Annotated in this window: 51 protein-coding genes and 2 pseudogenes (1 of these 53 running past the window's edge); 26 read left to right on the forward strand and 27 right to left on the reverse strand. The window is 61.8% G+C overall.

From position 1 onward, the window contains the following. Positions 1-174 (reverse strand): annotated as a pseudogene (locus tag KY084_RS14355) (IS701 family transposase); the annotation flags it as partial. Between the two features lie 170 nt (positions 175-344). Between KY084_RS14355 and KY084_RS14360 the strand changes: the two are divergent. Both KY084_RS14360 and KY084_RS14365 read left to right on the forward strand, forming a co-directional pair. Then, a pseudogene (locus KY084_RS14360) lies at positions 345-644 on the forward strand (transposase domain-containing protein); the annotation flags it as partial. Further along, positions 605-904: a hypothetical protein gene (locus KY084_RS14365; protein ID WP_219239175.1), complete on the forward strand. Its 300-nt coding sequence runs from the start codon at positions 605-607 to the stop codon at positions 902-904. The pseudogene KY084_RS14360 and the gene KY084_RS14365, both read left to right, overlap by 40 nt. Here KY084_RS14365 and KY084_RS14370 read toward each other — a convergent pair. The 3 genes from KY084_RS14370 to recR form a co-directional block, all read right to left on the reverse strand. Next, positions 866-2,245 carry a DNA recombination protein RmuC gene (locus tag KY084_RS14370; RefSeq protein WP_343228034.1) on the reverse strand — a complete coding sequence of 460 codons (1,380 nt, stop codon included), beginning with the start codon at positions 2,243-2,245 and terminating at the stop codon, positions 866-868. The genes KY084_RS14365 and KY084_RS14370 overlap by 39 nt on opposite strands. A gap of 142 nt (positions 2,246-2,387) precedes the next feature. After that, positions 2,388-2,915, reverse strand: coding sequence for a peptide deformylase (gene def, locus KY084_RS14375; protein ID WP_219239176.1), 528 nt, complete (start codon positions 2,913-2,915; stop codon positions 2,388-2,390). Positions 2,916-2,976: 61 nt separating this feature from the next. Further along, positions 2,977-3,573, reverse strand: a complete 597-nt coding sequence (gene recR, locus KY084_RS14380) for a recombination mediator RecR (protein WP_219239177.1) — start codon at positions 3,571-3,573, stop codon at positions 2,977-2,979. A gap of 59 nt (positions 3,574-3,632) precedes the next feature. On the opposite strand from recR, the gene fmt reads away from it, so the two are divergent. Both fmt and truA read left to right on the forward strand, forming a co-directional pair. Next, positions 3,633-4,535 (forward strand): methionyl-tRNA formyltransferase, encoded by a 903-nt coding sequence (fmt, locus tag KY084_RS14385; protein WP_219239178.1) that lies wholly within the window; start codon positions 3,633-3,635, stop codon positions 4,533-4,535. Then, positions 4,532-5,275 carry a tRNA pseudouridine(38-40) synthase TruA gene (gene truA / locus KY084_RS14390; protein WP_219239179.1) on the forward strand — a complete coding sequence of 248 codons (744 nt, stop codon included), beginning with the start codon at positions 4,532-4,534 and terminating at the stop codon, positions 5,273-5,275. Before fmt ends, truA begins: the two co-directional genes overlap by 4 nt. Here the strand turns inward: truA and KY084_RS14395 are convergent. From KY084_RS14395 to KY084_RS14435, 9 genes are read right to left on the reverse strand one after another with little or no spacing between them, the layout of a single operon-like run. Next, positions 5,263-6,477: a class I SAM-dependent RNA methyltransferase gene (locus KY084_RS14395; protein ID WP_246587197.1), complete on the reverse strand. Its 1,215-nt coding sequence runs from the start codon at positions 6,475-6,477 to the stop codon at positions 5,263-5,265. The genes truA and KY084_RS14395 overlap by 13 nt on opposite strands. Continuing rightward, the gene (locus KY084_RS14400) at positions 6,468-7,871 is read right to left on the reverse strand and encodes an NAD(P)H-hydrate dehydratase (protein ID WP_219239180.1); all 1,404 of its coding nucleotides are present in this window, start codon (positions 7,869-7,871) and stop codon (positions 6,468-6,470) included. Before KY084_RS14400 ends, KY084_RS14395 begins: the two co-directional genes overlap by 10 nt. Then, positions 7,868-8,266, reverse strand: coding sequence for a hypothetical protein (locus KY084_RS14405; RefSeq protein ID WP_219239181.1), 399 nt, complete (start codon positions 8,264-8,266; stop codon positions 7,868-7,870). Before KY084_RS14405 ends, KY084_RS14400 begins: the two co-directional genes overlap by 4 nt. Further along, positions 8,247-9,968: a dihydroxy-acid dehydratase gene (gene ilvD / locus KY084_RS14410; RefSeq protein ID WP_219239182.1), complete on the reverse strand. Its 1,722-nt coding sequence runs from the start codon at positions 9,966-9,968 to the stop codon at positions 8,247-8,249. Before ilvD ends, KY084_RS14405 begins: the two co-directional genes overlap by 20 nt. Before the next feature lie 10 nt (positions 9,969-9,978). Then, a complete protein-coding gene (locus tag KY084_RS14415) occupies positions 9,979-10,713 on the reverse strand; it encodes an N-formylglutamate amidohydrolase (RefSeq protein WP_246587198.1) in 735 nt (244 codons plus the stop codon). Then, positions 10,710-11,447 carry an enoyl-CoA hydratase/isomerase family protein gene (locus tag KY084_RS14420; RefSeq protein WP_219239183.1) on the reverse strand — a complete coding sequence of 246 codons (738 nt, stop codon included), beginning with the start codon at positions 11,445-11,447 and terminating at the stop codon, positions 10,710-10,712. The genes KY084_RS14415 and KY084_RS14420 overlap by 4 nt, the downstream gene beginning before the upstream one ends. After that, entirely contained in the window at positions 11,444-12,274 is an 831-nt protein-coding gene (locus KY084_RS14425) for a 4-(cytidine 5'-diphospho)-2-C-methyl-D-erythritol kinase (RefSeq protein WP_219239184.1), read from the reverse strand. Before KY084_RS14425 ends, KY084_RS14420 begins: the two co-directional genes overlap by 4 nt. Before the next feature lie 14 nt (positions 12,275-12,288). Next, a complete protein-coding gene (locus KY084_RS16720) occupies positions 12,289-13,881 on the reverse strand; it encodes a tetratricopeptide repeat protein (RefSeq protein ID WP_219239185.1) in 1,593 nt (530 codons plus the stop codon). Positions 13,882-13,888: 7 nt separating this feature from the next. Next, positions 13,889-15,550, reverse strand: coding sequence for an electron transfer flavoprotein-ubiquinone oxidoreductase (locus tag KY084_RS14435; protein ID WP_219239186.1), 1,662 nt, complete (start codon positions 15,548-15,550; stop codon positions 13,889-13,891). A 164-nt stretch (positions 15,551-15,714) separates the two neighbouring features. On the opposite strand from KY084_RS14435, the gene KY084_RS16440 reads away from it, so the two are divergent. From KY084_RS16440 to moaB, 3 genes are read left to right on the forward strand one after another with little or no spacing between them, the layout of a single operon-like run. Further along, positions 15,715-16,395, forward strand: a complete 681-nt coding sequence (locus KY084_RS16440; RefSeq protein WP_219239187.1) for a uracil-DNA glycosylase family protein — start codon at positions 15,715-15,717, stop codon at positions 16,393-16,395. 3 nt (positions 16,396-16,398) lie between these two features. Further along, positions 16,399-18,174 carry a lytic transglycosylase domain-containing protein gene (locus KY084_RS14445; RefSeq protein ID WP_343228035.1) on the forward strand — a complete coding sequence of 592 codons (1,776 nt, stop codon included), beginning with the start codon at positions 16,399-16,401 and terminating at the stop codon, positions 18,172-18,174. Beyond that, complete coding sequence (moaB, locus tag KY084_RS14450) at positions 18,164-18,691, forward strand: molybdenum cofactor biosynthesis protein B (protein ID WP_219239188.1); 528 nt, start codon at positions 18,164-18,166, stop codon at positions 18,689-18,691. Before KY084_RS14445 ends, moaB begins: the two co-directional genes overlap by 11 nt. Before the next feature lie 25 nt (positions 18,692-18,716). On the opposite strand, the gene KY084_RS14455 is transcribed toward moaB, so the two are convergent. Beyond that, positions 18,717-19,058, reverse strand: a complete 342-nt coding sequence (locus tag KY084_RS14455) for a VOC family protein (protein ID WP_219239189.1) — start codon at positions 19,056-19,058, stop codon at positions 18,717-18,719. Between the two features lie 52 nt (positions 19,059-19,110). Here KY084_RS14455 and KY084_RS14460 point away from each other — a divergent pair, with 52 nt between their 5' ends. Beyond that, positions 19,111-20,184 carry a PA0069 family radical SAM protein gene (locus KY084_RS14460; protein WP_219239190.1) on the forward strand — a complete coding sequence of 358 codons (1,074 nt, stop codon included), beginning with the start codon at positions 19,111-19,113 and terminating at the stop codon, positions 20,182-20,184. Positions 20,185-20,380: 196 nt separating this feature from the next. Here KY084_RS14460 and KY084_RS14465 read toward each other — a convergent pair whose 3' ends face one another. After that, positions 20,381-22,678: a glycoside hydrolase family 3 N-terminal domain-containing protein gene (locus KY084_RS14465; protein WP_219239191.1), complete on the reverse strand. Its 2,298-nt coding sequence runs from the start codon at positions 22,676-22,678 to the stop codon at positions 20,381-20,383. Positions 22,679-22,870: 192 nt separating this feature from the next. Here KY084_RS14465 and KY084_RS14470 point away from each other — a divergent pair, with 192 nt between their 5' ends. From KY084_RS14470 to KY084_RS14485, 4 genes are all read left to right on the forward strand, one after another. After that, entirely contained in the window at positions 22,871-23,863 is a 993-nt protein-coding gene (locus KY084_RS14470; RefSeq protein ID WP_219239192.1) for a LacI family DNA-binding transcriptional regulator, read from the forward strand. Between the two features lie 35 nt (positions 23,864-23,898). Next, positions 23,899-27,012, forward strand: a complete 3,114-nt coding sequence (locus tag KY084_RS14475; RefSeq protein WP_246587200.1) for a TonB-dependent receptor domain-containing protein — start codon at positions 23,899-23,901, stop codon at positions 27,010-27,012. Positions 27,013-27,083: 71 nt separating this feature from the next. After that, the gene (locus KY084_RS14480; RefSeq protein WP_219239193.1) at positions 27,084-28,517 is read left to right on the forward strand and encodes a glucoamylase family protein; all 1,434 of its coding nucleotides are present in this window, start codon (positions 27,084-27,086) and stop codon (positions 28,515-28,517) included. 59 nt (positions 28,518-28,576) lie between these two features. Continuing rightward, positions 28,577-31,243, forward strand: a complete 2,667-nt coding sequence (locus tag KY084_RS14485) for a M1 family metallopeptidase (RefSeq protein ID WP_246587202.1) — start codon at positions 28,577-28,579, stop codon at positions 31,241-31,243. Between the two features lie 69 nt (positions 31,244-31,312). On the opposite strand, the gene KY084_RS14490 is transcribed toward KY084_RS14485, so the two are convergent. Both KY084_RS14490 and dnaE read right to left on the reverse strand, forming a co-directional pair. Then, complete coding sequence (locus KY084_RS14490) at positions 31,313-32,911, reverse strand: long-chain fatty acid--CoA ligase (protein WP_219239194.1); 1,599 nt, start codon at positions 32,909-32,911, stop codon at positions 31,313-31,315. A 19-nt stretch (positions 32,912-32,930) separates the two neighbouring features. Continuing rightward, positions 32,931-36,413, reverse strand: a complete 3,483-nt coding sequence (dnaE, locus tag KY084_RS14495) for a DNA polymerase III subunit alpha (protein WP_219239195.1) — start codon at positions 36,411-36,413, stop codon at positions 32,931-32,933. A 67-nt stretch (positions 36,414-36,480) separates the two neighbouring features. Between dnaE and KY084_RS14500 the strand changes: the two genes are divergently transcribed. Then, a complete protein-coding gene (locus KY084_RS14500) occupies positions 36,481-37,080 on the forward strand; it encodes an HdeD family acid-resistance protein (RefSeq protein ID WP_246587204.1) in 600 nt (199 codons plus the stop codon). Between the two features lie 22 nt (positions 37,081-37,102). Here KY084_RS14500 and KY084_RS14505 read toward each other — a convergent pair whose 3' ends face one another. Both KY084_RS14505 and KY084_RS14510 read right to left on the reverse strand, forming a co-directional pair. Beyond that, a complete protein-coding gene (locus KY084_RS14505) occupies positions 37,103-37,777 on the reverse strand; it encodes an ABC transporter ATP-binding protein (protein WP_219239196.1) in 675 nt (224 codons plus the stop codon). Further along, positions 37,770-39,020 (reverse strand): lipoprotein-releasing ABC transporter permease subunit, encoded by a 1,251-nt coding sequence (locus tag KY084_RS14510; protein WP_219239197.1) that lies wholly within the window; start codon positions 39,018-39,020, stop codon positions 37,770-37,772. Before KY084_RS14510 ends, KY084_RS14505 begins: the two co-directional genes overlap by 8 nt. Positions 39,021-39,583: 563 nt before the next feature. On the opposite strand from KY084_RS14510, the gene KY084_RS14515 reads away from it, so the two are divergent. Continuing rightward, entirely contained in the window at positions 39,584-40,051 is a 468-nt protein-coding gene (locus KY084_RS14515; RefSeq protein WP_219239198.1) for an Hsp20 family protein, read from the forward strand. 100 nt (positions 40,052-40,151) lie between these two features. Here KY084_RS14515 and pyrG read toward each other — a convergent pair whose 3' ends face one another. Next, the gene (gene pyrG / locus KY084_RS14520; RefSeq protein WP_219239199.1) at positions 40,152-41,786 is read right to left on the reverse strand and encodes a CTP synthase; all 1,635 of its coding nucleotides are present in this window, start codon (positions 41,784-41,786) and stop codon (positions 40,152-40,154) included. 90 nt (positions 41,787-41,876) lie between these two features. After that, positions 41,877-42,251: a preprotein translocase subunit SecG gene (gene secG, locus KY084_RS14525; protein WP_219239229.1), complete on the reverse strand. Its 375-nt coding sequence runs from the start codon at positions 42,249-42,251 to the stop codon at positions 41,877-41,879. A gap of 224 nt (positions 42,252-42,475) precedes the next feature. On the opposite strand from secG, the gene KY084_RS14530 reads away from it, so the two are divergent. From KY084_RS14530 to eda, 8 genes are all read left to right on the forward strand, one after another. Further along, positions 42,476-42,802 (forward strand): MarR family transcriptional regulator, encoded by a 327-nt coding sequence (locus KY084_RS14530; protein ID WP_219239230.1) that lies wholly within the window; start codon positions 42,476-42,478, stop codon positions 42,800-42,802. After that, positions 42,732-43,652: a C40 family peptidase gene (locus KY084_RS14535; RefSeq protein WP_219239200.1), complete on the forward strand. Its 921-nt coding sequence runs from the start codon at positions 42,732-42,734 to the stop codon at positions 43,650-43,652. The genes KY084_RS14530 and KY084_RS14535 overlap by 71 nt, the downstream gene beginning before the upstream one ends. Next, positions 43,649-44,590, forward strand: coding sequence for an N-acetyl-gamma-glutamyl-phosphate reductase (argC, locus tag KY084_RS14540; protein ID WP_219239201.1), 942 nt, complete (start codon positions 43,649-43,651; stop codon positions 44,588-44,590). Before KY084_RS14535 ends, argC begins: the two co-directional genes overlap by 4 nt. 59 nt (positions 44,591-44,649) lie before the next feature. Next, a complete protein-coding gene (gene zwf / locus KY084_RS14545) occupies positions 44,650-46,107 on the forward strand; it encodes a glucose-6-phosphate dehydrogenase (protein WP_219239202.1) in 1,458 nt (485 codons plus the stop codon). Between the two features lie 69 nt (positions 46,108-46,176). Continuing rightward, the gene (gene pgl, locus KY084_RS14550) at positions 46,177-46,881 is read left to right on the forward strand and encodes a 6-phosphogluconolactonase (protein ID WP_219239203.1); all 705 of its coding nucleotides are present in this window, start codon (positions 46,177-46,179) and stop codon (positions 46,879-46,881) included. Positions 46,882-46,885: 4 nt separating this feature from the next. Beyond that, positions 46,886-48,706 carry a phosphogluconate dehydratase gene (gene edd, locus KY084_RS14555; RefSeq protein WP_219239204.1) on the forward strand — a complete coding sequence of 607 codons (1,821 nt, stop codon included), beginning with the start codon at positions 46,886-46,888 and terminating at the stop codon, positions 48,704-48,706. Positions 48,707-48,710: 4 nt separating this feature from the next. Then, positions 48,711-49,682 carry a glucokinase gene (glk, locus tag KY084_RS14560; RefSeq protein ID WP_219239205.1) on the forward strand — a complete coding sequence of 324 codons (972 nt, stop codon included), beginning with the start codon at positions 48,711-48,713 and terminating at the stop codon, positions 49,680-49,682. A gap of 14 nt (positions 49,683-49,696) precedes the next feature. Beyond that, entirely contained in the window at positions 49,697-50,281 is a 585-nt protein-coding gene (gene eda, locus KY084_RS14565; protein WP_219239231.1) for a bifunctional 4-hydroxy-2-oxoglutarate aldolase/2-dehydro-3-deoxy-phosphogluconate aldolase, read from the forward strand. An 84-nt stretch (positions 50,282-50,365) separates the two neighbouring features. Here eda and mltG read toward each other — a convergent pair whose 3' ends face one another. From mltG to fabD, 5 genes are all read right to left on the reverse strand, one after another. Further along, positions 50,366-51,334 (reverse strand): endolytic transglycosylase MltG, encoded by a 969-nt coding sequence (mltG, locus tag KY084_RS14570; protein ID WP_219239206.1) that lies wholly within the window; start codon positions 51,332-51,334, stop codon positions 50,366-50,368. A gap of 39 nt (positions 51,335-51,373) precedes the next feature. Next, the gene (fabF, locus tag KY084_RS14575) at positions 51,374-52,633 is read right to left on the reverse strand and encodes a beta-ketoacyl-ACP synthase II (protein ID WP_219239207.1); all 1,260 of its coding nucleotides are present in this window, start codon (positions 52,631-52,633) and stop codon (positions 51,374-51,376) included. Between the two features lie 117 nt (positions 52,634-52,750). Next, entirely contained in the window at positions 52,751-52,987 is a 237-nt protein-coding gene (locus tag KY084_RS14580; RefSeq protein ID WP_219239208.1) for an acyl carrier protein, read from the reverse strand. A 253-nt stretch (positions 52,988-53,240) separates the two neighbouring features. Beyond that, positions 53,241-53,978: a 3-oxoacyl-[acyl-carrier-protein] reductase gene (gene fabG / locus KY084_RS14585; RefSeq protein ID WP_219239209.1), complete on the reverse strand. Its 738-nt coding sequence runs from the start codon at positions 53,976-53,978 to the stop codon at positions 53,241-53,243. A gap of 14 nt (positions 53,979-53,992) precedes the next feature. Further along, positions 53,993-54,928, reverse strand: coding sequence for an ACP S-malonyltransferase (gene fabD / locus KY084_RS14590; RefSeq protein ID WP_219239210.1), 936 nt, complete (start codon positions 54,926-54,928; stop codon positions 53,993-53,995). A gap of 180 nt (positions 54,929-55,108) precedes the next feature. Here fabD and KY084_RS14595 point away from each other — a divergent pair, with 180 nt between their 5' ends. The 4 genes from KY084_RS14595 to rplI all read left to right on the forward strand — a co-directional run bounded on the left by KY084_RS14595 (position 55,109) and on the right by rplI (position 57,401). Beyond that, complete coding sequence (locus tag KY084_RS14595; RefSeq protein WP_219239211.1) at positions 55,109-55,474, forward strand: RcnB family protein; 366 nt, start codon at positions 55,109-55,111, stop codon at positions 55,472-55,474. 690 nt (positions 55,475-56,164) lie between these two features. Continuing rightward, a complete protein-coding gene (gene rpsF, locus KY084_RS14600) occupies positions 56,165-56,530 on the forward strand; it encodes a 30S ribosomal protein S6 (protein WP_219239212.1) in 366 nt (121 codons plus the stop codon). An 18-nt stretch (positions 56,531-56,548) separates the two neighbouring features. Next, on the forward strand, positions 56,549-56,773 hold the full coding sequence (gene rpsR, locus KY084_RS14605; protein ID WP_219239213.1) for a 30S ribosomal protein S18: 225 nt from the start codon (positions 56,549-56,551) through the stop codon (positions 56,771-56,773). Between the two features lie 13 nt (positions 56,774-56,786). Further along, entirely contained in the window at positions 56,787-57,401 is a 615-nt protein-coding gene (gene rplI / locus KY084_RS14610) for a 50S ribosomal protein L9 (protein ID WP_219239214.1), read from the forward strand. Between the two features lie 223 nt (positions 57,402-57,624). Here the strand turns inward: rplI and KY084_RS14615 are convergent, their stop codons facing one another. Then, positions 57,625-57,671, reverse strand: partial view of a DUF4336 domain-containing protein gene (locus tag KY084_RS14615; protein ID WP_246587206.1) — the 3' end only. The gene runs 703 nt beyond the window's last position; 47 of the gene's 750 nt are visible here — the last part of the coding sequence; its start codon lies beyond the right edge, outside the window; the stop codon is at positions 57,625-57,627.

Here is a 57,671-nt window from a genome sequence, read left to right on the forward strand (position 1 = left end):
CGTCTTGCGCCGCTCATCACCCAACAGGCCATCAAGGAACAGATTGGCCGATGCCGCTACCCGAGCCTGTGTGAACAGGCTGCCCATCCGCGCCTTCACATCGCGCAAAGACGTTGCCCATAGCTCCAGTGTCGTCTCGATTGATGCGCCCGTCATCCACGGCCCCCTCACCATGGAAACCTATTGATTCAGAGTTCCAATCAATATGCAACTGTAATGATAGATCGAGATGTTCTACAATCCGGTGCGCAAGCAGGTCAGGAACGGGATCCTGTCACCCAACCAGTTCGAACAGCAGCAGATTTTGAAAGCAGAAGGCGTCCAGAAACTAGGGGCCACTCAGGGATGCGTTCACCCGTTTCCTCGACGATGGACGAGCCTGCATTACCAACAACGCCCCCGAACGGGCGCTGCGCTGCGTGCCGCTCGGTCGCAAGGCGTGGCTGTCCTGCGGCTCGGACCGCGACGACGGCCAGAGCGCCGCCATCCTCTGCACGCTGATCCAGACCGCGCGGTTGAACGACGTCGACCCGCAAGCCTGGCTCACCGATGTCCTGGCACACATTGCAGATCATCCAGCGCACTGGATCGACGATCTCCTGCCATGGAACTGGTCGTCCCACCAGATCGCCGCTGCCGCCTGATAGCTGAGCTGGACAAGGTCCATCACGTCTCCACGATCGCTCTCGTCGCGCGCCGGTTCGGCCTAGACGAGGACCGGATCGCCGCTCTCGCGGACGACATGGAACCCGAGAACGGCCTGATATGGGTCCTCACCCTGCACGACGAGGACAGCATCATGGCCTTCACGCCAGAGGGCATCGAATATCTCGAAGCCCTCATCGCCGACGAGGCACAATGGCGCCTACTCTGCGGCCTTCTCCGGAGGGATACGCTTGGTTAGCGGTCGTGAAGATTGCTCCACCATGGGAAGCGAATCGAGCGACTTTCCGGCGGTGTCGATATTCAGCGCCTCGAAACGCTTGGCGGATGTCATCACCTGTGATTCCAGGCTGCCGACAAAGCTGTTATACGCGCCCATCGCGGTGTCGAGATTTTTGCCCAGCCGGGCGACATGGCCGCTCATCGTCCATAACCGCGCGTGCAATTCCTTACCCAGTTCGGCAATTTCGCGTGCTTGCCCCGCCACCTTTTCCTGTCGCCAGACGGCGGCGACCGTTCGCGCGATGGCGATCAGGTTGGTCGGTGTCGCGATTAAAACACGCCGGTCGAAGGCATAGTCCCAAAGGTCGGGCGCATGTTCGAGCGCGGCCGAGAGGAAATGCTCGCCCGGCACGAACATAATGACATAATCGGGCGTGTCGTCGAACTGCGACTGATAGGATTTCGCCCCCAGCGCGTTGATGTGATTTTTCATCGACGCGACGTGCTGATCTAGGAACGCCGCGCGCTCCGCATCCTCGCTGGCGCCGTGCGCGTCCTGATAGGCGTTCAGCGAAACCTTGGCGTCGATTACCAGGCTTCGCCCGCCGGGCACCTTCACGATCGCATCGGGGCGCAGCCGCCCGCTTTCGGTATCGACGCTGACCTCGGTCTGAAAATCGGTGTGTTCGGTCAGCCCGCAGGTTTCGAGGACGTTGCGAAGCTGTTGTTCGCCCCAGCGACCCCGCGCCTTTGGGGCCGCACGAAGCGCGTTTACCAATTTGGCCGCTTCGCTGCGCACCGATTCCTGACCCACGCGCATTTCGGAGATCACGCCTTTCAGGTCGCCATAGGCTTCCTGACGCTCTTTCTCGACCTTTGAGATCGAATCCTCATAACGTTTCAGCGTATCCTGTACCGGCGCGAGCAGCGCCTTCAACCTGGCCTCGTTGCTTTTGCCCTCCTCGCTGAACCGGTCGTTGGCGCGGGCGAGAAAGGTCTTTTGCGCTTCGCCGAGCAGATTGTTGGCGACCTCGCGAAACTGGCCGGTCATGGTTTCGCGTGCCTCCACGAATTCTTGCACCCGCTCATCGTGCGAGGCCAGCCGGGTTTTCAGTTCTGCGCCTTCCAGCTTCACGGCATCGCGTTCGGCGCGGATCGTCTCTACCTGCTCACGCAGGCGGGGCAGTTCCGCCGCCTGTTCCTGCGCGCGGGCAAGATCCGTAATCGCCGCCTTGAATTCTTCGGTCCGCCGGTCGCGTTCTTCGCGCATCGCGGCAACGCCGCGCCCGCGGAGGAACCAGCCGAGCGCCAGCCCGACCAACAGGGTTGCGACGGCAATCAGAACGGCTTCGATACCCACGAAATACTCCCGGCAGACGCGTCAGAGCGTCATTTGCGCAAAACCGGAACATAGCCGGAACGATCACGCGACAACAGGGCGAATTCAGAAAAAATGCATTTGTCAGAATTACAGCACCTGAAGCAGACCCCCGCTGCCAGCGTCACGCCGCGGCTTTGCGCGCCTTTTGCAGCTTTTTCAGAATCATCTGACGCTTCAGCCGCGAAAGGTGATCGAGAAAGACAATGCCTTCAAGATGGTCCATCTCATGCTGCAGACAGGTTGCCAGCAGGCCATCGAGGCGCGCTTCATGGCTGTTGCCCTCTTCATCCATCCAGCGGGCGAAGCATGTCGCGGGCCGTTCGACATCGGCGAACTGCTCGGGCACCGAAAGGCAACCTTCGGTATAGATGTTCAGCGCCTCATCAGTTTCGACGATTTCAGGATTGATGAACACGCGCGGATCACGAACCGGGTTTCCGTCGTCATCTTCCTCTTCCTGAAGGTCGATGACCAGAATCCGCTTGGGCACGCCGACCTGAATCGCGGCCAGACCGATGCCCGGCGCATCGTACATGGTTTCGAACATGTCGGCGATAAGCTGACGCGTATCGTCAGTTACCGTTTCCACAGGCGTCGAAACGGTCTTCAGCCGCGGATCGGGCACTTCGATGATGGGTAGAATGGCCATGTCGACGAATTTAAGATGGAACGTGGCTCAAATCAACTTTGGGGCCGTCGGACATGCACCGTCAGTCCAGCGGACGACGCGCCCGAAGCGCCTGGGCAAGCGTTCCTTCGTCGAGATAGTCGAGTTCCCCCCCCACCGGCAGGCCATGAGCAAGCTGGGTCAGCCGAACGGGGAACCCCTCCAGCCGCTCGGCGACATAATGCGAGGTCGTCTGCCCCTCCAGCGTGGCATTGAGCGCGAGCACGATCTCGTCAATGCCGCCCTGTTCGATCCGCCGGATCAGCCGGTCGATCGTCAGGTCTTCGGGCCGCACCCCGTCCAGCGCCGACAGGCGACCGCCCAGAACATGATATTTGCCGGGAAACAGGCGCGAACGATCGAGCGCCCAAAGATCGGCCACCTCCTCCACTACGCAGATCGATGTCGCGTCGCGCCGCGGGTCCGCGCAGACGTCGCACGGATCGGTCGTGTCGACATTGCCGCAGATCGAGCATGTCGAAAGCCTGTCATTCACCGCGCCCAGCGCGGCGAGCAGCGGCTCCAGCGCCGTTTCGCGTTTCTTCATCAGGTGAAGCACCGCGCGCCGTGCGGAACGCGGGCCGAGCCCGGGAAGCCGGGACAGCGCCTGTGTCAGGGTGTCGATTTCAGGTGAAGCCATGGTTGCTGTTGCAGATAGGGGGTTGCATGCCCCCCTGCCAAGCGGCTTGAGAGATCGTCATGCGGATCATCATGATGGGAACCCCCGATTTCGCCGTGCCGACGCTGAACGCGCTGGCCGAATCCGGCCATGACATCGTCGCGGCATACAGCCAGCCGCCGCGCCGTGCGGGACGCGGGAAGGCGCTGCGCCCCTCCCCGGTGCATCAGCGCGCGGAGGAACTGGGGATTGAAGTGCTGACACCGACATCGTTGAGAGACGAAGCGGCGCAGCGCGTATTTGCCGGATATCGCGCGGATGTGGCGGTGGTCGCCGCCTATGGTCTGATACTGCCGCAAGCGATCCTCGATGCGCCCCGGCTGGGATGCCTCAACGTCCATGGCTCACTGTTGCCGCGCTGGCGCGGTGCAGCACCGGTGCAGCGGGCGATCCTTGCCGGCGATGAAAAAACCGGCGTCGGCATCATGCAGATGGAGGCCGGACTCGACACTGGCCCGGTGCGGCTCGAAGCCGAAACCGCGATCGACGGCAAGACGGCGGGTGTACTAACCAGCGAACTTGCCGCGCTTGGCGCAGGATTGATGGTCACGGTGCTGGCCAATCCCGCCGCTCACCCTCCCCGTCCGCAGCAGGGAGAACCGACCTATGCCGCGAAAATCGAAAAGTCGGAGGCACGACTTGATTTCACCGCCGATGCCGCCTCGGTCGAACGACAGGTACGCGCGTTCAATCCGGTGCCCGGCGCTTTCTTCGAACATGACGGCGACCGGGTGCGAATTCATGCGGCACAGGTGGTCGATGCCGCGGGGACGCCCGGCGCGATCCTCGACGACCGACTGACCATTGCGTGCGGAAGCGGCGCGATCCGCCCGCTTGCCGTACAACGCGCCGGGCGCGGCGTCATGACGCCGGAGGAGTTGTTGCGCGGCTTTGCCCTGCCCGAAGGAACGCTCCTCGCGTGACCCGCTTTGCCCTCACCATCGAATATGACGGGCGCCCGTTCATGGGATGGCAGCGACAACGCCATGGCCCCAGTGTTCAGCAGGCGATCGAGGAGGCAATTTACAGCATTACGGGCGAGGAGGTGCTCGTATATGCCAGCGGCCGTACCGATAGCGGCGTCCATGCGCTCGCCATGCGTGCCCATGTCGATATCGAAAAGCCGATCGAGCCCTTTCACCTGATGGGCGCGATCAATGCGCGGGTGCGACCCAATCCAGTCGCAATCCTTGATTGTCGCGAAGTCGCCGATGACTGGCACGCCCGGTTTTCATGCGTGGCCCGCGCCTATGAATATCGTATCGTCAACCGCCGCGCGCCGCTAACCTGGGAAGCGGGGCTGGCGTGGCAACTCGCGCTGCCGCTGGACGTTCAGGCGATGCAGGCGGCGGCGGAGCATCTGATCGGCCGTCACGATTTCACGACCTTCCGATCGGTCCATTGCCAAGCGGAAAGCCCGGTTCGAACGCTCGACCGGCTCACCATCGAACGCACGGGCGATCGGATCACGGTGCGCACCGGCGCTCGATCCTTTCTCCACCATCAGGTGCGATCGATGGTCGGGTGCCTGTCGCTGGTCGGGCACGGCAAATGGACGCCGGACGATATGCGGGCGGCGCTGCACGCGCATGACCGCGCCGCGCTTGGCCTGAACGCACCGGCCGACGGGCTGTATTTCGTCAGCGCCGCCTATCCCGATTGACGCGAGAAACAGGCGGCAAGCTCTACATGGGTCGACCAGCGAAACTGCCCCACCGGCTGCACCCAGTCGAGATTGTAGCCGCCTTCGCATAATAATTGAGCATCGCGCGCGAAGGTGCTGGGATTACAGGAAACATAAGCGACCTTCGGCGCGCTGGCGCTGGCAATCTGCCGTGCCTGCTCCTTCGCTCCGGCGCGCGGCGGATCGAGGACTATCGCATCGAACCGGCCGAGATCTTCGGCGCTTACCGGCCGGCGGTACAGGTCGCGATGATCGGCAAACACCTGCCGCCTCGCCATGTTCGCTGCCGTTTTTAACGCCATGACCGCGTCGCGCGCGGCTTCCGCGGCGTAGATTTTTGCATCGGGAAAGGCGAAGGCGAACGTACCGAGGCCCGCGAACAGGTCCGCTACCGCATCAGGCGATCCCGCCACTTCACGCACCGCCCCGACCAGCGCCGCCTCGCCATCCTCGGTCGCCTGAAGAAACGCGCCTTCGGGAAAAGCGACCGGGACGCCGCCAAGCGTTATCGTCGCCGGTTCGGGTTCCCAGCGCGGCTCCGGCCCCATCCCCTCATCCAGCGCAAGCCGGGCGAGGCCGTGTCGCTGCGCGAAAGCGGTCAGCGCTTCGATTGCGGAAAGATTGTCCGCACTAACCCGGCCGATCGTCACATCGACGCCCTGATCGGTGCTGACCAGATGCACGTCGGACCGCCCCGTTTTGGGCAATAGCGAGGCGAGCAGGCCACGCAGTGGCTGCAACAGCGCGAATAGCTCAGGGAGCATCACCTGACATTCCATCAGGTCGACCAGCGCGTGGCTGCCCCCTTGCGTAAAGCCTAGATGAACCTGCCGGCCGCGCCGTTCGGCATGAAGCGTTGCGCGTCGTCGCGTCTTTGGCGGCGACAGATGCGGTGCGCGGATTTCGCTCGCCAGTCCATGCTGGGCAAGCGCGGAGGCTATACGGTCGGTCAGAAAGCGCGCCCAGCTTTCATCATCGAGATGCTGAAGCTGGCAGCCGCCGCATTCGGGAAAATGGCGGCATGGTGGCTCGCGATGATGCGGGCCGCGGCGCAGCGCGCCATCGGGACGAAGCCGGTCGCCCGGCGCTGCCAACGGCACGTGCCGGCCATCGGCGGTCACGCCGTCACCGCGCGCAGCCACGCCGATGATTTCCGGCATATTTTCTTCGTCTACAGACATTCTTCGATCGCCTGCGGGATATGGCGGATAAGCCTATCGGCGGCAAAGGCTGCCCCGGCGAGCTCCGCCGCGCGGCCGTGTAGCCATACCGCGTGGCAGACGCCGCAGCGCCCCTCGACCGCAAGCCGCGCACCCACCAGTCCGGCAAGAATATCGCCGGTTCCGGCGGTGGAAAGCCACGCTGTCCCGGCATTGGCAACGGTGAGCTGCGTAAGCCCTCCGATCACCGTGTCCGGCCCCTTGTGCACGATCACGGCGCCACAATCGGCCGCCGCATCGCGCGTACGTTCGATCTTCCCGCGCCCGTTTTTACCAAACATGCGTGCAAACTCGCCAGCATGCGGAGTGAGGATCGACACCGCGTCGCGCTTCGCAAAACACTGCGTCGCCCCCTCGCCCAGCAGCGTCAGGGCATCACCATCGAATACCGTCGGGTGCGGCGCGGCGAGCACGGCCTCCAGCTTCGCGCGCGCAGCTTCACTGCGGCCAAGACCCGGCCCGATCACCACCGCGCCGACCCGCGCATCATCAAGCAGGTCGTGAAGCGCTTTCGCGTCATCGACGCGGGCATGAACCAGCGCATCCGGCCCTGCATCGGCACTTCCGGTCCCTGCGAGCAGGACATAGCCCGCCCCGCCGTGCAAAGCCGCGCGAGCGGCAAGGCGGGACGCGCCGGGCATCTCGCCCTCCACGACCACCACCATGCCGCGGCTGTATTTGTGCGCGTCCGGCGCGGGCGGTGTCAGACGCGGGCGCGCGAGCTTCACGACCTCAGGCGATATGGGGATACCGATATCGGCAAGCAGCACATGTCCGCACCGTTCAAGCCCGTATCCCAGCAGATGCGCTGGTTTCAGGCTGCCCAGCGCGACCGTGACGTCAACGCGGGCAGCGCCCATATCGCCGCCGCTGTCGGTGTCGAGGCCGGAGGGAAGATCGATCGCCAGGCTGAATTGCGCAGCCGCGACCAGGCGATGGAGCGCGGCTTTCACCGCGCCCTCAATCGGTCGTGACATGCCGGTGCCGAAAAGCCCGTCGATCAGGACCGCACGCGGTTCGGCTTGTTCGAGCGGGACAGTATTCCCCGTCCAGCGCTGCCGCATCTCCTCCGCCGCGCCATCGCGCTTACCCCCCAGTGCCGCAACCGTGACGTCATGCCCTCGCTCCGCCAGCAAGCGCGCGGCGACATAGGCATCTCCGCCATTATTGCCCGGCCCTGCAAGCACCAGAATCGATCGGTCCATAGCGAAGCGCAGCGCCGCTTGCGCCACCGCCGCTCCGGCGCGTTCCATCAACTCGCCTTGGGCCACACCCTTGTCAAAACACGCCTGCTCGGCATCGCGCATGGCTTGCGCGGTCAGCACCGGCGTGCCCGGCGGTATACGAAGCGTCATGAGGCCACCGGTCCCACGGTCGCTGGCAGGCGATAGCGCGCGCCGCCGATCGCAACTTCGATCTGATGTTTGCCGATCACCGTCACCTTCGCTTGTTCGGCTCCATCGGCGGCAACCACGCCGCGTCCGTCCGTGGTGATCCGCAGGGTATGAAAACCGCCATCGGGCTGATGAACGGTCAGGATCGTCCCTCGATCTGTCGCAGTTCGATCAAGCGTGCAGACGCGTGCGAAATCGTCCGACCCAGAAAGCGCGCAAAGGATGCGGCCATCATTCGACGCCGTCTCGCTTTGCTGTCGCTCGGCATTGGCGATGGCCTGCTTATTCGGCGTACCACCGCCACAGCCGGCAAGCGTCAGGACAAAAAGGATCGCGCTATAGATCCGCATAGACATGGGTTTCGGCCTTTGCTCCGGGATGCGTCACCGCCCCCTTAACCGCCGGACCGACATTTTGCGAATAGCGCCACAGCGCGCCAGCCTGATAATCGTTCATGCGCGGCCGCCATTGCTCGCGGCGGCTCATAAGGATTTCTTCCGCGACGTCCAGATCGATCGTACCGGCTTCGGCGTCGATCCGGATGATATCGCCATCTTCGATCAGCGCGATCGGCCCGCCATCGGCCGCTTCGGGACCAACATGCCCGATGCAGAAACCGCGCGTTCCGCCCGAAAACCGGCCATCGGTTATCAGCGCCACCTTTTCGCCCATGCCCTGCCCGTACAACGCGGCGGTGGTCGCCAGCATTTCGCGCATTCCAGGACCGCCCTTCGGCCCTTCATAGCGGATGACGATCACCGATCCTTCAGCGATGTCGCGGTTTTCGACCGCTTCGAAAGCATCTTCCTCGCAATCGAACACGCGGGCGGGCCCTTCGAAGGACAGCCGCTTCATCCCGGCGACTTTGACGATCGCCCCTTGCGGCGCGAGGCTGCCTTTCAGGCCGACGACGCCGCCTGTCGGCGTGATCGGGTTGCGGATTTCGCGAATGACCTTCTGTTCCGGGTTCCAGGTGACCCGATCGATATTCTCGCCCAGCGTGCGACCGGTGACGGTCATGCAATCGCCGTCGAGAAAACCGCCCGTCAGCATGGTCTTCATCAGCATGTAAACACCGCCGGCTTCGTACATGTCCTTTGCGACATATCTGCCACCAGGTTTCAGGTCTGCGATATAAGGCGTTGATTTGAATATCTCAGCCACGTCGAACAGATCGAAATCGATTCCCGCTTCATTGGCCATCGCGGGCAAATGGAGCGCGGCATTGGTCGATCCGCCAGTCGCCGCCACCACGCGCGCGGCGTTGATGAACGCCTCCCGCGTGCAGATGTCGCGGGGGCGGATATTGCGCGCGATCAGATCCATGACCTGCGCCCCGGCCGCGATCGCAACCTCTTCACGGCTTTGATAGGGTGCCGGGATCATATTCGAATTGGGCAGGCTAAGGCCGATTGCCTCTCCGACGCATGCCATGGTGTTGGCGGTGAATTGCCCGCCGCACGCGCCATGGCCGGGACAGGCGACCTTTTCCAGTTCGATCAGTTCCTGAAGCGGGCAATTGCCGGCGGCGTGCTGCCCCACCGCCTCGAACACATCGACGACAGTGACATCTCTGTCGTGGAACCGGCCCGGCAGGATTGATCCGCCGTAAACAAAGATCGACGGTACGTTGAGGCGAAGCATCGACATCATCATACCGGGCAGCGACTTGTCGCACCCGGCAAAGCCGACCAGCGCATCATAGCTGTGCCCGCGAACGCTCAGTTCGACCGAATCGGCGATCACTTCGCGGCTTGCAAGCGAGGACTTCATTCCTTGCGTCCCCATCGCGATCCCGTCGGTGACGGTAATAGTGTTGAACCTGCGCGGCGTCCCCCCGCCCGCGATAACGCCTTCGCGCGCGGCATCGGCCTGTGCGTTCAGCGTGGTGTTGCATGGCGCACTGTCATTGCCGGCGCTCGCCAGCGCGACGAAGGGTTTGGCGATGTTGTCCTCGCCAAGGCCCATCGCGTAATAATAGCTGCGCTGGGGAGCACGTTCTGGCCCGACCGATACGTGACGGCTGGGCAGGCGGGTTTTGTCGAATTTCTGGGTCATGGGCGACAGCCTATGTCGCGGAAGGGCCTTGCGAAGCAAGACTGTTGCCCGTTTCGGTCAAAATTTCTTCGATGACGCCGCTCCAGTGCGCAACACCAGCATCGTCGCTGATCAGATCGTTGCGTATTTCGATCGACATGCAGGCGATTCCCGCCGCTTCGGCATGCCGGTTCAGCGTGGCGTTGAGCAGCTTGCCCGAATAGGGCTGATTGTCACCGGCGACAATTTCGCGCCTCTCCAGCGCGCCGAGCGCTATCCTCGCCGCACGATCATCCTGATTGTACAGGATGCCGACCTGCCATGGCCGCTCGTCGCCGCCGCTTTCCAGCTTGGGAGTGAAGCTGTGGATTGCGGCGATGAAGGCAGGACGTCTTTGCGCGATCTGGGCCGCGACGGCGGCGTGATAGGGATCGTGAAAGCGCGCGATCCGGCCGTCGCGATCCGCTTCCCGGTTGCCCGGAACCGGGTGGCCGTCGCTGACGATCGGAATCAGTCCTGCGTGATCCGCCTCGCGATGAAGATCGATGACCAGTCGAGAAACCGTGGCGAGCACGGCACGCGCATCAAGTGCCGCCGCGAGACGACGGGTCACCGCCGCTGCCCCGATATCGATCGCAACGTGCTTGTTCAGGATCGCTTCGGAAACGCCGAGATCGACCCCCGGCGGCACCCGGTTCGACGCATGATCGCACAGCAGCAACATATCGCCCCCGCCCGCGATGATTTCCGGGATTTCTACGGTCATTTCGCTTTCCGGTTAAGGAATGCCGTCATCCGCTCATCAAATGCTTCACTGGCGAAGCGTTCGTCGAAACGTTCGGCATGGCCGGGTGCGGCGGGATCGCGCAGCACGCATTTCAAAGCCGCCACCGCATCGGATGCATTTGCGGCGATGCTGCCCGCCAGTGTGTGCCCCTCCGCCTTGGCCGAAGCGGCGCGAACATCCGCAAGGCCGATCGCATGCGCCCGATCGGATGCAATGGCTTCGCCGGAAAACAGCATCAGCGCCGACATGCCTCGCCCGACCCGCTGCTCCAGCCGTGCAATATCTTTTGCCGGATAGCTTAGCCCCAGCCTGGCGGGCGTCGTCGCGAAACTGGCGCCGTCGCCTGCAATACAGATGTCGCAGGCGAGCACCAGCGCCACAGCAGCGCCGAAACAACCCCCATCGACGGCAGCGATCACTGGCATCGGCAGGTCGGCGACCGCTTCGATACCCGCCGCCATTGCCTCGCGAAAGGCAACGCGCTTCGCTGGATCGGATCGCAAGGCAGGAAATTCGGTAATGTCCGCCCCGGCAGAGAAAATCCCGTTGACGGGGGAATACAGCAATACCACCCGCGCATCGCTTTGACGTATCGCATCGCAGAGTGCTGCCAGCGATTGCCAGCCGGCAACCGGAATCGCATTGCGCGCATGGGGGCGTTCGATGCGAATAATCGCAAGCGGCGCTTCGATGGCAAGGGTGAAAACCGTCACAGAAGCTCGCTTTCCAGCAGCCACCAGTCGGGATGCGCGGCGGACACCACGCTTGCCGCATCGGCGCATGCTTGCGCGGAATCGAAAAGCGCAAAGCAGGTCGCGCCGGAGCCGGACATACGCACCAATCGGGCCCCCGGCTGCCGCTCCAGCAGCGAAAGCACATCGGCGATCACCGGCGCGAGGGCGATGGCGGGTTTTTCCAGATCGTTGCGTGCCTGCACTGCGCGGGAAATCAGATCGCCCTTACCGATCGGGCCGCGATCGATTCCGTCCCAGCCGTCGAAGACCTGTCCGGTGGAAAGCGCAACGCCCGGATTGACAAGCAGCACCGGCGTCCCCGGCATGCCGGCGAGGGCGCTCAATGTTTCGCCCCGCCCCTGCCCCAGCGCTGTCATGCTGCGCAGGCAGGCAGGCACATCCGAACCCAGCCGCTCGGCGCAATCGATCAGGCGGGGGTCGCCCATATCGACCATATGCATCGCAGCGAGCCCGCGCAGCGTCGCTGCGGCGTCGGCCGATCCGCCACCGATCCCCGACGCCACCGGAAGCTGCTTGTCCAGCGTGATCGCGACCGCACCGCGCAAGCCGAAGCGTTCGCGAAACAGATCGCGAGCACGAGTGACCAGATTGTCGTCCTCCCCGGTCAGCGAATCTGCAAAAGGTCCGACAATCGTGAAACTGTCGGCTTCCGCCGGGGTGAGCGCTATCTGGTCGCCATGCCGGGCAAATACGAACAGGGTTTCAAGCGCGTGATAGCCATCGTCCCTTCGGGCGCGCACGTGCAGCGCCAGATTGAGCTTCGCCCAGGCAGTTTCCTCGATCATCGCCGCGCCGCCGCTCACTTTGCGGGCGAAAGTCCGTTGGCGATCTTTTGCTGCAGCCGCTGTGCATCGGCAGCTTCGGCATAGATCGCAGCGGCGCGCCAGGCATAGCGCGCCTCATATTTGCGCCCCGCGCGCCAATAGGCATCGCCGAGATGTTCGTTGATCGTAACATCGGCCGGTTCCGCCTGCGCCGCTTTTTCCAGCAGCGGCACCGCCTGCGCCACGCGACCCTGCTTGTAATAGGCCCAGGCGACTGAATCGGTGATCGACGGATCATCCGGTTTCAGTTTCAGCGCGCGTTCCAGCATCGCCTGCGCCTTGGCGACATCTTCGCCGCGCTCCACCCGTGCATAACCGAGATAGTTCAGCGCCACCGGTTCGTCGGGCGCCATTTCGACCGCCTTTTCGAGCAATGGCAGTGCAGCCTGCCAATCGCCCGCCTGTTCCAGCGCGCCGCCGCGTTGCAGGTACAAAGCCCAGCCGGCACTGCCATCGGTCATCGCGATTGCCCGACCATAGGCGTCGGCCGCCTGCGAATAGCGTTCGGCGTCGGCGAGCAGGTCGCCATAGGCGCGCACGTCTTCAACCGTCGCGCTGTCATCGCTCGCCAGCGCTTTCGCCAGCTCGAGCGCTTGGTCGGCCTGCCCAGCCCGGCTCAACACCGCACGGCGCTCAACCTTTGCCATGCGCGAAATACCGCTGTCGGGGCCGATCGTCGCCAGCGCGTGCTCAGCTGCGCTGTCAGCGCCCTCACGCGACAGCGCATCCGCCAGCGTCAGCCGGGCGCGATCATATTGCGGGTCCATCAGCAGCGATCCGCGCGCGAGCAGCGTGGCCAGCGGCGTCAGCCGATCGCTGCCCAGGCTGGATGCGAGTTCGGCATAAAGCCGCGAAAGGCCGAAACGTGCGCTCGGCTTCACGCCGTTGCCCAGCGTTTGACGTAGCGCCACCAAAGTCGGGCTGTCCCCGCCAAGGAACATCTGCGCCAGGTCGTCATGCCCCTTGGCCGCCAGAAGCTGCGCCGCGTTCAGGCGCAGGTCGAGGTTGGAGCGTTCGGATATCAGCAGCGGCTTCAGCGCATTGACGCCCTTTTCCGGTTCGTCCGCCGCGATCAGCAGCAATGCGTGGTGTTCGGTGACGTACCGCCGCGCGAGCGCATTATCCTGACCCTCGGACAATTGTTTTGCGGCTTTCGCAGGCCCGTCATCAACCGACAGCCAGGCGGTGACAATGGGGCGCAGGAAATCGAGCGGCCCGGAAGAAAGTTCTCCGGCATAGCCCCGCGCCGCCTTTTCGTCATCGCGCGCGACGGCGTCGGCAAGAAGCAGCAGGCTGCTGTCGGGCGGCGCGGCATCCGCATCGCGAAGCACGCGCACCGATCGAAGCGCGAGCTTCATATCCCCCGCCGTCAGCGCTTCACGATAGGCGCGAAGCGCGACCAGCATATTGTTCGGAGCCGCATCCAGCGCCTCGCCATATCCCTTTGCCGCCTGCACGCTTGCGCCATCGGCCTCCGCCGCGCGGGCGCGAATATAGGCGGTAAGGTCATCGCTGCGCTCGCTCGCCGCGGCCGGAACCGCGGCGGCAAGCGCCACGGCGCCGATCACAATACGATTACATATTTGGATAATTGGGGCCTCCGCCGCCTTCCGGAACGACCCAGTTGATATTCTGGGTCGGGTCTTTGATGTCACAGGTCTTGCAATGCACGCAATTCTGCGCGTTGATCACGAATTTCGGCTCGCTTCCTTCTTCCTGCACCACCTCGTAAACGCCCGCCGGGCAATAACGCTGCGCCGGTTCGTCGTATAACGGCAGATTATGCTCGATCGGAATGTCGGCATCCTTCAGCGTCAGGTGAACCGGCTGATCCTCGGCATGGTTTGTGTTTGACAGAAACACCGACGAAAGCCGGTCGAAGGTCAGTTCGCCATCGGGTTTGGGATAATCGATCGGCTGCACCAGATCCTTGCGCCACAGGCTTTCGTGATCGGGCTTGTGACCATAGGTCTTGCCCATCTTCCTGCCGATATGTTCCATCCACATATGGAAATTGGCGAAGGCAGAGCCGACGATATCGCCATATTTCTTTACCAGCGGCACTGCGTTGCGCACGATCCGCAGTTCTTCATAGACCCAGCTCGCTTCATAGGCGCTGCTATACGCGGACAGTTCGTCGCCTTCGCGGCCCGCGCCGATAGCCTCGAACGCGGCCTCAGCGCCCATCATCCCGGTTTTCATCGCGGTATGCGTGCCCTTGATCCGGGGCACGTTTACGAAACCAGCCGAACAACCGATCAGCGCGCCGCCCGGAAATACCAGCTTGGGCACCGACTGCCAGCCGCCGTCGTTGATCGCGCGCGCGCCGTAGGAGACACGCTTGCCGCCCTTCAAAAGGTCCGCGATCGCCGGATGCGTTTTCCACCGCTGCATTTCCTGAAACGGCGAAAGATAGGGGTTGGAATAGTTCAGCCATGTCACGAACCCGATCGCGACCTGTCCGCCCGCCTGATGATAGACAAAGCCGCCGCCGTTCGACCCTTGGGTTTCGCTGAGCGGCCATCCCTGGGTATGAATCACCTTCCCCGGAACATGCTTGTCGGGGTCGATGTCCCACAATTCCTTGATGCCAAGGCCATAGACCTGCGGCTGGCTGTTCGCGCGCAGGTCGAACATACGGATCAGTTCTTTCGACAGGCTGCCGCGAACGCCTTCGGCGAAAAGCGTGTATTTGGCGTGCAGCTCGATGCCCGGCTGATAATCGGCCTTGTGCTCGCCATCGCGCGCCACGCCCATATCGCCGGTGGCGACGCCCTTTACCGAGCCGTCTTCGCTGAACAGCACCTCCGCCGCGGCGAAGCCGGGGAATATTTCGACGCCCAGCCCTTCGGCCTGCTCGGCCAGCCAGCGGCACAGGCTGCCCAGGCTTCCGGTATAGGTGCCCTTGTTGTGCATGAAGGGCGGCGTCATGAAATGCGGGACCGCCGTCTTGCCCGATTTCGTCAAAATCCAGTGATGGTTCCCGGTAACCGGCGTCTCGGCGAGCGGGCAGCCGGATTCGCGCCAGTCGGGCAGCAGTTCGTCAAGCGCGCGCGGATCGATCACCGCACCCGACAGGATATGCGCGCCGACTTCCGATCCCTTTTCCAGAACGCAGACCGAAAGCTCCGCTCCACCGTCGCTCGCCAGCTGTTTCAGGCGGATCGCCGCCGAAAGCCCTGCCGGGCCTGCACCGACGATCACCACGTCATAGGGCATGGATTCGCGTTCGCTCATATCCGTCTCCGTTCGAGGACCTTTGCTGTCCTGTCTGTCGTCGCACCTGGACAACGTGTCGTCCAAATGTCGATGCAAGCAGATTGACCTGTCCGTCAACCCGGCTCTCTAATGCGGCTATGGGGGCAGAACCAATAAACAACTGGAATGCGCAGGCCGCTAGCGTGCTCGAATGGTGGAGCGACGCCGGCGTCGACATGCTGGTCGACGATGCGCCGCGCGACTGGCTTACGCAACCTGTCACCCAATCCGCCGTTACGGAAGTGTCGCGGCGGTCGGTCGAAGCCCAAAGCACGGCGATTCCGGAAACTCTGGAGGCATTCTCCAACTGGCGGATCGGCCCCGATGTTCCGGAGGCGCGCTGGCGGATGCCGATGGCGTCGCCGCAAGATGTCACAGGCGCGCCGTTGATGGTGGTGTTCGACTTGCCCGAGGCGGAACACAACGAATCAACCAGATTGATTGACGGTGCCGCGGCGCAGTTGTTCGACCGGATGCTGAACGCGGTCGGGCTTGAACGATCGGCGATCGCGATGACAGGACTGGCCCTCGCACGCCCGGCGACGGGACAGGTTCCCGCCGCAGACATGGCTCGACTGGCCGAAATCACCCGCCATCACATAGCCTTGCTTGCTCCTGAGCGGGTTATGTTGCTGGGAGACGCGGTGAACCGTGCCCTGTTTGGGCCGGATAGCGCTCGAATGCGGGGCCGTTTACATGCCATTAACCACCAGGGGCGACAATTTCCGTCTATAGCCAGTTATCACCCGCGCTTCCTGTTGAAGCGCCCGGCCGCGAAGGCGGATAGCTGGAAACATTTGCAATTGCTCTTTTGGGGGGAGTGAAAAGTGAAAGCGCCTATTCTCCTCGCAGCCGCATTAGCCAGCGTGCTGCCGATGACCGCGCAAGCGCTCGATCGCCGCGCGCCGGTTTCCACGCGACAGGAAAGCGACGGCGTGCCGCAACAACTCGATTCAGCGCAACGCGCCGGGTATCGGGCGGTCTTCACCGCGATCCGCGAACAGCGCTGGAACGATGCGCAGCTTCAACTGTCGGCGATGAAGCCGGGGCCGCTGGATGCCATGGCGCGCGCCGAGCTTTACACCGCCGCCGGATCGCCCAAAATTCCGCTCGAGCCGCTGCTGGCGTTGCTTCGCGAAGCGCCCGAACTGCCCCAGGCGGCACAGATCGCCCGCCTCGCTCAGCTTCGCGGCGCGGATACCTCTTCGCTTCCCGCCGTGCCGGCGGAACAGCGCCTTGTCTGGCATAACGGCGCGCCAGTGCGCACGCGGTTGCGGACCGAACGTTCCGACGCGACCGAAGCGATGCTGGCTGACAGCATCAAACCGTTCGTCAAACAGGATGACGGCGCGGGGGCCGAAAATCTGGTCAACGGCGCGCTTGGCGACCTGACCGACGAAGCACGCACCGAATGGCTGCAGCGCGTCTCCTGGATATATTATCTTTCCGGCAACGATCGTGATGCGCGGCGGGTCGCGGCCAGAGCCCAGCAAGGCACGGGCGAATGGGGTGCGCAAGCCGACTGGGTACAGGGCCTTGCGTCCTGGCGCGACAATGACTGTCGCACCGCCGAGGCATCGTTTCAGGCGGTGGCGCAGCGTGCGACCGACACCGAATTGCGTTCCGCCGGACTGTTCTGGGCATCGCGCGCCGATATCGCATGCGGGCGTCCCGACCTGGTCGAGGCGCGCCTGGAAAGCGCGGCGCAATATGGCGAGACGTTTTACGGGCTGCTCGCACGTCAGGCACTGGGCATTCGCGAGCCCGAAGACGACAAGCGCGAAGCGATGGTGATCGCCGACTGGCGCGAATTGTCACGCGTTCCCAATGTCCGCGTCGCTGCCGCGCTGGTCGAGATCGGCGAAAACGGACTTGCCGATGAAGTATTGCGGCATCAGGCGAAAATCGGCCCGGCGCGTGATTACAGCGCGATTGCACGGCTTGCCGGCCGCCTCGACCTCGCCTCCACCCAGCTTTGGCTTTCGCATTATGCGCCGTCGGGCGCAAAGCCGTTGGAAGAGGCGCGCTATCCGCTTCCCGACTGGGTGCCCGATGGCGGCTGGCGCGTCGACAAGGCGCTGATTTTCGCGCACACGCTACAGGAATCGAAATTCGATACCGACATTGTCAGCCCCGCCGGTGCCTATGGGCTGATGCAGATCATGCCGGCGGCGGCGAGCGATATCGGGCGCGAACGCGGTGAAACGATCGATCGCGCCGCGCTCACCAGGCCATCAACCAATATCGAGGTCGGTCAGACCTATCTTGAGAAGCTGCGCGACAATTCGGCGACCGGCGGCCTGCTGCCCAAGGTGATCGCCGCCTATAACGCAGGCCCTTCGCCGGTGCAGGCGTGGAACATGAACGCCCGCGATAATGGCGATCCGCTGCTGTACATCGAATCGATTCCCTATTGGGAAACGCGCGGATATGTGATGACCGTGCTGCGCAATTACTGGATGTATGAGAAGAAGGAGGGCAAGACCTCCCCCAGCCGCGCGGCGCTGGCCGAGGGAATGTGGCCGCGCTTTCCAGGCATGCCCGGTCCCAAGGGCGTGCGGCTGAGTTCCAACGGACGGATCCAGAGCGCGCGTGTCGATTGACAAAGGCCTGATTTTTCAGCCGGTTCGCATCGCGGTACTGACCGTTTCGGACACTCGCACCCGCGCGGACGACCGATCGGGTGACACGCTGGTCAAACGGTTGGAAGCGGCAGGCCATATTCTGGCCGATCGCCGGATCGTGAAGGACGATGTTGACGCCATCGTCGCCGATCTTCGCAGCTGGATCGACAATCCTGACGTGGACTGCGTGATCACCACCGGGGGAACCGGCGTAACCGGGCGCGACGTTACCCCCGAAGCGGTCGCGCAGGTGCAGGACAAGGCGATTGACGGCTTTGGCGAACTGTTCCGCTGGCTGAGCTACCAGAAGATCGGCACGTCAACCATCCAGTCGCGCGCCTGCGCATGCGTTGCCGGCGAAACCTATATTTTCGCGCTTCCCGGTTCGACCGGCGCGGTAAAGGACGGCTGGGACGGCATTTTGAAGGATCAACTCGATATCCGGCATAAGCCCTGCAATTTCGTCGAACTGATGCCGCGCCTGGCCGAGCGTTGACGATCCCACGCAGCCGGTAAAACGCTTACTCTTCTTCTGGTGTCATCACCGCAAGTTCATGGCCGTGCGGATCACGGAAATGAAATCGCCGGCCGCCCGGAAAGGCAAAGATCGGCAGCGTGATCGTGCCGCCTGCGCTGCGCACCGACTCCAGCGCGGCTTCCAGATTTTCCACCTCGATCACCGGCAACAGCTGCGCCGTCCATTGGGACGCATCGCCGTTCAACCCGATATCGGTGTCGCCGCTGGTCGTCGCCGCATAGTCGGGACCGAATTCGGCAAAGGACCAGCCGAACGCAGACGCATAGAAATCCTTGACCCCGGCCACATCGCGCACCGGCAGTTCGACATAATTGAAACGCGCCATCGCATCCTCCAATGTTCTTGTATTGTTCTATAGAGCTTCCTATGCTTTGCCAATGGTAAAACAACGGCCAGCACGCGGAGCTACGCTGAACTGGGAAAGCAGCCGGTTCAACCTGCCGGTGCGCGAGGCGGACGGAGACTGGCTGGACGCGCGCGAGGCGATCGACGGCCCGCCGCTTCCGCTGCGCACCACCGTTTTGATTGAAAAACCGAAGACGATCCTTGCTCGCAATCGCTCTCCGGATGTGCCTTTCGACCGTTCGATCAACCCATATAGGGGCTGCGAACATGGCTGCATCTATTGCTTTGCGCGGCCGAGCCATGCCTATCACGATCTGTCGCCGGGACTCGATTTCGAAACCCGGCTGTTCGCCAAACCCGATGCGGCAAAACTCCTGCGTGGCGAATTGTCGAAGCGCGGCTATGTCCCCCGCCCCATCGCGTTCGGCACCAACACCGACCCGTTTCAGCCGATCGAGCGCGACTGGCGGGTGACACGCGATTGCCTCGAACTGCTGGCGCAATGCCGCCATCCAATCACCATCACCACCAAATCCGACCGGGTGACGCGCGATATCGATCTGCTTGCCCCGATGGCGGAGCAGGGGCTGGTCGCCGTAATGATTTCGGTAACCTCGCTGGACCGGAAAATCGCGATGACGCTTGAACCGCGTGCGCCCACACCGGAACGGAGGCTTGCGGCGGTGAAGAAGCTGACGACGGCGGGCATCCCGACCCGGATATCAATCGCCCCGGTTATTCCCGCGATCACCGATTATGAGATCGAACATATCCTCGAACGCGCGGCAGAAGCGGGTGCCCGCGCCGCCACTTTCATTCCGGTTCGCCTGCCGCACGAAGTCGCGCCGCTGTTCCGCGCATGGCTGGACGAACATTTTCCCGACCGCGCGGACAAGGTGATGGCAATCATCCGCAGCTTGCGCGGCGGACGCGACAATGATCCCGATTTCTTCAGCCGGATGCGCGGCCAGGGACCATGGGCCGACCTGATGCGTGTGCGCTTTCATAAAAGCTGCCGCAAGCTGGGGCTGACAGGAGGCGCGCTGAATCTGCGCACCGACCTGTTCCGCCCGCCGCCCGGGCCGCAAGCGGACCTGTTCGATTGAACCGCACGCGCCCGCGAACCCCGAAATCGCGCCGAGGCAATCGAGATTTCGGGCGACCATACACCGGCGGTTGCCGGAGCGCCGCATCGCCGCGCTCCTCACACCGGCGAAACAGTAGGTGAATCCCGCTTGCCGCATCCTGCCATGCCGTATCGCTGGTTCCAAAACTTCGCGGCCGAGCGACACGCTCGCTCCGTCAGGAGCGAACGAGTTCGAAACTGCCGTTTACGCCATCATCCTGCGCCGACGGGGCGATCCAGATATCGAAGCTGCCCGGCTCCACCGTCGGCAGATTGTCCGGTCCGATAAATTCCAGGTCGTCGCGCTTCAGCGTGAAGGTGACGCGTTGCGAAGCGCCGGGGGCGAGTTCGACGCGGCTGAACCCTTTCAGTTCGCGAACCGGCCGCGTTATGGAGGCAGCGCGATCGTGAATATAGAGCTGAACTACCTCGGTCGCCTTACGCGTTCCTTGGTTGGTGACCGTCGCCGTCACGGTCAACGCGCCGTTCCAATCCAGCCGGCCGGTGCCGATATCGAGCGCCGAATAGACCATGTCGCCATAGGTCAGGCCATGGCCGAAGGCGAAGCGCGCCTTGTTCGGCACGCCGCGGAAATGCGCCTTGTACGGTTGCAATTCGCCCGGCGGATTGGGGCGCCCCGTCGATTTATGTGCGTAATAATAGGGTTCCTGTCCGGATTTGAACGGGAAGCTGACGGGAAGACGCGCCGAAGGGCCATATTCGCCGAACAATATGTCCGCCGTTGCCGGCCCACTTTCAGACCCCAGGAACCAGGTCACCAGGATCGCCGGCGCATCGGCCACCGCGCCCTCCAGCGCGAGCGCGCGGCCGTTTTTCAGCAATATCACCATCGGTTTTCCGGTTGCCGCCACCGCTTCGGCCAGTTCCTGTTGCGGAGCGGGAATGGTGATCGAGGTGCGCGCCTGCGCCTCGCCCGACATATTCTGCGCCTCGCCGATCGCAAGCACCACGATGTCGGCGGCATTCGCAGCGGCCACCGCCGCTTCTATACCGCCATCAATCGGTTTTTCGACGTCTGATCCGGCGGTAGCCGTAACCAGTGCGGGGTCCTTCACCGCCGCCTTCACGCCGGTCGCCAGATCGACCGCCTGGTCGTCGGTGCCATACACGTTCCACGGCCCGATCAGATCATGTTTGCCCGATGCGAACGGCCCGATCAGCGCGATCCGCTTGCCCGACCGCGGCAATGGCAGAAGATCGCCTTCGTTCTTCAGCATCACGATCGAGGAGCGCGCCGCTTCGCGCGACAGTGACAGCATCTGCGGCGTACGGATCCGCGTTTTCTCCCGCTTGGGATCGATCCGGCGGAAGGGGTCGTCGAACAGGCCCAGCTTCGCCTTGACCGCAAGAACGCGGCGCACCGCCTGGTCAAGGCGCGCCATCGGCACATCGCCGCTGCGAACCAGATCGGGCAGATACTGAATGTACAGGCCGCTCTGCATGCTCATGTCGACGCCGGCCAGAAACGCGATCCGCGCGGCATCGCGCGCATCCTTGGCATAGCCGTGCGCGACCATCTCAAGATCGCCGGTATAATCGGATACGACCAGTCCTTCGAACCCCCATTCGCCGTGAAGCACCTCATCCATCAGCCAGTGATTGCCAGTCGCAGGTATACCTGAAAGTTCGTTGAACGCCGCCATCATGCTGAGCGATCCGGCTTCCAGCGCAGCCTTGAACGGGGGCAGATAGACGTCGCGCAATACCCGTTCGGACAGGTTCACCGTATTATAGTCCAGGCCCGATTCGGCCGCACCATAGGCGGCGAAATGCTTGGCGCACGACAGGACCGTGTCATCGTCCTGCAACGATTTCCCCTGAAAGCCTGCAACCCGCGCCTTTGCCATGCGCACGCCAAGAAGCACGTCCTCACCCGCGCCCTCCACCGTACGGCCCCAGCGTGAGTCGCGGGCGATGTCGACCATCGGCGCGAAGGTCCAGTCGATCCCGGCGGCTGATGCCTCCACCGCGGCCGCGCGCGCCGTGCGGCGGGCAAGATCAAGGTCGAAGCTCGCCGCCTCGCCCAGCGGAACGGGGAATACGGTGCGAAACCCGTGAATGACATCGGCGGCGAAGATCAACGGTATCTTGATACGCTGATGCCGCATCGCGGCGGTTTGCATCCGTCGGGCCATTTCGGCTCCCGCACCGTTGAACACGCCCGTCAGGCGGCCCCGCCGCACCTGTTCAAGCTGATCGTCGAAACTGCCACCCTTGCCCGGCGGGTTGAGCGCGGTTGCCGCCCCCCCCGCCCAGGCGGCCGCCATCAGGGTAAGCTGTCCCGCCTTCTCCTCCAGCGTCATCTGTCCGATCAGCGTTTCGACATCGGCGGGCAGCGCCAGCGCCTCGTCATCAACGGTTCGCAGTAACGCGCGCGCCGGACTTGCGCTCCACGCCGCAATCGCGCCGGCACCCAGAATCGCGGCTCGGCGCGAAATACGCATATCGGCCATTCGGTATCTTCCCCTCTTTCAATCTACCCGACGATGCCTAGCAGCGTCGTCGCAAAGAATCATTCTTGCGCGATCTTGTACGTTCATGTAACCGGTTACATCAAGACGGGTGGCGAACAGGCGCCACCGCGACAGGCACGAAATCGAACGCGACGAACGCGTCGGCATTAGGGAAGAGGGGCACGACAAGGGATGGCGAGCGCCACGATCCGTGACGTCGCACGCGAGGCGCAGGTTTCTGTAGCCTCGGTTTCTCGCGTGCTGAACGGCAGCGACAATGTCCGCCCGGAAATGCGCGAGCGTGTGGAGGCAGCCAGCCGACGGCTGGGATATACTCCCCATGCCGGCGCCCGCAGTCTTTCGCTGTCGCGCGCGCATGCAATCGGAGTGATGCTTCCTGACCTGCATGGTGAATTCTTTTCCGAATTTGTTCGCGGCATGGATCGGGAAGCGGCGAAGGCCGGGCTTCAGCTTTTATTGTCGAACATGCACGCCGATGCCGGACAAGCGGTCGAGGCGCTGAAAACCATGCGTGGACGGGTCGACGGGCTGATCGTCATGGCACCGGACATCGACCCTGCCCTGCTGTTTTCGCATCTTCCGCAAAGCCTTCCGGCGATCCTCGTCAGCAGCGACTGCGAAGGTTCGGCCCATCCGCAGATACAGGTGGATAATATGGGCGCAGCCGAAGTGATCGTCGACCATCTGGTCGCATCGGGCTATCGCAACATCGTCCATATCTCCGGGCCAGCGGGCAACCGTGAAGCGGTGGCACGCGAGCACGGCTATCGTGAAGCAGTGCGCCGCCATGGGCTGAGCCCGCGCGTGATCCAGGGCGATTTCAGCGAAGAGGCCGGGACCGCTGCAGCGAGCGAAATTCTGCGAAATCGCGATGGGGCGGATGCGGTCTTCGCGGCGAACGACATGATGGCGGTCGGCGCGCTGGTCGTCTTTCGCGACGCCGGGGTTGCGGTGGGCGGAGAGATGGGGCTTGCCGGATTCGACGATGTCCCCCTCGCCCGGCTGATTTCCCCATCGTTGACGACCATGCGGGTAGACATCGCCGGCATCGGCGCGCGCGCCCTCACCATGATCGCCGCCATCGTGAATGGCGACACCGCACCGGATAGCGAACCGCTCCGTCCGGAACTCATCATCCGACAAACAACGAAGGCCGGCAAATAAACAGCCGGTCCATCACCGCCGTGGAGGAAGTAAACATGAATATCGGTAGCACAGGCAAGCAAATGCCACCGCGCAACGGGGGGCGTATGTTGCGCTTCGCCGCCGCCCTGATGATGGGCAGCGCCATGAGCGCGATCGCGGTGGCCCCCGCCCATGCCCAGTCGAGCCAGGCCTCGATCCGGGGAACGATCACCAGCGATAACGCCGCATTGTCGAACGCGCAGATCGTACTGATCAACGTCAACAACGGCTATCGCCGTCAGGCGACGACCAGTGCGCAGGGAAGCTATACGTTCACATCGGTCCCGCCCGCGACATATCGCATGGAAATCACAACCCCGTCAGGCGTGCGTTCGACGGACAATTTCCAGCTCAGCGTTGCGCAGAGCGCGCAACTCGACCTCGATGTCAGCGCGACCGGCGCTGCCGATGTGACCGGTCAGCAGGCGACCGGCGAGACGGGTCAGGGCACCGACGAAACAGCCGCTGCAGAGGCAAGCGACATCATCGTCACCGGCGACAAGCTGGTGACGCTGGAAGGCGGCGAAGTCGGCGTCACGATTTCGCAACGTGAAATCGAGCAACTGCCGCAGGTCAACCGCAACTTCCTTGCCTTCGCCGACCTTGCGCCGGGCGTTCAGTTCCAGACCGGGTCAAACGGCAATTCCAGCATCCGTGGCGGGGCGCAGGCGTCCAATACGGTAAACGTCTTCATCGATGGCGTAAGCCAGAAAGACTATGTCCTGAAAAACGGCATCACCGGTCAGGACTCGTCGCAAGGCAACCCTTTCCCGCAGTTGGCGGTCGGCGAATATCGCGTCCTCAGTTCGAACTACAAAGCCGAGTTTGATCAGGTAAGTTCGGTCGCGATCACCGCCACCACCAAATCGGGCACCAACGAATTTCATGGCGAAGGCTTCATTGACTTCACCAATCAGGATTTGCGTGCCAAACGCCCGACCGAGGTCATCAACGACACCGACAAGACGAAAACGCAGGACATGCAGTTCGGTGGTGCACTGGGTGGCCCCATCATCAAGGATGTCGCCCATTTCTTCCTGTCCTATGAAGGCAAGCGCCAGCAGATTCCGGTGGAAATCCGGCCCGACAATGACGTCGCGGTCAGCACTCTTCCCTCTGACCTGCAAGGATATTTCGGGCAGACCAATCGCGACTTCAACGAAGACCTGTATTTCGGAAAGATCGATATTCTGCCGACCGACAGGGACCTTGTCGAACTCTCCGTCAAGTATCGCAAGGAAACGAGCCAGGACCTGAGCAGCGGCCCGGCCGCTTCCGAAACGCGGGTCGATGTCGATACGGAAGATTTCCGTCCCTCGGCGCATTGGCAGCACAGCACTGACAATTGGGTCAACGATCTGCGTGGTTCGTACCAGTATGTTAAGTGGAACCCGCGGCCCACGATCTTCGAAAACGGATATCGGTATCAGCAGATCAACGAAAATGACGGCGACTATGACCGTTTCACCCTGCTGCAAACCGGCGGCAGCCCCAATTACCAGAACAAGGGGCAAAAGGGCTGGACAGTACAGGATGATTTCACCTGGACCGGTTTCGATCATCACACGATCAAAGCCGGCGTAAAAGCGTCGTGGATCAAGCTGCGGACCCAGCAGCTCAATTATTCCAACGCGATGTATACCTATAATTCGATTTATCCGGGGCAGGACGGCTTCAACGATTCCGTACCGTATCAGGTCCAGTTCGGCGCAGCGACGGGCATCGGCGACACGACGGTGGAATCGAACAACTTCCAGTTCGGTGCCTATATCCAGGACGACTGGGATGTCACCGACCGCCTGACGGTCAATATCGGACTGCGCTGGGATTTCGAACGCAACCCCGCTTATCTCGATTTCCAGACGCCGGCGGATGCGGTGGCGGCGGTGTCGTCGGCCAACTATCCCAATCTCGATAACGCCAGCTACGACATCAACGACTATATCTCGACCGGCAGTGAGCGTAAGACGTTCATGGGTGCGTTCCAGCCTCGCTTCGGGTTCAGCTACGATATCGACGGCACCGGGCGCTTTACCGTGTTTGGCGGATATGGGCGTTCCTATGATCGCAACCAATTCGACTTCCTGCAGCTCGAACGAAGCGGCGGCGCCTTCCCGCTCCGCACCTTCCGCTTTTTCAGCGATTCGCCGCTTTCTACCTGTACCGCCGCGACGGCCAGTTCCACCTGCCTTGCCTGGGACCCGATCTATCTGACCGAAGAAGGCCGGCAACAGCTGCTCAACGGCACCACGAACAGCGCGGGTGGCCGGGAACTTCGGTTCATCGATAACGATCTGAAAAATCCGTATTCCGACCAGTTCAGTCTCGGCCTACGCACCCGCTTCAACCCGTTCGAGGTTGAGGTCGGCTATCAGCGGATCGTAGGCAAGGATGGTTTCACCTATATCCTCGGCAACCGTTCTGAGGATGGCGAGTTTTTCACGCCCGATCCTAACTCAGGCGTAATTTCTTCGCCTTATCGCTTCACGCCCGACGGCTTTAGCAATATCCTGCTTGGCGTGAACGGTCTGGAGAGCCATTCAGACTCGGCGTATCTCAAACTGACGAAGAACTATTCGCCTTCTTCGCCGTGGAGCCTCACCGCCACCTATACCTATACCGAGGCGGAGGATAATGGTGGCAGCACCTATTCGCTCGATTACGAATATCCCGAAGACTATCCCTTCTCGCGCACTACCGGCGTTCCGAGGCATCGTTTCGTCGCGGCGGGCAGTGTTGACCTGCCGCTCGACATGACATTCTCGGGCAGGATCACGCTTGAATCGCCGACATATCTGCGTTCGGTGATCAGCAGCGCCGACCCCTATGGCCGGACGGTCATCAGCAAGGAAGCGGACGGCAACGGCGATCGCTGGGGCAAGCGTCAGATTGATGTCGCTCTCACCAAATATGTGCCGCTCGGCTTCATCAACGATCAAAGCAAGCTGCGCTTCCGCGTCGACATCATCAATGTCTTCAACGACCGCAACTATGTCGATTACAATTCCACCGCGACCGACACCACGCGCACGGCGGCGTCGCCGACCGTGTTCGGCGAACGTTTCGGCTATAACGTCGGCGGTAACCCGCCCCGCACGATCAAGCTGACGGCGGGCTTCGCTTTCTAAAATGCATACTGACGGGACGGGGCGCTTCGGCGTCCCGTCTTTTTTTTGCGCCAGGTCAAAAGAGTAGTTTCATGTTCGATCGCCGTACCGTTCTTGCTTCCTCCGCGTTGCTGATGGCGGGCACCGCCGGCTGTACGACAAGCGCGATGCGGCCCGCGCCGGAGCAATCCGCCGCGCTGTCACCGCTTTTCGACGATATTGAACAGCGTACTTTCCGCTATTTCTGGGATACCACCAATCCGCGCAACGGCCTTGCACCGGATCGCTGGCCCAATCCGCCGTTCGCCAGCATCGCATCGACAGGGTTCGCGCTTACCGCCTATCCCATCGGCGTAGCGCGCGGCTGGATCACCCGCGCTCAGGCACGCGAGCGCACGCTGGCCACGCTCACCTTTTTCCATGACGCGCCCCAGGGCGATGGCGAAACGGGGGTGAGCGGTCATAAGGGCTTTTTCTATCATTTTCTCGACATGGAAACCGGCGAGCGCTGGGGAAAGACTGAACTTTCCTCGGTCGATACCACGCTGCTCCTGGGGGGCATTCTTTTCGCCGGGCAATGGTTCGATCAGGATCATCCGGACGAGCGGCGAATCCGCGAACTAGCCTCTGCGATATATGCCCGCGTCGAATGGCCCTTTCTGCAGAATCACGCCCCAGCCATTTCGATGGGCTGGCATCCCGAAAGCGGCTTCGTCCCGGCCGATTGGATCGGCTTCAACGAAGGCATGCTGGTTAACATTCTGGCGCTTGGGGCACCGGTGCATGCCGTGGGACCGGAAATCTGGGAAACATGGTGCTCGGGATATGACGACAATTGGCGTGGAAACGCGCCAGATACGCGCTACCTCGCCTTCGCGCCGCATTTCGGGCAGCAGTACAGCCATGTCTGGGTCGATTTTCGCGGCATCCGCGATGCGGTGATGGCGGGCATCGGGTCGGACTATTTCGAAAACAGCCGCCGCGCCACCTATGCCCAACGCGCCTATGCGATCGCGAACCCGATGCAATGGGAAGGCTATTCGCGCGATATCTGGGGCCTGACGGCCTGCGACGGCCCCGGCGGGGTGAAGCATGCGTTCAAGGGCGAGGAGCGTCAGTTCCGTACCTATTCCGCGCGCGGTCCCGGCAGTATGCCCGACGGTTTCGACGACGGCACTATCGCGCCCACCGCCGCCGTCGCGTCGCTGCCATTCGCACCTGAGATCGTCGAACCTGCCACGCGCGCGCTGCGCGATTTTCAGCAAGGCCGTATCTATGGCCGCTACGGTTTCTGGGATTCGTTCAATCCCAGCTTCCGCTGGCCGGAGGCAAAGGGTGCGCGCGGCAGCGTTGACCCGCAACTCGGCTGGCTTGACGACAATCTGCTCGGGATCGACCAGGGGCCGATCGTTGCCATGATCGCAAACCATCGCGATGATTTCGTGTGGAAGACGATGCGCGGATGTGAACCGATCCGGCGCGGCTTGCAGCGTGCGGGCTTTTCTGGCGGGTGGCTGAACGGTTGAGGCATTAAACATTTCCGCCGCATTGCAGGAGCGGCAGGACGCCCTTAAACAGCGATATATTGCTGCTTTCGGGAGTCACCATTTTGCGCAAACTGTTGTTGCTCGCTGCTTCGTCCGCCCTGATTCTTCCTTCGGCGGCGTTGGCGCAGGATGCGACGCTTCCCACCGGGAAGCTGCCTGATACGGCTACGCCGCAGGCCTATCGCCTCGATCTGACGGTGCTGCCTTCGGAAGATCGATTTTCGGGGCACGCCGAAATCGATGTGACGCTGAACGATGCGGCGCGAATGGTCTATATGCATGGTCGCGACCTCAACGTGACCAAGGCGAGCGCGACTGCCGGTGGGAAAACCTTCCCCGTCACGTTCAAGCAGCTGACACCACTGGGACTTGCCAGCCTTGATTTCGGACGCGAACTGCCCGCCGGAAAGGTGACGCTGAAATTCGATTACACCGCACCGTTCGAGGACGGCCCCGCCGGACTGTATCATATTCAGGTCGGCGACAAATGGTATAGCTGGACGCAGTTCGAATCGATCGATGCGCGCGCCGCCTTCCCTTCGTTCGATGAACCCGGTTTCAAGACGCCGTTCACCGTTACGCTGACCACCAGGCCCGGCTTTGAAGCGGTCAGCAACGCGCCCGAAACCGGCACGGTCAAGACGGGCGATCTGGTCACGCACAAATTTGCCGCGACAAAACCGCTGCCCACCTATCTGATGGCGTTCGTGGTCGGTCCGTTCGAAACGGTGGCGACCCAGGCCGCGCCAACCGAATATCGCAAGGACGCGCTGCCCATTCGCATCGTCGCGACGCAGGCGAATGCCGACAAGATGGAGTTTGCCAAGGAGAACAGCGGTCCGATCGTCGACCTGCTCGAAAAATATTTCGGTGAACCCTTCCCCTTCCCCAAGCTGGATCAGATCGGATCGCCGATCATGCCAGGCGCGATGGAAAATGCGGGTGCCGACATTTATGGCGACGGCATCCTGTTGCTCGATCAGAATCCGACGACCAGCGACAAGCAGGAATTCGGCATGGTGGTCGCGCACGAATTGTCGCACCAATGGTTCGGCGATCTGGTCACCCCCGCATGGTGGGACGATATCTGGCTGAACGAAAGTTTCGCCAACTGGATGGGCTATCGGATCGGAAACGAATGGCGTCCCGACCTGAATATCGGCACCAACGCCATCGGTGAGGCATTCGACGCGATGGAGCTCGACGCGCTGAAGGCGGGCCGCCCGATTCATGAAAAGATTACCGATGACCGGGACATCAATGGCGCGTTCGACGCCATTACCTATGGCAAGGGTGGCCAGGTCGTGGCGATGATCGCGGCCTATATGGGCGATGCCGAGTTTCAGAAGGGCGTACGGCTGCATCTGAAACGCCATGCCTATGGCAATGCCTCGACCGATCAGTTCTTTCAGTCGCTGGCCGACGCGTCGGGCGATCCGCGCGTGCTGGGCGCGATGAAGAGTTTCGTGGATCAGCAAGGCGTGCCGGTCGTAACTTTCGCCCATGCCGGCAATGGCGACGGCTATAGCGTGACTCAGGATCGCTACCACTATCTGGGCACGGATGTTTCGCCGACCATGTGGACCATCCCGCTGTGCGTGCGCCATGGCGACGAGCGCAAGTGCACGCTGCTCGCCGACAAGAGCGCGAAGATCGATGAACCCGGCAGCGGCGTTGTGATGCCCAATGCGGGCGGAACAGGCTATTACCGGTTCGATCTTCCGAAAGACGACTGGCGGACGTTGATCGGTCAGGCGGCGAGCCTGCCCCCAGGCGAGGCCCTCGCCATGGATGACAGTCTGTGGGCACGGTTCCAGGCGGGCAAGGGCGATCCGGCCGAGTTGATCGCGGCAACGAAATCGATGGCGGCCAACGCCGATTCGAACGCAGCCGTCGATAATGCCGGGCGCTGGGGCGGACTGGTCGGTCACGACGTTCTGCCCGATTCGGCGACGGACAGCTATCGCGCCATGATCGGATCGATCTATGGTCCGATTCTCGACCGGCTGGGCTTTGATCCCTCAGGGGACAGCGGCGACAACGACCCCGATCGGCAGAAACTGCGCCGCTCGGTGGTATCGCTGATGGCCGGCGGAGCGAAGGACGAAGCGGTGCGCGCCAAACTGGCGAATGCGGCGCGCGCCTATCTGAATGGTGATGCCGACGCGATCAGCCCGGCCTATCTCGATCTCGGCCTCGGCATTCTGGTCGATCAGGGGGATCTCGCCTTTGCCAAACAACTCGCCGAAAAAGCACTGGCGAGCGAGGATGCGAGCTTCCGATCGGCGGCGCTCGGTGCGATTTCGGGTTCGGGAAAGGCAGATATCGCCAACTGGCTGCTCAACGACTTTCATGATCCGCGCCTTCGGCGCAACGAACAGTTCCGGTTCCTGTACGGCCTCGCCGGCAATGCCGATACGCGCCAGACGGCATATGATTATGTCTTCGCCAATTTCGACCAAATTGCGGGCAGCGCGGGCATTTTCCTGGGATCGCGGCTTCCGGCGCTGTTCAACCGCAGCTGTTCGATGGAAGAGGCGGACAAGCTTGATCAGGTCATGCGACCGAAGATCGAAGAGGCCGATGTCGGGATGCTCGGTTTCAACCGGACCGTCGAGCAGATACGCACCTGTGCGAACCTGAAAACCGCGCGAGGGGCGGAATTGGCGTCGGCGTTGAAAGCGGCGTATCCCGCAAAGAAATAATGCAAAATCAGTGGTTCGACGGGCCTGGCCTGTCGGACCACTGGTATAGCTCACCGGTCATCAATTACGTCAACCAGCGGTAAAGCGGTACGCCTTATGCTGTTCGCGGATCGCGGTTTTCAGCAGCTTGCCCGTGGCGGTGTGGGGCAATTCGTCAACGAACAGGATTTCGTCGGGCAACCACCATTTGGCGACATGATCCGTCAGATAGTCGCGAATGGCATCGGCGCTCACATCGCTTCCCTCCCGACGCACGACAAGCAGCAACGGCCGTTCGTCCCATTTGGGATGAAACACGCCGATCGCCGCCGCCTCTGCCACGCCGGGGCACCCTACTGCTGCGTTTTCAAGCTCGACCGAACTGATCCATTCGCCGCCCGATTTGATAACGTCTTTCGCACGGTCGGTAATCTGCATCGTGCCGTCTGGGTGGATCACCGACACATCGCCGGTGTCGAACCAGCCGTCCTTCGTCACCGCGTCACCACTTTCATCCTTGAAATAACGCTGGATGACCCAGGGTCCGCGCACCTGAAGCCGGCCCGAGCTTTCGCCGTCACGCGAAAGAATTTCGCCGTCATCATCGACGATGCGCATTTCGATGCCAAAGGGCACGCTCCCCTGCCGGGTGCCATAATCTACCTGTTCGTCAAACGACATCGCGTCCCATTTGACCGGCAGCGCGCCGATGGTACCGATGGGGCTGGTTTCGGTCATGCCCCAGGCGTGGTTGACGCGAACGCCCATCTTCATGATTCTTTCGATCATCGAACGCGGCGCCGCCGATCCACCGATCGTTACCACCTCCAGAAATTTGGGGGCCTCGCCCGTCGTGTCGATATGGTTGAACAGCGCGAACCAGACGGTCGGAACGCCCGCTGAGTGAGTCACCTTTTCCCGATTCATCAATTCGCAGAGCACCGCCGGATCGTTGACCGCAGAAAACACGAATTTCAGTCCTACCATCGGCGCAGCGAAGGGCAGCCCCCATCCGACGGCATGGAACATCGGCACCACCGGCAGCGCGACCGATCGGGTCGACAGGTCGAAGACCGACGGCTGAATTTCCGCCAGCGCGTGAATCATTGAAGAGCGATGCGAATATACGACGCCTTTGGGATTACCCGTCGTACCGCTGGTGTAACACAGCATACAGGGGTCGCGCTCATCGCCCTCGACCCAGGCATAATCGCCATCCTCCTGCGCCAGAATATCCTCGAACCCACGCTGCCCCGGCGCGGGATCGTAGCAGATATAATGTTCGATCGTGGTCCAGCGCGCTTTCAGCTTCTCGACAACCGGCTCAAACGCCTTGTCGTACAGCAGCACCTTATCCTCGGCATGGTTGCCGATATAAACCAGCTGGTCTTCGAACAGTCTTGGATTGATCGTATGGATCAGTCCGCCCATGCCGATCGCGCCATACCAGCTGATCAGGTGACGATGATGGTTCATCGCCAGCGTCGCCACCCGGTCCCCCTTGTGCACGCCCATGCGTTCAAGCGCCTGGGCAAGCCGGCGTGCGTCGCGGGCGATACCGGCCCAGTCCGTCCGACTTTCACTGCCATCGGCCCAGCGGCTTACGACCTCCCGGTCGCCATGTTCGCGTTCGGCATGTTCAAGCGCCCTTGGAACCCGAAGCTCGAATTCCTGCATTCCGCCCAACATTGCTCTCTCCCGGCTTTTATCAGCCGACCGCGGCGAGTTTCGGGGGGTCGGCTGCCTTTAATTCCACCCGGACGACACCCTGCATGCTCTCGATCACAGCGGCAAGTTCATCGTCGAGCCGGAAATCCCGTCCGGCGATGACCACCGCTTCTCCGCCATCGCGCAGTCCCAGTTGCAGCCGAACCTCGCCGCGCCCGCCCCGCTTGTCGCCCAGCAGTGCGCGAAGCGATTCGATCGCGCCACGATCGGCGAGTTCGAGGTCGAGAACCAGCCGTGCCGAATTGGCCAGCGTTTCGAAGGGCTGAACCCGTTTGATCGTCACGCGCGGCGTTTCCTCGCCCGACCGCCGGTCGAGTTCGACGTTCAAAAGTCCGCATCCGCCCGCTCGCGCCGCTTCCTCCAGGTCGGCGGAAGCAGCATCGTCGAAACATGTGGCGATGCACTGGCCTGTGGTGTCGGAAATCGTCGCCATCATGTAGCGCCGGCCGCGTGCGGACGTTCGCCAGCGCGCTTCCTCGATCAGCGCGGCGATCACCGAACCGGCACGTGCGCCCTCGGCAACTTCCACCTCTCCGATCGTCGCGATGGTGCGCGCCTTGTGGCTTTTCGCCAAATGCGAATAGCGGTCGAGCGGGTGCGAGGAGAAGTAGAAACCGAACGCCTCTTTTTCCGCCGCGATCCGCTCGGCAAGCGACCAATGCGCGCCTGCGGGCAATTTGATATCGGGCTCGCTCGCCGCGCCTTCCCCGAACAGGCCGCCCTGCCCGCTGCTGCGCTGCTGCGCGGTCCGCTGCGCCACGGCCAGAAGCGTTTCGGCGGCGGCATGGATGCCGGCGCGTTGCGCCACGATCGAATCGAACGCCCCGGCCGAAGCCAGCGTTTCAAGTTGTCGTTTGTTGAGAAGTCGCGGATCGACCCGGCGGGCAAAATCGTCCAGCGACTTGAACCTGCCGTTCGCCTGCCGTTCCTCGACCAGCAATTCCATCGCGCGTTCGCCCACGCCCTTCAGAGCGGCAAGCGCGTAACGCACGGCCAGCCCTTCCCCCTCCGCCTCGACATCAAAATCGGCACCGCTGGCGTTGATGTCTGGCGGCGCGCACGAAATGTCCAACCGCTTCATATCCTCCACAAACACCGCCAGCTTGTCGGTCTGATGCATGTCATAGCTCATCGACGCGGCATAGAATTCGTGCGGGTAATGCGCCTTCAGCCACGCCGTCTGATAGGCGAGCAGCGCATAAGCCGCGGCGTGGCTCTTGTTGAAGCCGTAGCCCGCAAACTTGTCGATCAAATCGAACAGTTCGTTCGCCTTGGCTTCGGGAATGTCGTGATGTTCGGCGCAACCAGCGACGAAGATCGCGCGCTGCTTGTCCATCTCCTCCTGCTTCTTCTTGCCCATCGCACGGCGCAGCAGGTCGGCGCCGCCAAGGCTGTAGCCGGCCAGAATCTGCGCCGCCTGCATCACCTGTTCCTGATAGACGAAAATCCCATAGGTTTCCTTCAGGATCGGTTCGAGCAGCGCGTGCGGATATTCCACCGCCTCGCGTCCGTTCTTGCGGGCGCCGAACAGCGGGATATTGTCCATCGGTCCGGGCCGATAGAGCGAGACGAGCGCGATGATATCGCCGAAATTGGTCGGCCGCACCGCCGACAGCGTGCGTCGCATCCCTTCCGATTCAAGCTGGAACACGCCGACAGTATCGCCGCGCTGGAGCAGTTCGTACACGCCCGGATCGTCCCAGCTCAGCGCTTCCAGATCGACCTCCACCCCGCGCTTTTTGAGCAGGCGGACCGCTTCATGCAGCACCGACAGGGTCTTGAGGCCCAGAAAGTCGAATTTCACCAGCCCCGCCGTCTCGACGAATTTCATGTCGAACTGGGTAACCGGCATGTCGGAGCGCGGATCGCGGTACAGCGGGACAAGCTTGCTCAATGGCCGGTCGCCGATCACCACCCCTGCCGCATGCGTTGAACTGTGCCGCGGCAGCCCTTCCAGCTTCATCGCTAGATCGAGCAGATAGCGGACATCATTGTCGTTCTGATATTCGCTGTGCAGTTCCGATACGCCGTTCAGCGCGCGTTCCAGCGTCCAGGGATCGGCGGGGAGGTTCGGCACCAGCTTTGCGAGGCGATCGACCTGGCCATAGCTCATCTGCAACACGCGGCCGGTGTCCTTCAGCACCGCGCGCGCCTTCAGCTTACCGAAGGTGATGATCTGCGCGACATGATCGCGACCATATTTATCCTGAACATAGCGAATGACCTCGCCGCGTCGGGTTTCGCAGAAATCGATGTCGAAGTCGGGCATCGAAACGCGTTCGGGGTTCAAAAAGCGTTCGAACAGCAGATTGAGTTCAAGCGGGTCGAGATCGGTGATCGTCAGCGCCCAGGCGACGAGCGAGCCCGCACCCGAACCGCGCCCCGGCCCTACCGGAATGTCCTGCGCCTTCGCCCATTGGATAAAATCTGCGACGATCAGGAAATAGCCCGGAAACCCCATCTGGATGATGATGCCGAGTTCATACTCCAGCCGTTCGAAATAGCGTTTGCGCGCTGCTTCGTCGGCAATCGCCAGCTTGGCGAGCCGTGCTTGCAGTCCTTTTTCCGCTTCGGCGCGAAGCATCGCCTCCTCACCCTCGCGATCGCCCGCCAGGCTCGGCAGGATCGGGGCGCGCTTGGGCGCGGCGACCGCGCAGCGTTGCGCCACGACCAGCGTATTGGCTAGCGCTTCGGGAAGGTCGGCGAACAGCGACGCCATCTCAGCTGCCGGTTTCATCCATGCATCGGGCGATGACCGGGGCCGATCGTCGCTCGCCACATAGGTCGAATTGGCGATGCACAACATTGCGTCATGCGCCTCATGAAACGCCGCTTCGTCGAAACAGCACGGGTTCGTCGCGACGATGGGGAGCGCACGATCGAAAGCAAGGTCGAGCAGATGCGGTTCGGCCTTGCCCTCGACCTCATCCTGACGGCGGATCAATTCGATATAAAGCCGGTCGCCGAACAGCGATTGCAGGCGGTCGGCATAGCGGGTTGCCGAATCGTTCTGCTCTTCGGCGAAAAGTCGCGCCAGCGCGCCCTCCTTGCCCGCCGTTAGCGCGATCAGGCCATCGGTCCGGCCCTCAAGCATGTCAATCGTGATATGCGCGGGCCATTCGATCGGCCGGTCGAGATGCGCACAGCTTACCAGATGGCACAGATTGTCGTATCCGGTTTCATCCTGCGCATAGAGCGCAATCCAGTCGAGCACCGGCTCCAGCCCCTCCGGCATATCGGGCCGCGCGACCGACAGCATTGTTCCGATGATCGGTTGCACCCCCGACCCGAAACACGCATCGGAAAAGCCCATCGCCGCGTACAGCCCGTTGCGATCGGTTAGCGCCACCGCCGGAAAGCCCAGTTCGCGCGCGCGTTTTGCGATCGCCTTAGGATCGATTGCACCATCAAGCATGGTGTAAGAGGAGAAAATACGAAGGGGTACGAAACCGGAATGCGCCATTCACCGACTATGGGCGCTTCGATCGATTCGGGAAAGGTGTCCAGAGGCCTGCCGGGTCGGAACGGCGATGGCCGCCAACCGTTGTCTTTCGATACCCAAACTTGCGGAGGCGCAAATGGACCCGACGCCGTTCGAAACCACCCAGACAGCAATTGCAGGTCGGGGCTGGGGCTGGTTGATGGCCTATGGCATCCTGTGCGTCCTCGGCGGTCTTGCCGCGTTGCTATGGCCGTTTCCCGCAACACTGTCTGTCACATTGCTTGTCGGTACATTTCTGATCGTTATCGGCGCGGCGGCTCTAATCGCCGCATTTGGCGCGCGCGGACATGAAACGCGCCTTTATTCGATCCTGTTCGGCGTCGTCTCGCTGGTTCTTGGCGTGATGCTCTGGATCGGCCCGGTTACGGGCGCAATTTCGCTGACCATGCTGCTCGCGATCTGGTTGGGCGCGCGCGGTATAATGGAGCTTTTCTGGGGGCTTCGTATGCGCCGCAACCGCGGGCTGATGATCGTTCTGGGACTGATCAACATCGCGCTGACGATCCTGATCGTCGCGAGCATTCCGGTCACCGGCTTAACCCTGCCCGGCGTTCTTCTGGGTATAAGCCTATTGATGGGCGGCGTCACCGCGATCGCCAGCGCATGGACACATCGCAGCGTGGTTTAACCGTAACCGGCCGTGACGCGGCTCAACCGATAAAGCCTTCGTGCAGGCGAACGACACGATCCATCCGGGCAGCGAGTCGTTCGTTGTGGGTTGCGACAAGCGCCGCCGAACCTTCTTCCCGCACCAGCCTCAGAAATTCGGCGAGCACGATATCGGCGGTATGTTCGTCGAGATTTCCCGTCGGTTCATCCGCCAGCACGATCGCCGGCCGGTTGGCGAGCGCGCGCGCAACCGCCACGCGCTGCTGCTCACCGCCCGAAAGCTGATTGGGACGGTGTTCCATCCGCTCGCCTAGTCCAAGCGCGCTGAGCAGTGTCGTCGCGCGATCCTGTGCCTGATCCGCTTTCGCGCCATGGATCAGCTGCGGCAGCACGACATTTTCATGCGCGTTGAAATCGGGAAGCAAGTGATGGAACTGATATACGAAGCCCAGCGCATCGCGGCGCAATTCGGTGCGACCGCGACTGTCCAGCTTCGCCGCCTCCCGCCCCTCGATGCGGATCGAACCTTCGAAGCCGCCCTCAAGCAAACCGACCGCCTGTAGCAATGTCGATTTGCCCGACCCCGACGGACCCACCAGTGCGACGATCTCACCACGCGCGATGGCAAGATCGGCCCCGCGCAGAACGTCGATAACCGCCTGTCCTTGCCGGAAACTGCGCTTCAGACCGGTGGTGGAAAGAACCGGTTCATTCATAACGCAGCACCTGTACCGGATCGGTGCTTGCCGCCTTGAACGCGGGATAAAGCGTTGCAAGCACACTGAAAACCAGCGCCATCAAGACGATGCCGACAACCTCCACCGGGTCCGTCTTGGCGGGAAGTTCGGTCAGATAGCGCATAGACGGGTCCCATATCTGCTGCCCCGTCACCAGCCCGATCAAGCTGACCACGCCCTGCCGAAATTCGATCAGTAAAAATCCCAGAACCAGTCCGGAGCCGATGCCAAGGACGCCGATCGTCGTTCCCACGGTCATAAAGATCCGGATCAGGCTGTACCGGGTGGCTCCCATGGTTCGCAAAATCGCGATGTCACGGGTCTTTGCGCGCACCAGCATGATCAGCGACGACAATATGTTGAAAACCGCAACTAGAATGATGATCGACACCACGGTGAAGGTAACCAGCCGATCGACTTTCAGCGCATCGAAAAGTTGCGCGTTCATCGATTTCCAGGTCGAAACTTGCGCACGGTCTGCATAGCGGCGGGCAAGCGGCGCAACGATTTCGGACACCTTGTCGGCATCCACGGTGTCTAGTTCCACCATACCGATGCTGTCGCCCATCAACAGCAGTGTCTGTGCATCCTTCATCGGCATGATGATGAATTGCTTGTCATAGTCATAGACCCCGACTTCGAAAATCGCTCCCACGCGGTAGGACACGATTCGCGGTACGGTGCCGAAGGGGGTGGCGGGGCCTTGCGGACTGATCAGCGAAATCTCGCTGCCGATATTCGCGCCCAGCGCCTGGGCAAGCCGCGATCCGATCGCAATATTGTTGCTGCCGGGTTTGAGGTCGGAAAGGCTGCCGACTTTCACATTTCCGGCAATGGTCGGATTATTGACGATATCCTGCTCGCGCATCCCGCGTACCAGCACACCTTCCACCCGACCCGAATATCCCGCCATCAACGGCTGTTCGACCAGCGGCGTTGCACTGGTGACGCCCCTGGTCTTTCGCGCCTGCTCGACGATGTCGCGCCAGTCGGTAAGCTGATTGTCATAGCCCTGGATGACGGCATGACCGTTCAGCCCGACGATCTTGTCGATCAGTTCCGCGCGAAAGCCGTTCATGACGCTCATCACCACGACGAGCGCTGCCACCCCCAGCATAACAGCCACAAGGCTGATCGAGGCGACCATGAAGATGAAAGCTTCCCCGCGCCCGGGAAGCAGATACCGGCGAGCGATCATCCGCTCGTAACGCGACAATATCATTGGTTAAGAAATCCTGGACTTGAATGCGCGGCGCCGCTCTAGGACGGCTCGCCATGGGTTGCAATCCGTGCTGTTGCCAAATGAACACAGGATGAAGCCAATCTTTTGGACGCGCCGGGAATCCGAATGACAAGCGCGCACCGGCTGCGTAGCATCACCTCATCGGAACACAGGCAAAAGGCCGTGGTTCGGGGAGGCCGTACCGCCCCGCTGGCGCAAGATCAGTGAGCAGGCGACGGTCAACCAAGGGGGCTGACGAGCATTCGTCACGCAGACGCCCGGGTCGGAAACGGCCCGGGCGTTAGCCGTTTCAGGGCTTTTGATTTCTGCCGGATTTCCAGCCGCCGCACCCCGAATTTAATCAGGCGCTTCATGCGCACGCAAGATACCTGCCAAAACCCCGAAACGCCCGGCTGGTGGGGGACAGCTCCCTCTTGAAAAGCGATTTAACCATCCCAGATATGGGTTGCACGGTGCCGAATTGCGGGCCGTGCGGATCGTCGGCGTCGCGCACCTGCGGATGCCGGGAAGACGTTCATTTTGCTCATATGGAGGATTTGACCATGCGTCAGTTTGATTTAACCCCCTATCGCCGCTCTGCCATCGGCTTCGACCGGTTGTTCGATATGCTGGAAGCGAATACGCGCCAGTCTACAAGCGATAATTATCCGCCCTTCAATCTGGAGCGGATTGCAGAGAATCAGTATCGGATCACCATCGCACTTGCCGGATTTTCGTCCGACGAAATCGACATCACCGCGCATCAGAACACGCTGGTTGTCGCCGGCAAGAAGGAAGAGAAGGAGGAAGACCGCGGACGGTTCCTCCATATCGGCATCGCCAACCGCAGTTTCGAACGAAAGTTCGAACTGGCCGACTTCATTCGGGTCGACGGCGCAAACATGCATGACGGCATGCTGACCATCGATCTGGTGCGCGAGGTTCCCGAAGCGATGAAACCGAAAAAGATCGACGTCCGCCAGAGCGCGCCCGATACGATCGAACATCGTGAGGCGGCGAACGCGGCATAAGCGTCGGCATCGTTGACCGCAGCGTTTTCGACTCCCTTTTACGCTGCGCGAAGGAGGCGCCCGGATTTTGGTCCGGGCGCCTTTCGTTTGCCTTCCCGATTTATACCAAGCGACTTTGACGCACCGCCGCCGCGATGAAGCTGGCGAACAGCGGATGCGGATCGAACGGTTTTGACTTCAGTTCGGGATGGAACTGAACGCCGACGAACCAGGGGTGATCGGGCCGTTCGACAATTTCGGGAAGCTGACCATCGGGCGACATTCCCGAAAAAACCAGACCGCCCTTTTCAAGCACGTCGCGATAGCCGGTATTCACCTCGTACCGGTGGCGATGCCGTTCCGAAATATCCTTCGAATCGTAAATCGAAGCGACAACGCTGTTGCCGTCCAGTTTGGCCGGATACGCCCCCAGACGCATGGTCCCGCCCAGATCGCCGCCCTCGACGCGTTTTTCCAGCCCAGCCTTTGTCATCCATTCGGTGATCAGCCCGACGACCGGCTCAGATGTTTCGCCGAATTCGGTCGATGATGCCTGTTCGACGCCGCCCAGATTGCGCGCGCCTTCGATGCAGGCCATTTGCATTCCGAAACAGATGCCGAAATATGGCACATTGCGTTCGCGCGCGAAACGGACGCTTGCGATCTTTCCTTCCGCGCCGCGTTCACCGAATGCGCCGGGGACGAGGATGGCATGGCACGGCTCCAGCGCGGCCGCGACATCGCCTTCCGATCCTTCGAACAGTTCGGCATCGATCCAGCGGATATTCACCTTGACCCGATTGGCGATACCGCCATGGACCAGCGCTTCGTTCAGCGATTTATAAGCGTCCTGCAAGCCTACATATTTGCCGACCACGCCCACGGTCACTTCGCCTTCGGGGTTGGTCAGGCGGTCGACGATATCGGTCCAGCGCGAAAGGTCGGGCGAGCTTCCCGGCTCTTCACCGAACGCGCGCAGCACTTCGGTATCCAGACCTTCGCCGTGATATTGCAGCGGCACCGCATAGATGCTGGGCGCATCGAGCGCAGGAATGACCGCATCCTTGGGCACGTTGCAGAATAGCGCGATTTTCACGCGTTCGCTTTCGGGCAGCGGCTGTTCGGCGCGGCACACCAGCACATCGGGCTGAACGCCAAGCGAAGCGAGTTCGCGCACCGAATGCTGGGTGGGCTTCGTCTTCAACTCGCCTGCGGCCGTTATGTAGGGCACCAAGGTCACATGCGCGCTGATCGAATTGCCGCGGCCCAGCTCGTTGCGAAGCTGGCGGATCGCCTCGATAAATGGAAGCGACTCGATATCACCCACCGTCCCGCCGATTTCGCACAGCACAAAATCCAGATCGTCGGTATCGGCGGTCGCGAATTGCTTGATCGCGTCAGTGACGTGCGGGATGACCTGCACCGTCGCGCCGAGATAATCGCCGCGCCGTTCGCGCTGAATGATCGTCTGATAGATACGGCCCGACGTGATGTTGTCCGACTGCCGCGCCGAAACACCGGTAAAGCGTTCGTAATGGCCGAGATCGAGATCGGTTTCCGCCCCGTCATCGGTGACGTATACTTCACCATGTTGATAGGGGGACATGGTGCCGGGGTCGACGTTCAGATAAGGGTCGAACTTGCGGATGCGCACGCGATAGCCGCGCGCCTGAAGCAACGCGGCGAGGCTCGCCGCCATGAGACCCTTGCCGAGCGAAGACACCACGCCGCCGGTGATGAAGATATACCGCGCCATGGGATGCATTGCCTAGCGTCAAGAATTACGGTTCGGCAAGCGCAACCATGCGGCATGCCGGCGAAAAAAGGGTGAATGGTGCGAAAAGCCCTATTGGGCGAGCGGCACCGATCCGTTGTCCTGCGCCGCGTTGTCGGCGGGCGTCGGCATCGCGGCCGCCGCATTGTCGGCAGGCGCTGTTTCAAGCGGCGCGCTGTCCTGCGCCGGCGATGTCGCGAGCGACGTGTCGATCGTGGAAGAACCGCGCGTCGCCGCAACGAAGGCGAGCGTGATGCTCATCGCCACGAACAGGGTGGCGAGAACCGCCGTCGCCCGTGTGAGGAAATCGGCCGCGCCGCGCGCCGACATCAGGCCGCCGGGACTGCCGCCCGACGTAAGCCCCCCGCCTTCCGACTTCTGCATCAGGATAACCGTGACCAGAAGCGCCGCGATAATGGCATGGACGACGAGTAGCGTGGTGAACAGCATGAACCTTGAACAACCGATTTTAGCGAGAAAGCGGCGACATAGGCGAGCTACGCCGCGCAATCAACCTGCGGGGTAAATACGAAGGAAACAAAAGCGACCGGCACCTGAAACCCGAAGCGTCCGCGCACGTTTGTTTGGGCAATGCCCGAAATCCCTGCGGGCGTATAACGATATGAGTGCTCGATGTGAATGCTTACGCGGAAAAACCGCTATCGTCGTGGATGAACACCCTGGTCGACTATGTTCGATCCGGTGAGCCGGACCTGACGAATCGCCAGATGGCGTTGTTGATGATGGTTCATCTCGAACCTGGCCCCCACACGGTCCGCGGTCTTGCCCGCGCGCTCAATGTTTCCAAGCCGGTTGTAACGCGCGCCTTGAACAGGCTGGGTTCGCTCGGCTATCTGCGCCGCCAGCGCGACGATACCGACAAGCGGAACATCTTCGTAGCGCGCACCACGAAGGGGGCAGAGTTTCTTGCAGAGTTCGGGCATTTCGTCGCGGGAGAATCCATCGACGACCAGGATCGACAACGGGCAAGCGCGTAGTCGCTTCGCGCTTTCGGGGCGTTCGACGCACATTGATCCGCGCGTCGATGCCGCACGCCGCGATCTTGCCGATGTGCGGCTGGCCGATCGTGTATTTTCGCCGCACTACGCGGCCCCCGTCGCTTACACCGTCGGAACGCGCGGCCCGCTCTTCACTGACAAACAGGAAAGCGATATCCGCTCCGAGCTGCTGGTCGGCGAACGGTTCGATGTGCTGGAACTGGTCGGTGACTGGTGCTGGGGAACGAGTACGGTGGATGGATCCGTCGGATATGCAAAGCGCGCGCTGATAGAGGCTGCAAGCGCACGCCCCTTCATCGCGACGGCGATAAATGCCGACATTCGCAGGGAGGCTTCATCACAAGCGCCCTTGGCTGGCTCTCTGCCAATGGGAACCCGCCTGCCCGCCCCTGATGAAGACGGCTGGATTACGGTCGGGGGCGGTTATATCGATGCGACAGATTGCGCAGCGGTTCAGTCGCTCGGCAAAAGGGATTTCGTCGATGTCGCCGAAATGTTGATCGGTGTGCCTATGTCCCAAGGTGGGCGGTCAGGCGCCGGCGTATCGCCCGATGGCCTTGTGTTTCTGGCGATGGAGATGGCGGGGCGTTCCGCGCCGCGTTTTGCCGACCTGCAACGCACCGCGCTGGGGATGGCGCTTGGCGAGGATGCGGTTCCGCATCGTGGCGACATTCTCTATTTCGCCGATCACTGTGCAATCCTGACGAGCGACGGTACGGCGATCCATACCGATCCGGCACAGGGCAAGGTTGTTCGCGAGCCTGTCGAGGCGATGATATCGGATGCGCGTTTTGGCGCGGTGCAGGAAACACGTCGGGTGATACCATGACAAAAACGATTTTCGTCGATGGAGCGGTCGGCACCACCGGGCTCGAAATTCGCGAGCGCCTGAACCAGCGTAGCGAATTTTCGCTGATCACGCTTGACGAAACGCGGCGCAAGGATGTCGATGCGCGGCGCGAGGCCTTGAATGATGCCGATTTTGTTATTCTGTGCCTGCCCGACGATGCGGCGCGCGAAGCGGTCGCGTTGATCGACAATCCGCTCACGCGCGTAATCGATGCCTCCAGCGCGCATCGCGTTGCCGAAGGGTGGGTATATGGCCTTCCCGAACTCGAACCGGGACAGCACGATCAGATCGCGGGCGCAGCGCGCGTCGCGAATCCAGGGTGCTGGCCGACCGGGTTTCTCCTCCTCGCCCGGCCGCTGGTCCGTGCGGGACTGGTGCCGTATGACTGGCCGCTAGCCTATAGTGGCGCGTCGGGCTATTCGGGCGGTGGAAAAGCGATGATCGCGGCGTTCGAGGACGATGGCGATAACGGCGATGCCACTGCATATCGCGCCTATGGCTATGGCATGGCGCACAAGCATCTGCCCGAAATGCTCAAACATGCGCGGGTCGCCACGCCGCCGCTATTTCTGCCGGCGGTCGCGCGCACCTATCGCGGGATGCTGACCGAAATCGGGCTTCCGCTTCAGGCGCTTCCGCGCAAACCTTCAATTGCCGCGCTCGATGGTGCGCTTCGCGATGCCTATAAGGATTGCGCGCTGGTTCGCGTGATCGACGGCACGGCAAGCGCGCTGGTGCGTATCGAGGATGACGCCGGAACCGACCGGATCACCCTGCGCGTATCGGGCAATGCCGAAAGCGGCCAGGCGCGACTGACCGCCACGTACGACAATCTGGGCAAGGGGGCCGCTGGCGCAGCAGTGCAGAATCTCAATATCATGGCGGGGCTGGATCCCGCCACCGGGCTTACCGCCTGATCGACCGTTCAACCGTTATCCGCCCCGTTTCGGGGGCCTGCGAACAAAGGAGTGCAGACGTGGCAAGTCCCGCCGGCAAACTGCTTCTATTCGGCGCCACTGGCGATCTTGCGCAGCGCATGCTGCTGCCATCGCTCTACGGCCTTCACGCCGACGGCCTGCTTCCCGAAGGATTGACGATCACCGGCACCGCCAGGTCGGAACATGACGATGCCGGATACCAACAATTCGCCAGCGACGCGCTTGCCGAACACCTTCCCGAGGACCGCAAGGACGAAAGCGCGTTGAAGAGCTTCCTCCAGCGGATTCACTATCAGCCGCTCGACGCATCGACGCTGGAGGGGTTCGACAATCTGGCCGAGAAGCTGGGCGACATTTCGGGCGGTCTCGCCATTTTCCTCTCCACTGCCCCTTCGCTGTTCGGTCCGACGATCAAGGGACTGGAATCGGCAAATCTGGCCGGTCCCAATGTCCGTATCGGCCTTGAAAAGCCGCTTGGCCATGACCTGCCGTCGAGCCGAGAAATCAACGACATCGTGGCGGAAGTCTTTCCCGAGGACCGCACCTTCCGTATCGATCATTATCTGGGCAAGGAAACGGTTCAGAACATCCTTGCGCTGCGCTTCGGCAACGCATTGTTTGAACCCGTATGGAACGCGCAGGCGATCGAGCATGTGCAGATCACCATTTCCGAAACGGTGGGGCTGGAAGGCCGCGCCGATTATTATGACGATTCGGGTGCACTGCGCGACATGGTGCAAAATCATGTGCTGCAACTCCTGTCGCTGATCGCGATGGAGCCGCCCGCCAAATTCGACGGCACGGCGATCCGCGATGAAAAGGTTAAGGTGCTTCGCTCGCTTCGCCCGATCACCCACGAACAAACGCCGCAAATGACCGTTACCGGTCAATATGGCAGCGGCGCGGTGGGGGGTAAGCCGGTCGGCGCTTATGACGAGGAACTGGGCCGCGAATCGGATACCGAAACCTTTGTCGCGTTGAAGGCGCATGTCGACAATTGGCGCTGGCAGGGTGTCCCTTTCTATCTGCGAACCGGCAAGCGGCTGCCCTCGCGCCATTCGGAAATCGTAGTCCAGTTCAAGGCCGTTCCGCATTCGATCTTTTCCGAACGCGGCGGCATGCTTCAGGCGAACACGCTCGTCATCCGCTTGCAACCGGAAGAATATGTCCGCCTGCTGGTGATGGCGAAGGAACCGGGCCTGGACCGCGAAGGCATCCGGCTTCGCGAAGTGCCGCTCGACCTGTCACTGACGACAGCCTTTGCCGGTACTCGGCGACGGATTGCATATGAGCGGCTTCTGCTCGATCTGATCGAAGGCGACCCCACGCTGTTCGTGCGTCGCGATGAAGTGGAAGCGCAATGGGGCTGGATCGATCAGATTCGCGACGGCTGGAAAGCCAACGACATGAAGCCCAAAAAATACACGTCGGGAAGCTGGGGTCCCTCGTCCAGTATCGCGTTGACCGAGCGTGACGGGGTGACCTGGTACGAATAACGCACGGCAATGGGATCGGTCGAGCGGTCCCATCCGTTTTGCACAGGTACAAAGTATTTCAGGAGTTTTATGACCGAGATCGAATGGTGGGACTATGACGCGCCGTCCGAAATGGCGGAAGCAGTCGCGGGCGATGTGCGCTTCATCATCGAAAGCGCCATCGATGCGCGGGGCAGCGCCGTCATCGCGCTTCCCGGCGGAAAGACCCCGCAGCCGATTTTCGAACGGCTGGCCCAAGCGAAACTCGACTGGCGCAAGGTGACGATCGTTCCGACCGACGACCGGCTCGTTCCGATGGGCGATGAACTTTCCAACATCACGATGATCTGCAAGACGTTCGTCCCGCTGGGCGCACGGGTTTTCCCCATCACCAGCGAAGCGGCCGAGGATTACAAGGCGGCTGGCCGCGCGGCGGATGCCCGGCTTCAGGACCTTCACTGGCCGCTTGACCTTTGCCTGTTGGGCGTTGGCGGCGACGGTCATACCGCATCGATCTTCCCCGGCCCCGATCTGGATGAAGCGTTGACCGGACCATCGGAGCGGCGCGCACTGGGCGTTCGTCCCGATCCGATGCCGCCCGAAGCGCCCGTGGACCGGGTGACGCTTTCGCTTGCCGCGATCAAATCCGCGGCGGCGCTGATGATCGCTATTTCAGGCGAGAACAAAAAGCAGGTTATCGAAGCGGCGGTCGCCGAGGGCGTCGGATCGCCCTATCCTATCGGCCGTGTGCTGGCAGCGGCCGAACTGCCCGTTGATATTCACTGGAGCCGATGAAGCAATGACCCTTCATGCCGAAATCGCCGCCGTCACCGATCGCGTGATCGAAGCGTCGAAACAACGACGTGCCGCTTATCTGGACCTTATCCGGCGCGAGCGCGAAAACGGGGTGGACCGCCCGCGCCTCGGCTGCGCCAACCTGGCGCACGGCTATGCCGGCACCGACGAACAGCGCGACGAGATGAAGGATTCGCGGCGGATGAACGTCGGAATCGTGACTGCCTATAACGACATGCTTTCGGCGCACTCGACCTATTATCGCTATCCCGAACAGATGAAGGTCTGGGCGCTTCAGGCTGGTATCACGGCGCAGGTCGCGGGCGGCGTCCCGGCGATGTGCGATGGCGTCACACAAGGCTATCCGGGCATGGAATTGTCGCTGTTCAGCCGCGACACCATCGCCCTGTCCACGGCCGTTGCGCTGTCGCACGGAATGTTTGAAGGTGCCGCCCTGCTTGGCATTTGCGACAAGATCGTGCCGGGCCTATTGATGGGCGCACTGCGATTTGGCCATTTGCCGACCGTGATGATCCCCGGCGGACCGATGCGGTCGGGCCTTCCCAACAAGGAAAAGGCGCGCGTTCGCGAACTCTATGCCGAGGGCAAGGCAAGCCGCGAGGAACTGCTGGAAGCCGAAATCGCCGCCTATCACTCCAAAGGCACCTGCACCTTTTACGGCACCGCAAATTCCAACCAGATGATGATGGAAGCGATGGGCCTGCACGTTCCCGGCGCGGCCTTCGCCAATCCGGGCACGAAACTGCGCCAGGAACTGACGCGCGAGGCGGTGCAGCAACTCGCCCGTATCGGATGGGAGGGCGATGATTATCGTCCGCTGGGCCATTGCGTCGATGAACGCGCGATCGTCAACGCCGCCGTCGTCCTGCTCGCAACCGGCGGATCGACCAACCATCTGATCCATCTTCCCGCGATCGCCCGCTCGGCAGGTATCGTGCTCGACTGGGAGGATTTCGACCGGCTGTCCAAGACGGTGCCGCTAATCACCCGGGTGTATCCGAACGGATCGGCCGATGTGAACATGTTTGAGGACGCGGGCGGCCCGCCCTTCGTCATTCGCGAATTGACCAAGGCGGGTATGCTGCACGACGACATTCTGACCATCAGCGACAAGGGGTTTGCCGCCTATGGCACCAAACCCGATATCGTCGACGATAAGCTGGTATGGAACGAATTGCCCGAAGAAAGCGGTGACGATGCCATCGTCCGCCCGGTCGACAATCCGTTCTGGCACGAAGGAGGGTTTCGTATCCTGACCGGCAATCTGGGCCGGTCATGCATCAAGATCAGCGCGGTGGAGGAAGATCGCTGGATCATCGAAGCCCCCGCGCGCGTCTTCTCCGACCAGCTTGCCGTGCAGGAAGCCTTTAAGGCGGGCGAACTCGATCAGGACGTAATCGTCGTGGTCCGCTTTCAAGGGCCGCGCGCCAACGGCATGCCCGAACTGCACAAGCTCACCCCGCCGCTCGGCGTGCTGCAAAATCGCGGCTTCCGCGTGGCGCTCGTCACCGACGGTCGTATGTCGGGGGCCAGCGGCAAGGTGCCGTGCGCAATCCACACATCGCCCGAGGCCAAAGGCGGCGGCCCGCTCGCCAAGGTGCGAGACGGCGACATCATCCGTGTCGATGCCGTTGCCGGCACGTTGGAGGCGAAGGTTGATCCGGCTGAATGGGAAGCGCGCGACTATGCCGAAGCACCCGCCGAGGCTATGGGCACGGGGCGTGAAATCTTCGCGTTGATGCGCCATGGCGCAAATGAGGCGGAACAGGGCGCATCGGCGCTGCTGGCGGAAGCGGACCTGTAAACCCATGACGGAAATCGTATCGATCGATATCGGCGGAACGCATGCGCGCTTTGCCATCGCGGAAGTCGAAAATGGCCGCGTCGTCTCGCTGGGCGACGCAGTCAAGCTGAAAACCGCCGAACATGCCAGCCTGCAAATGGCGAAACAGGCGTTCGGCCGGATGGTCGGTCGGCCGCTGCCGCGCGCCGCCGGCATCGCCATCGCCTCCCCCATCGGGGGTGAGGTTATCAAGCTGACCAATAACCCATGGGTCTTTCGCCCGGCATTGATCAACGAGCGGCTGGAAGTCGACAGCTGGAGCCTGATTAATGATTTCGGCGCGGTAGGCCATGCTGTTGCGCAATTGTCCGACGACCACTTCATCCATGTCTGCGGACCGGATTCCACTCTGCCCGAGCGCGGATCGATTACCGTTTGCGGACCCGGTACGGGCTTGGGGGTGGCGCAGGTGTTTCACCATGACGGCGGCTATTCGATTATCGAGACGGAGGGAGGTCATATGGATTTCTCGCCGCTCGATGCGATTGAGGACGCCATTCTCCAGAATCTGCGCAAAAGCTTCACGCGCGTCTCGGTTGAACGAATCTGCGCCGGCCCCGGAATCGTCGCGATTTACGAAGCGCTGGCAAAGATCGAGGGGCTTTCGGTTCCCCGTCGCGACGATCGCGAAATTTGGGACCTTGCGCTGAACGGGAATGACAGCATCGCCAATGCCGCGCTCGACCGGTTTTGCCTCGCACTCGGCACGGTTGCGGGCAACCTTGCACTTGCGCATGGCCCAAAAGGCGTGGTGCTGGCGGGCGGATTGGGTTTCCGCCTGAAGGACCGACTGCTGCAATCGGGATTTGAAGACCGTTTCGTGGCGAAAGGTCGGTTCCAGTCGCTGATGAAATCGATCCCCGTCAAACTGATCACCCATCCGGAGCCTGGCCTGTTCGGTGCCGCGGCTGCCTATGCGCAGGAGCATACCCAGTGAAGATCGACGAAATCATGCAGGTCAGCCCGGTCATCCCGGTGCTGGTGATTGATGACGCGGCGCAGGCGCAACCGCTGGCGCAGGCGCTGGTGGCAGGCGGCCTTCGCGTACTTGAAGTAACGATGCGTACCCCCGCCGCGCTGGATGCGATGACCGAAATGATGAAGGTGGACGGTGCGATCGTTGGCGCGGGAACGGTGATCAATGCCAGGCAGGCCGCGCAGGTAATCGACGCCGGTGCCGAATTTATCGTTTCGCCCGGACTGACTCAGCATATCGCCGATCCGATCATCGATGCCAATGTGCCGTTCCTGCCGGGAATCGCCAATGCGGGCGATATCATGCGTGGACTGGACCTTGGGCTGACCCACTTCAAATTCTTCCCCGCCGAAGCGTCGGGTGGGCTGAAGGCGCTGAAAGCGCTTGCCGCACCGTTCGGCCAGTGCCGCTTCTGTCCCACAGGCGGCGTCAGCGAAGCGAGCGCGCCCGAATGGCTCGCTTTCGATCCGGTCCTGTGCGTCGGTGGAAGCTGGGTCACGAGCGGAACGCCGCAGCAAGTCGAAGCGAAAGCCAGAGCCGCGTCGCAACTGGGCCGCTGAAAACACTGCGGAGCGCGCTGTCGCGTCAATTCCCGCTCATAAGGAAACAGGAGAACCGGGGTTTGGGCCCCGGTTTTTTATCTGTCACATCTCGCCGCGCTTGCGACGGATGGCATACCATTTGCGTACATTTTCCTGATGCTCGGCAAGGGTTTTGGAAAAGACATGACCGCCGGTCCCGTCGGCGACGAAATACAACGCATCGCTCTTCGCCGGGTTCAGCGCGGCATCGATCGACGCACGCCCCGGATTGCAGATCGGTCCGATCGGAAGTCCGGTCATGGCGTAGGTATTATACCCGTTCTTCGCTTCCAGTTCGGATCGTAAAATCCGTCGTCCCAACGGCTTTCCCTTCGTAATGGGATAAATCACGGTCGGGTCCGCCTGAAGCATCATTCCTCCGCGAAGGCGGTTGGAATAAACAGCCGCGATTTCACGCCGCTCTTCCGGCTTGCCGGTTTCCTTTTCGATGATCGAGGCGAGGATCAATGCTTCGCGCGGCGTTTTAGCCACGGTGTTCGGCGATCGTTTTTTCCACGCGGCGTTGAGATAGCGGATCATCGCGCGCTGCATCCGCTCCAGCACCTCGCGACGCGAATTGGTCCGCTGATAGCTGTAGCTGTCGGGAAGCACGGTTCCTTCCAGCGGAACGTCGAGTTCGCCCTCCAGCCCCGATGCCTTGAACAATCGTTCGCGCACCAGCACAGAGGGCAACCCTTCAGGAACGGTGACGAAGCGTTGCAACGTCTGTCCGCCCTGCATCATCTTCAGGATATCGGACTGGCTCAGATGCGCCGGAATGCGATATTCGCCCGCCCGGATAGGCTCGCTACCGCCGAAAACCTTCGACAGCAGCAGAAATCGGTTGGCAGAACGGATCGCGCCCGCCGCTTCCAACTGCCCGGCGGCCTCAGTCAGTGTCGACCCTTCACGAACCAGAACCGTCGTATTTTTGTCGAGCGGCCCCGATCCGCCCCATAGCTGCGCCACGCCGAACACCGCAGCGGCGACCAGCAGGATCACGACGAAAATCAGACAACCCAGCTTTCGCATCACCCTCTCCTGCTGTGTCGCCCGGTTTCAAACCGGCAATCAGACGGCCTTCATCACCAGCGAAGCGTTGGTGCCGCCAAAGCCGAACGAATTGTTCAGCACCGCCTTCACCTTGCGCTCCTTTGCCTTGTGCGGCACCAGGTCAACGCCCGCGCAATTCTCGCTGGGGTTATCGAGGTTCAGCGTCGGGGGAACGATCTGATCCCGCATGGCGAGGATGCAGAAAATGCTTTCCACCGCGCCTGCGCCGCCCAGCAGATGGCCGATCGCCGACTTGGTCGAACTCATCGACATGGTGTCGATATTGTTGCCGAACAGGCGGCGTACCGCGCCCAGTTCCAGTTCGTCGCCCAGCGGGGTCGAGGTGCCGTGTGCGTTCACATAATCGATATCTGCCAGATCCAGACCCGATTTCTTCATAGCCATCTGCATCGAACGGAAAGCGCCCGATCCTTCGGGATGCGGCGCGGTGACGTGATAAGCATCGCCCGACAGGCCATAACCGATCACCTCGGCATAGATTGTCGCGCCGCGCTTCTTCGCACGCTCATATTCTTCCAGTACGACGACGCCAGCGCCTTCGCCCATGACGAAACCGTCGCGATCGACGTCATAGGGGCGGCTCCCCTTGGTCGGATCTTCGCGAAAGCCGGTGGACAGCGCCCGCGCCTGACCAAATCCGGCAATGCCGATCGGGCAGATTGCCCCCTCGGCCCCGCCAGCCAGCATCACATCGGCATCGTCCATCGCGATCATCCGCGCGGCATCGCCGATCGAATGCGCGCCCGTCGAACAGGCGGTGACGACCGCGTGATTCGGCCCCATCAGCCCGTATTTGATAGAAACCTGACCGGAAATCAGGTTGATCAGACGACCATGGACGAAGTGCGGCGAAACGCGCTTCGGCCCCTTGTGCTCAAGCACCAGCGATTCGCTTTCGATACCCGGCAGACCGCCGATCCCTGCCCCGATCGAGCACCCTGCACGGAAACGCTCCTCCTCGCTCATATCGGTAAGACCGGCGTCCTCGATCGCCTGACCGGCGGCGTCGATGCCATAAACGATGAACGGATCAACCTGGCGCTGGATCTTGTGATCGACGCGCTTGCCGGCGTCGAAACCGAATTCGTGATCGGCCGGTTTCACCTCGCAGGCATAATTGGTCTGGAACTCGCTCGCATCGAAGCGGGTGATGGTGGCGGCACCCGATTTCGACGCAATGATGTTCTTCCAGCTGGTTTCGACATCGCCGCCCAGCGGGGTGACGAGGCCAAGGCCGGTGACGACTACGCGGCGCATTCGATCTCTCCGTTTCTGGTACAAAAACGAACGGCTCCCCGACCCGGACTGCTGCCGGGCCGGGAAGCCGTCTGTATCACGCGTGCAGCCCTGATGGGCGATCTCGCGACGGGCTTATCAGCCCTGATGCTCGTCAATATAGGTGATGGCATCCTTGACAGTCGTGATTTTCTCGGCGGCTTCGTCGGGAATCTCCACGCCGAATTCCTCCTCGAACGCCATGACGAGTTCGACGATGTCGAGGCTGTCGGCGCCCAGATCGTCGATGAAGCTGGCATCCTCGGTCACCTTGTCGGCTTCGACGCCGAGATGCTCGACGACGATCTTGCGCACGCGATCGGCGGTCTCGCTCATTATCCCTTTTCCTCTTCTGACTGGGTATTCAAATTCTCGAACGCACCTAGAACGGCATGATTGCCCTGACAAGTGCCGAGCAAGTCTTTCCGTTCAAATCGGGTGTGCTGGCATCCACCGCGCGAAAGCCGCAAATCCGGCTCGAATGCGGCCGCGCGGTGCATTCGCGCAGCGCCGGGTCGAGCCAAAAACGGGCCGACGACTTTTTAACCCGCTCGCGGTTTCAACGCCTTTTTGGACGCGAGTGTTGCGTTTACAGCATCGCCATGCCGCCGTTCACGTGCAGCGTCTGGCCGGTGACATATCCCGCTTCCCGGCTGGCCAGATAAACAACCGCCGCGCCGATATCGCTCCCCTCGCCCAGCGCGCCGGCGGGAATCCGCCCGGTCAGCGCCTCTTTCTGCGCCTCGGGCAGAACGTCGGTCATTGCCGAGCGGATAAAGCCGGGCGCGACACAATTTACCGTGATCCCGCGGCTGGCAAGTTCCTGCGCCAGCGCCTTGGACATGCCGACCAGCCCCGCCTTTGACGCGGCATAATTGGCTTGTCCCGGATTGCCGGTTGCGCCGACGACCGAGGTGATCGAGATCATGCGACCGAACCGAGCCTTCATCATCGGCTTGGCAGCCGCACGGGCAAGTCGGAACGCGGCTTCAAGGTTGACCTTGATGACCTGTTCCCACTCGTCATCCTTCATCCGCATGGCAAGGTTGTCGCGCGTGACGCCGGCATTGTTGACCAGAATGTCGAGCTTGCCCAGCGCCTCGATCGCCTGCGGCACCAGCGCGTCCACCGCGTCGGCATCGGAAAGATTGCACGGCAACGCGACATGATCGCCGCCAAGCTCCGCCTTGAACGCTTCCAGCTTTTCCGCGTTCGAGCCCGACAGCGCAAGCCGCGCGCCCTGCCCGCTCAACGCCTTTGCGATCGCGGACCCAATGCCGCCGCTCGCGCCGGTCACCAGCGCGGTCATTCCGGTAAGGTCGAACATGCTCCAGTATCTCCTTAAAGGCGCTTTGCCAGCGCTTCGATATCCTGCATCGTGATGATGCTGTTCTGCGTGGTGTCGGGAGCGCTGCGCTTCACCATCGCGGCAAGCACCTTGCCGCCAAGTTCGACAAAATCGTCGACACCCGCCCCGGCCATGGCAATCACCGATTCGCGCCAGCGCACCATGCCGGTCACTTGCTCGACCAGCAGCGCGCGAATCGCGTCGGGGTCGGCAACCGGTGCCGCGGTCACATTGGCGTAAAGCGGGATCAGCGGCGCGCGGAGCTGCGCCTCTGCCAGGGCGGTTTCCATTACTTCGGCCGCGGGCTGCATCAACGGGCAGTGAAAGGGTGCCGAAACCGGCAGAAGCACCGCGCGCTTCGCCCCCATTTCCCTGGCCAGCGGCACTGCGCGCTCCACCGCCGTCTTTGCGCCGGAAATCACGACCTGACCGGGATCATTGTCGTTGGCCACGCTGCACACCTGCCCTTCGGCGGCGGCGTCGGCGATCTGCTGCGCCTTTTCGCGATTCGCTCCCAGAATCGCGGCCATCGCGCCTTCCCCAACCGGCACGGCCGCCTGCATCGCCTGCCCGCGCCGCTTGAGCAGCTTCGCGGTGGTTGAAAGGTCGATCGCCCCCGCCGCGCACAGCGCGCTGTATTCGCCCAGCGAATGACCGGCGACGAAATCCGCCTTGTCGGCCATGCGGACACCGAATTCGGTTTCCAGTACGCGCAAAACCGCAATGGCGTTCGCCATGATCGCTGGCTGGGCGTTTTCGGTCAGCATCAATTCGTCTTCGGGGCCTTCGGCCATCAATCGGGCGAGATTCTGCCCCAGCGCTTCGTCCACCTCACCAAATACCTCGCGCGCGGCGGCGCTTGCTTCGGACAGTGCGTTGCCCATGCCCACGGCCTGACTGCCCTGCCCCGGAAAGATGAACGCTCGCATCACTGCTCTCCTGAAATACTTTTGCGGGCGGCGGGTTAGGCGGGTTTTCCGCGAAGGTCAAAGCCGCGAGGGATTGCGACAATTTGCGACCATTTTCCCGCATTGCTGACAAAGCTCCGGGACAGCTGTCCCCCAGATTGGCCTCATCGCCAAAGGGCGAATTGTTGAGGAGTTAAAGCCATGAAGAAGTTCATTCTCGCCGCCGCCGCCGCCTCGCTGCTTGCGACGCCCGCTTTCGCCGCGCAGCGCCATGGCGACAATAACCGGATCGAACAGACCCGCACGGTGAAGCACGGACCGAACCGGACGGTCACTGTCCAGCGCACGGTCGAACGCCACGACAGCAACCGCAGCTGGCGGAAGGGCGAACGCTTCGATGCCCGGTACGCGCGTAATTACCGCCAGATCGATTATCGCCAGTATAACGGCCGCCACCTCTATGCCCCGCCGCGCGGCTATCACTGGGTTCAGTCGGGCAACGATGCGGTGCTGGTCGGCCTGACCACCGGCGTGATCGCAGCCGTCCTTGCGGGCGCACTGAATTAAGCGGTCACGTAAATCAGCGCATCACAGGGTGGCGCAACCGCTTGCGCCACCCAATGCCATATTGCTCTCGCATTGATCCGAAAAAGAACGGTTAATGTTGCGATATCTCCGTTTCGGTTTGTTCCTCATTCACAGAAAGACTAATTTGGAAATGGCCAAATCGGCATATTTACAGGGGACACACAATGAAACGATTTTTGATTGCCGCTTCTGTAGGAACCGTTCTTGTTGCCGGAAGCACTATATCGCTGCCTCGCGCAGCGGAAGCGCTTCCAAGCTGCCCGACTGAAATCCGTATCCGCTGCATGGGATACGATGTTCAGGGGCGAGGGCGGCTGGATATATACTATGATTCGTTTGAAGAATGCGTTGAACAGGAAACAAGTCTTCAGTGCCCGGCAGGGATTTATCCTTCAGCCACTTCGTTGAATTATATAAAGCCTGAGGCACCATCTTCTACAATGGCGTGATCTGCAAACTTCTTTTGTGGTGGTTGGGCGTAACCCAATGCCCAACCACTTTTAGTCTGCGCCAGGGCTTGCAAATTGTGCTCGTCTGCCGCATAGGGCCGCGCTTCGGGTGGCTGGTGAATCGCCGGGATGCCCGAAAACAAGCACTTTGGACGACAGCCGGAGGGGCGTTTCGCATGGGGCGGACGTCAGCGATCGGCCAACATTAAGGAAAGCAGACATGGCTCTTTACGAGCATGTGTTCCTTGCGCGCCAGGATCTGGCACAGGCGCAGGTGGACGCGCTGGCGGAAACCGCCACCAAGATCATCGAGGACAATGAGGGCAAGGTCGTCAAGACCGAAACCTGGGGTCTTCGCAGCCTCGCCTACAAGATCGCGAAAAATCGCAAGGCGCATTTCGTGATGCTCGAAATCGACGCGCCCACCGGCGTCGTCGCTGAGCTGGAACGCCAGACGTCGATCAACGAAGACGTGATCCGTTACATGACGATCCGCGTCGACGAGCATGAAAACGGCCCGTCGGTGATGATGCGCAAGAGCGATCGCGATGGCCGTCGCAATCGCCGCGACCGCGACAACGACTGAACATAGGAGGCTAGCACCATGGCACGACCGTTTTTCCGCCGCCGCAAGAGCTGCCCCTTTTCGGGCAAGGACGCGCCGAAGATCGATTACAAGGACGTTCGTCTGCTTCAGGGCTTTGTCTCTGAGCGCGGCAAAATCGTTCCTTCGCGCATCACCTCGGTGAGCGCCAAGAAGCAGCGCGAGCTGGCCAAGGCCATCAAGCGCGCCCGTCATCTGGGCCTGCTGCCCTACATCGTGAAGTAAGGGAGCGACACCCATGGATATCATTTTGCTCGAACGCGTCGAAAAGCTCGGCGGCATCGGCGATGTGGTCACGGTGAAGGACGGCTATGCCCGTAACTTCCTGCTGCCCAACAAGAAGGCGCTTCGCGCCAACGATGCGAACAAGAAGGTTTTCGAGGCCAATCGCGAGCGCCTTGAAAAGGAAAATGCCGAAAAGCGCACCGAGGCTGAAAACGAAGCCAAGAGCATCGATGGCACGCAGATCATCCTGATCCGTCAGGCGTCGGGTGCTGGTCAGCTTTATGGCTCGGTCGCGGTTCGCGACGTTGTCGAAGCGCTTGAGAATGACGGTCACAAGATCGCGCGTTCGCAGGTCGTCCTCGACAAGCCGATCAAGACGATTGGCCTGTTCGACGTTCGCGTCGCGCTGCACCCCGAAGTTGCCGTGACCGTGAAGGTCAACGTCGCGCGTTCGCCCGAAGAGGCCGAGATGCAGGAACAGGGCATCGACGTGATGGCGGCGATGTTCGAAGAATCGCGCGACACCAGCGGTTTCACCGAAAAGCGTGATCCCAATCTGGAACCCGGTGAAATTGCCGGCGACGAGGGCGAAGAGTCTTCCGAAGAAGAAACCACCGGCGAAGCCTGAATTCTTCTTTGACACAAAAAAAGGGGCCGTCCGGATAGTCCGGGCGGCCCCTTTTTGTTGCTCTGTCGCGTACTCAGTGGACGGTCATGCAGGCGCTGACAACCGCCGCGAACGGAATTAACGAAAGTATGACCGGGAATATCTTGCGCATTGTCTCTCTTCCTTTTTCAAACGGCATAACCCGCCGCTGCGCAAAAGGTTTCCCCAAGATGAACGGCCGGGTTCAAAGAACCCAGCGAAAGGACCGCCGCAATTCGCCGACGCCGTCTT

The organism is Stakelama flava (assembly GCF_019351405.1).
GTDB classification, from domain to species: Bacteria; Pseudomonadota; Alphaproteobacteria; order Sphingomonadales; family Sphingomonadaceae; genus Sphingomonas; species Sphingomonas flava_A.

Excerpts from the sequence above, each read along its gene's own strand:
- KY084_RS14395 (WP_246587197.1), bottom strand. The coding sequence starts at position 6,477 with ATGTCTGTAGACGAAGAAAATATGCCGGAAATCATCGGCGTGGCTGCG.
- KY084_RS14595 (WP_219239211.1), top strand. The coding sequence starts at position 55,109 with ATGAAGAAGTTCATTCTCGCCGCCGCCGCCGCCTCGCTGCTTGCGACG.
- dnaE (WP_219239195.1), bottom strand. The coding sequence starts at position 36,413 with ATGGCGCATTCCGGTTTCGTACCCCTTCGTATTTTCTCCTCTTACACC.
- KY084_RS14580 (WP_219239208.1), bottom strand. The coding sequence starts at position 52,987 with ATGAGCGAGACCGCCGATCGCGTGCGCAAGATCGTCGTCGAGCATCTC.
- KY084_RS14490 (WP_219239194.1), bottom strand. The coding sequence starts at position 32,911 with ATGTTGGGCGGAATGCAGGAATTCGAGCTTCGGGTTCCAAGGGCGCTT.
- KY084_RS14530 (WP_219239230.1), top strand. The coding sequence starts at position 42,476 with ATGAACACCCTGGTCGACTATGTTCGATCCGGTGAGCCGGACCTGACG.
- KY084_RS14510 (WP_219239197.1), bottom strand. The coding sequence starts at position 39,020 with ATGATATTGTCGCGTTACGAGCGGATGATCGCTCGCCGGTATCTGCTT.
- KY084_RS14365 (WP_219239175.1), top strand. The coding sequence starts at position 605 with ATGGAACTGGTCGTCCCACCAGATCGCCGCTGCCGCCTGATAGCTGAG.
- KY084_RS14515 (WP_219239198.1), top strand. The coding sequence starts at position 39,584 with ATGCGTCAGTTTGATTTAACCCCCTATCGCCGCTCTGCCATCGGCTTC.
- KY084_RS14480 (WP_219239193.1), top strand. The coding sequence starts at position 27,084 with ATGTTCGATCGCCGTACCGTTCTTGCTTCCTCCGCGTTGCTGATGGCG.
- KY084_RS14405 (WP_219239181.1), bottom strand. The coding sequence starts at position 8,266 with ATGTCTATGCGGATCTATAGCGCGATCCTTTTTGTCCTGACGCTTGCC.
- KY084_RS14475 (WP_246587200.1), top strand. The coding sequence starts at position 23,899 with ATGAATATCGGTAGCACAGGCAAGCAAATGCCACCGCGCAACGGGGGG.
- fabF (WP_219239207.1), bottom strand. The coding sequence starts at position 52,633 with ATGCGCCGCGTAGTCGTCACCGGCCTTGGCCTCGTCACCCCGCTGGGC.
- KY084_RS14425 (WP_219239184.1), bottom strand. The coding sequence starts at position 12,274 with ATGATCGAGGAAACTGCCTGGGCGAAGCTCAATCTGGCGCTGCACGTG.
- KY084_RS14435 (WP_219239186.1), bottom strand. The coding sequence starts at position 15,550 with ATGAGCGAACGCGAATCCATGCCCTATGACGTGGTGATCGTCGGTGCA.
- glk (WP_219239205.1), top strand. The coding sequence starts at position 48,711 with ATGACGGAAATCGTATCGATCGATATCGGCGGAACGCATGCGCGCTTT.
- KY084_RS14415 (WP_246587198.1), bottom strand. The coding sequence starts at position 10,713 with ATGACCGTAGAAATCCCGGAAATCATCGCGGGCGGGGGCGATATGTTG.
- KY084_RS14500 (WP_246587204.1), top strand. The coding sequence starts at position 36,481 with ATGGCCGCCAACCGTTGTCTTTCGATACCCAAACTTGCGGAGGCGCAA.
- pyrG (WP_219239199.1), bottom strand. The coding sequence starts at position 41,786 with ATGGCGCGGTATATCTTCATCACCGGCGGCGTGGTGTCTTCGCTCGGC.
- rplI (WP_219239214.1), top strand. The coding sequence starts at position 56,787 with ATGGATATCATTTTGCTCGAACGCGTCGAAAAGCTCGGCGGCATCGGC.
- ilvD (WP_219239182.1), bottom strand. The coding sequence starts at position 9,968 with ATGACCCAGAAATTCGACAAAACCCGCCTGCCCAGCCGTCACGTATCG.
- recR (WP_219239177.1), bottom strand. The coding sequence starts at position 3,573 with ATGGCTTCACCTGAAATCGACACCCTGACACAGGCGCTGTCCCGGCTT.
- fabG (WP_219239209.1), bottom strand. The coding sequence starts at position 53,978 with ATGTTCGACCTTACCGGAATGACCGCGCTGGTGACCGGCGCGAGCGGC.
- def (WP_219239176.1), bottom strand. The coding sequence starts at position 2,915 with ATGGCCATTCTACCCATCATCGAAGTGCCCGATCCGCGGCTGAAGACC.
- mltG (WP_219239206.1), bottom strand. The coding sequence starts at position 51,334 with ATGCGAAAGCTGGGTTGTCTGATTTTCGTCGTGATCCTGCTGGTCGCC.
- KY084_RS14470 (WP_219239192.1), top strand. The coding sequence starts at position 22,871 with ATGGCGAGCGCCACGATCCGTGACGTCGCACGCGAGGCGCAGGTTTCT.
- KY084_RS14505 (WP_219239196.1), bottom strand. The coding sequence starts at position 37,777 with ATGAATGAACCGGTTCTTTCCACCACCGGTCTGAAGCGCAGTTTCCGG.
- KY084_RS14400 (WP_219239180.1), bottom strand. The coding sequence starts at position 7,871 with ATGACGCTTCGTATACCGCCGGGCACGCCGGTGCTGACCGCGCAAGCC.
- KY084_RS14465 (WP_219239191.1), bottom strand. The coding sequence starts at position 22,678 with ATGGCCGATATGCGTATTTCGCGCCGAGCCGCGATTCTGGGTGCCGGC.
- pgl (WP_219239203.1), top strand. The coding sequence starts at position 46,177 with ATGACCGAGATCGAATGGTGGGACTATGACGCGCCGTCCGAAATGGCG.
- fmt (WP_219239178.1), top strand. The coding sequence starts at position 3,633 with ATGCGGATCATCATGATGGGAACCCCCGATTTCGCCGTGCCGACGCTG.
- KY084_RS14460 (WP_219239190.1), top strand. The coding sequence starts at position 19,111 with ATGGTAAAACAACGGCCAGCACGCGGAGCTACGCTGAACTGGGAAAGC.
- rpsR (WP_219239213.1), top strand. The coding sequence starts at position 56,549 with ATGGCACGACCGTTTTTCCGCCGCCGCAAGAGCTGCCCCTTTTCGGGC.
- edd (WP_219239204.1), top strand. The coding sequence starts at position 46,886 with ATGACCCTTCATGCCGAAATCGCCGCCGTCACCGATCGCGTGATCGAA.
- argC (WP_219239201.1), top strand. The coding sequence starts at position 43,649 with ATGACAAAAACGATTTTCGTCGATGGAGCGGTCGGCACCACCGGGCTC.
- fabD (WP_219239210.1), bottom strand. The coding sequence starts at position 54,928 with ATGCGAGCGTTCATCTTTCCGGGGCAGGGCAGTCAGGCCGTGGGCATG.
- KY084_RS14455 (WP_219239189.1), bottom strand. The coding sequence starts at position 19,058 with ATGGCGCGTTTCAATTATGTCGAACTGCCGGTGCGCGATGTGGCCGGG.
- eda (WP_219239231.1), top strand. The coding sequence starts at position 49,697 with ATGCAGGTCAGCCCGGTCATCCCGGTGCTGGTGATTGATGACGCGGCG.
- rpsF (WP_219239212.1), top strand. The coding sequence starts at position 56,165 with ATGGCTCTTTACGAGCATGTGTTCCTTGCGCGCCAGGATCTGGCACAG.